Genomic DNA, 56074 nt, shown 5'->3' with positions numbered 1-56074 from the left:
CGCCAACGAAGTCAGCCAGGTCGTGCAGGGCGCCTTCGGTCCGGTGCTGCTGCGCGTGACCGAGATCAAGCCCGAGGTGGTGAAGCCGCTCGCCGAAGTGTCGGACCAGATCCGCAAGGACCTGGCGCTGGGCGAGGCAAGCCGCATCCTTCTGGATGTGCACGACAATTATGAAGACACCCGCGCATCGGGCAGTTCGCTGGCCGATGCCGCCGCCAAATTGAAGCTTAAGGACATCACCATCGACGCCATCGATCGCAACGGCCTGAGGCCCGATGGCTCCATCGTCAAGGACCTGCCGGAATCGCCGGCGCTGATCAAGGCCGTCTTCGATGCGGAACCGAACACCGAAAACGAGGCGCTGACCACGGCGGACAACGGCTTCGTCTTCTATGAGGTCGGTTCGATCACACCGGCCCGCGACCGCACTCTTGATGAGGTGCGCCAAAAGGTTGTCGCCGACTGGACGGCGGCCGAGACCGCCAAGCGGCTCGCCGCCAAGGCGGACGAACTCGAGAAGCGCCTCAAGGCCGGCACCACGCTCGACGTCATCGCCGGCGAGCTCAAGCTGGAGAAGCAGACCAAGCGCGGCTTGAAGCGCGAAGCCGACGATGCCGATTTCGGCAAGGAAGGCGCCGCCGTCATGTTCGGCGTCGGCGAAGGCGGCACCGGATTGATCCCCTCGCCCACCGGCGACGGCCAGATCCTGTTCAAGGTCGCCGAAGTGTTCGAACCGGCCGGCGCCGACGCCAGCTCGGTGCCGGACGACGCGCAGAAATCATTCACCTCCGGCATGTCCGACGACCTGCTCGACCAGTTGGTGGCGCAGTTGCAGACGCAGTACGACGTCCGCGTCGACCAGGCCGCCGTTGCCCAAGCCTCGACAAGATGAGCGCGCTGAAAACCCATATCGCCAAGGTCGCGACCGGCACCGCACTGGCCTTCGAGGAGGCCTGCGAGGCCTTCGACATCATCATGTCGGGCGATGCGACCCCAGGGCAGATCGGCGGCTTCCTGATGGCGTTGCGCGTACGCGGCGAGACGGTGAGCGAAATATCGGGCGCTGTCGCCACGATGCGCGCCAAGATGCTGCGCGTCGATGCTCCTGACGGCGCCATCGACATCGTCGGCACCGGCGGCGATAATTCGCACTCGGTCAACATCTCGACGGCTTCCGCCTTTGTCATTGCCGGCAGCGGCGTGCCGGTCGCCAAGCACGGCAATCGCGGCCTGTCCTCGCTGACCGGCGCGGCCGACGTGCTGATTGCCCTTGGCGTCAGGATCGACATCGCGCCGGAGCTAATCGGCAAGTGCATCCATGAAGCCGGCGTCGGCTTCATGTTCGCGCCAGCGCACCATCCGGCGATGAAGCATGTCGGTCCGGTTCGTGGCGAGCTTGGTACGCGCACCATCTTCAACCTGCTCGGCCCGCTTTCGAACCCGGCTAGCGTCAGGCGGCAGATGGTCGGCGTGTTCATGCCGGAATGGATCATGCCGGTGGCCGAAACGCTGAAGGCGCTCGGCACCGAGCATGCCTGGGTCGCCCACGGCGATGGTTATGACGAGATCACCACCACAGGCGAGACACAGGTAGCCGAACTGGTCGGCGGCGAAATCCGCAGCTTCACGCTGACCCCGGAAGAGGTTGGACTGAAGCGTCATACCAAGGATGAGTTGCGTGGCGGTGATGCCGCCTACAATGCCAAGGCCTTGCGCGATATGCTGGGCGGCACCGCCGGCGCCTATCGCGACACGGTGTTGATGAATGCCGGCGCCGGACTGGTGATTGCGGGCAAGGCGACGACGCTCGGTGACGGCATCGCCATCGCCGCACAGGCCATCGACAGCGGCCGGGCGCTGCAGGTGCTCGACCGGCTGGTCGAGATTTCGAACGGGTGAACCGTGTCTGACATTCTGCGCAAGATCGAAGTCTACAAGCGCGACGAGATCGCCGCCGCCAAGGCAAGCGTGCCGCTGGCAGAGATCAAGGCGCGCGCGAAGGACGCCGACGCGCCGCGCGGGTTCCTCGCCGCGCTCGAAGCCAAGCGCGGATCGGGTGGCTTCGCACTGATAGCCGAGATCAAGAAGGCAAGTCCGTCCAAAGGGCTGATCCGTGCCGATTTCGATCCGCCGAGCCTGGCCAGGGCCTATGAAAAAGGCGGCGCGGCCTGTCTTTCCGTGCTGACCGATGCGCCCTCCTTTCAGGGCGCACCGGAGTTTCTGACCGAGGCGCGAGCCGCTGTGACGCTGCCCGCCCTGCGCAAGGATTTCCTGTTCGACCCCTACCAGGTCTACGAGGCGCGCGCCTGGGGCGCGGACGCCATTTTGATCATCATGGCCAGCGTCGATGATGCCATGGCCAGCCAACTCGAATCGACCGCGTTCGAGCTCGGCATGGACGCCCTGATCGAGGTGCACGATGAAGCCGAGACCGAGCGAGCGCTGAAACTGTCATCGCAATTGATCGGCATCAACAACCGCAATCTGCGGACATTCGAGACCAGCCTCGATACGTCGGAGCGGCTGCGGGCGATGGTGCCGGGGGGTCATTTGCTGGTCAGCGAAAGCGGCATTTTCTCGCATGACGATTGCCTTAGACTGCAAAGGATGGACATCGGGGCCTTCCTGGTGGGCGAGAGCTTGATGCGCCAACGGGACGTGACCGCTGCAACGCGCTCGCTGCTCACGGGCAAGGCGTCCGATGCGGGTCGAAAATCGGAATCGATTTTCGGAGAGCACGATGCATAGAGTCAAAGTGACAGAGCGCACTCTGTGCGTCCGAATGGACGCACGTCGCTCTATGGCGATTTGACGATGACAGGCGCTCTCACCCATCTTGGCGCACAGGGCGAGGCCAACATGGTCGATGTCGGCGGCAAGGACGAGACGACGCGCACCGCGATCGCCGAGGGTTTCGTCTCGATGCAGCCAGAGACGTTGAAGACCATCCTCGCCGGCAATGCCAAAAAAGGCGATGTGCTCGGCACGGCGCGCATCGCCGGCATCATGGCAGCGAAGAAGACCCATGAGTTGATCCCGCTCTGCCACCCCCTGCTGCTGACCAAGGTTTCCGTCGACATAGAGCCTGACCATACTCTGCCCGGCCTGAAGGTCACCGCCCTTGCACGCGTCACCGGCAAGACCGGCGTCGAAATGGAAGCATTGACGGCAGCCTCGGTGGCCTGCCTGACCATTTACGACATGGCCAAGGCGGTTGACCGCGCCATGGTCATCTCCGGCATACGGCTGGTCGAAAAGACCGGCGGCAAGTCCGGCGACTACAAGGCAGGGCTCTGATGGCACTGGTTCCGGTCGCCGACGCGCTCGAGCGCCTGCTCGACGGCGCCGTCCCGCTGGCCGGCGAAAGCGTCCCGCTCATCGAGGCGATCGATCGTGTGCTGGCGGAACCGGTCATGGCGCTGCGCACCCAGCCGCCCTTCAACGCTTCGGCCATGGACGGCTATGCGGTGCGAGCCGCCGATGTCGCGTCGGTGCCGTCGAAACTCTCGGTGATCGGCATGGCGCCGGCCGGACGCGGCTTTGACGGCGCGGTCGGCCAGGCACAGGCAGTGCGTATCTTCACCGGCGCACCGCTGCCTGACGGCGCCGACACCATCGTCATCCAGGAAAACGTCCGGGATCTCGGCGGCGGCAACATCGAAGTGATCGAGCCCACCGCCGTGTGGCGTAACATTCGCCGCGTCGGCCTCGATTTTTCCAGGGGCGACGTGCTGCTGGAGACCGGGCGCGTGCTCGACCCGGCGGCACTGTCGCTGGCGGCATCGGCCAATCATCCCCGAGTAAGCGTGGTGAAACGGCCGCTGGTCGCCATCATCGCCACCGGTGACGAGTTGTTGCCGCCCGGCAGCGAACTCGGGCCCGACCAGATTATTTCGTCCAACGCCTATGGCGTCGCCGCGGCGGCACAATCGATCGGTGCCTGTGCGCTCGATCTCGGGATCGCCGCCGACCGCAAGGACGATATCGCCGGCCTGGTCAGGAAAGCGGTCGCGGCGGGTGCCGATGTCATCGTCACGCTGGGCGGCGCATCGGTCGGCGACCACGACCTGATCCATGACGTGCTGACCGGCGAAGGCATGACGCTCGGCTTCTGGAAGATCGCCATGCGTCCCGGCAAGCCGCTGATGTTCGGGCGCCTCGGCGATATCAGATGCATCGGCCTGCCCGGTAATCCGGTAGCAAGCCTGGTCTGCTCGCAATTGTTCCTGAAGCCGCTTCTGGCAAGGCTGGGCGGTCGCGACCATCGTCAGGATATCCGCCCGGCACGGCTGGGCGCCGCAATGGCGGCCAATGACCTGCGCCAGGATTATGTGAGGGCGGTGGTCAGGGAGGATGACGGCGAACTGGTGGCGACGCCGTTCGGCATCCAGGATTCCTCGATGCTGAGGATGCTGGCCGATGCCAACGGACTGGTCGTTCGCGCGCCTTTTGCCCCTGCATCCGCTGCGGGCGACGCTTGCAGCGTTCTGATGTTGCGCTGAAGTATTTCGTAATAACTTACTGATCACAGGGCTTATTCCGAGATCAAGGTCCGCGTCAATGCATGCGCCGGATCGGCCAGGCCATCAACTACATCGTAGTGATGCCGGTCGGGCTCGACCACGGCACTGGTGGTGGCGCCAAGCCCGGTCCAGATGTTGGCCAGCAACGCATTCTGTCGCAGGAACTCCGAGCGCTCGCCGCCGCCGGCCCAGCAGGTGATGCGGGCACCATCGATTGGCCGCAGCAGTGCCGGGCTTTCCGTCAGCGCCTCATGCTCATCGATTTTCAGCACGGCGTTCATGCCGGTGCGCATCAGCGGGCGCAAATCATGCAAGCCGGAAATCGAAACGACGTGGCGTATGCGCCGCACGACATCGGTGGCGAGCGGTGTGGTTGTGGTCACCATGCGGCTGGCGAGATGTCCACCGGCCGAATGTCCGGTCAACATCAGCGGTCCCCCGACCATTGCCGCCGCTTTGCCGATCGCCGCCCCGATTTCGCTGACAATGCCGGCAATGCGGATGTCCGGGCAGAGCGTGTAAGAAGGCATAACCACGGCAAAGCCGTTGCCGACCGCGCCCTTGGCGAGATGCGACCAGCCGCTTTTGTCGGACTCCAGCCAGTAGCCCCCATGGATGAACACGACGAGCCCCTTGGGCGTAGCCTCCGGCAGGAAAAGGTCGAACCGGTTGCGCGGCCGATCGCCATACGCGATGTCGAACCGTGCCCGGCCCTCCCCCGACAGTGCGTCACGGAACGCTTGCGCTGGTTCCGACCAGGCGGCCGGCCACCGGTCGCTGCCGGCAATATTCGCGCCGTTGGCATAGGCATTGTCCCAATCGGCAATGCGATGGTCGAGCATCGGCACCCTCCCCAAAAGCATCGTCTCAGTGCTAGCAATGGCCGCCACCAGGCCGTGCGTCAAGGTTTTGGGATGAAACATTTTAGGCTTGAAACAAATTTCGACTGGTGCGATCCTGCCTTCGGAACAGCCGACAAAATGGGAGGTCCGCTGTGCCGTCCGAACCCGCCGATGGTCACCTTTCCGGTGACATGTCGACAAGGGTGTAGCCGGCCGCACGAAGCCTTCCGCGAGAGACAGGAATTCAGATCCACCGCCGCCGGCCAGGTGCCACGCACACTGCCAGGCGGCAGACAGGGACAGCGGCGACATGCTTGGGCCTTCAGCGCATACCGACACGTTCACCCGCGATAATCTGCCGCCGCCCGAGCAATGGCCCGACTTCCTGCTCGACGGCTTCGACTATCCAGAACACCTCAATGCCGGTGTCGAATTGACCGACAGGCTCGTCGAGAAGGGCCTTGGTGACCACACCGCGCTGATCGGCAATGGCCGCCGCCGCACCTACAAGGAACTGTCCGACTGGACGAGCCGGCTCGCCCATGCGCTGGTCGAGAACTACGGCGTCGAGCCGGGCAACCGGGTGCTGATCCGCTCCGCCAACAACCCGGCAATGGTCGCCTGCTGGCTGGCCGCCACCAAGGTCGGTGCTGTCGTCGTCAACACCATGCCGATGTTGCGCGCCGGTGAACTCACCAAGATCGTCGACAAGGCCGAGATCACGACCGCGCTCTGCGACACCAGGCTGATGGACGAGATGACCGCCTGCGCCAAGGACAGCGCGTTCCTGAAGCAGGTGATCGGCTTCGACGGCACCGCCAACCATGACGCCGAGCTCGACCGCGCCGCCCTCGACAAGCCGGTTACCTTCACCGCCGTCAGCACCGGCCGCGACGATGTCGCCCTGCTCGGCTTCACTTCGGGCACGACCGGCGTGCCGAAGGCGACGATGCATTTCCACCGCGACCTGCTGATCATCGCCGATGCCTACGCCCGTGAAGTCCTGCAGGTGACGCCCGACGACATCTTCGTCGGCTCGCCGCCGCTCGCCTTCACTTTCGGCCTTGGCGGGCTTGCCATCTTCCCCCTGCGCTTCGGCGCGGCGGCAACGCTTCTGGAACAGGCGACGCCACCCAACATGGTCCACATCATCGAGACCTACAAAGCGACCATTTCCTTCACCGCGCCGACCGCCTACCGGGCCATGCTGAAGGCCATGGACGAAGGCGCCGATCTGTCATCATTGCGCGTTGCCGTCTCGGCCGGCGAGACCTTGCCGGCCCCGGTCTTCGAAGAGTGGACGCGAAAGACCGGCAAGCCTATCCTTGACGGCATCGGCGCCACCGAAATGCTGCACATCTTCATCTCCAACCGCTTTGACGACAGGAAGCCCGCTTCGACGGGCAAGCCGGTGGGCGGTTACGAGGCGCGCATCGTCGACGAGGAGATGCGCGAGGTGCCGCGTGGCGAGACCGGACGGCTGGCGGTGCGCGGGCCGACCGGCTGCCGCTACATGGCCGATGACAGGCAGAAGGACTATGTGCGCGATGGCTGGAACCTCACCGGCGATACCTTCACGCAGGATGAGGACGGCTTCTTCCACTTCGCCGCGCGTTCCGACGACATGATCGTCAGCGCCGGCTACAACATCGCCGGACCCGAGGTCGAAGCGGCGCTGCTGTCGCATCCCGATGTCGCCGAATGCGCGGTCATCGGTGCCGAGGATGGCGAGCGCGGCCAGATCGTCGAGGCGCATGTCGTACTGGTGCAAGGTGTCCCGCCAGACGCAATGACCGTCAAGCGCCTGCAGGACCACGTCAAGGCAGCCATCGCGCCCTACAAATATCCCCGATCGGTCAAATTCATCGCCGCTCTGCCGAAGACCCAGACCGGCAAGATCCAGCGGTTTCGGCTGCGCACGGAGAAGATCAATTGAGCGAGCCTTACGATCCGGCCTCTGAAGGCGCAGAGATGTCGTTCAAGGAGCGCATGTCCTACAGCGACTATCTGCACCTGGAGAAAGTGCTGGAGGCCCAGACACCGCTGTCCTCGGCGCATGACGAAATGCTGTTCATCATCCAGCACCAGACATCGGAATTGTGGATGAAACTCGCTTTGCACGAGATTGGCGCGGCGATCCGCTCGATCCGTGCCGACCGCCTCGAACCGAGCTTTAAGATGCTGTCGCGTGTCGCCCGCATTTTCGAGCAGTTGAACAATGCCTGGGACGTGCTGCGCACGATGACGCCCAGCGAATACACCGAGTTCCGCGACGCGCTCGGCCAGTCCTCGGGTTTCCAGTCCTGGCAGTATCGCGCCATCGAGTTCATGGCCGGTAACCGCAACCTCGCCATGCTCGGGCCGCACAAGCACCGGCCGGACCTCAGCCAGAAGCTGGAGGCGATCCTGGCCGAGCCGTCGCTCTACGATGAAGCGCTGCTGCTTCTGGCCCGCAATGGCTTCGACATCGGGGCGGACGCAAAGCGCACGGATTGGCGCGAGACGCGGACCGAGAACGAAGAAGTCCTGGTCGCCTGGCAGACGGTGTACCGCGATCCGCAGCGCTACTGGATGTTTTATGAACTGGCCGAGAAGCTGGTCGACTTCGAGGACTATTTCCGCCGCTGGCGCTTCAACCACGTCACCACCGTCGAGCGCATCATCGGCCTGAAGCGCGGCACCGGCGGCACGTCGGGCGCCTCCTATCTCAAGAAGATGCTCGAAGTCGTCCTGTTTCCGGAACTGTGGACGGTTCGCACCCGGCTCTGAACTCTCGTCTGACGCAATTCCTGTGGGAAACCGTGTCACACTTTTCCCGACTTCGCGCCGGCTTCAGGTCACTGCCGTCTTGACCGCGAAGCGTGCATCCTGCCAGGCGCCAGTGCGCAGGATATCTTCCAGCACCTCGACCGCCTGCCAAACATCGGCGTAGCCGACATAGAGCGGGGTGAAGCCGAAGCGGATCGTCGACGGCGCTCGGAAATCGCCGATCACACCGCGCTCGATCAAGGCCCGCATCACCTGGTAACCGTTGGGATGGAGGAAGGACACCTGGCTGCCACGCTGATTGCCGTCGCGCGGGCTTTCCAGCTCCAGGCCGTAGGCGCCGCATCTGGTCTCGACGAGCTGGATGAACAGGTCGGCGAGCGCGATGCTCTTCTTGCGCACCGTCGCCATGTCGACATCGTCCCAGATATCCAGCGCCCCCTTCAGCGACCGCATCGATAACACCGGCTGCGTGCCGCACAGGAACCGGCGGATACCGCTGCCGGCCGCATAACCCTGCTCGAAGGCGAAGGGCCGCGCATGGCCCCACCAACCGCTGAGCGGCTGCTGGACTTTATCGTGATGACGCTCGGCGGCGTAGATGAAGGCCGGCGCGCCCGGGCCGCCATTGAGATATTTGTAGGTGCAGCCGATGGCGAAATCGGCATTGGCGCTGTCGAGCTCGACAGGCAGCGCGCCGGCGGTGTGGCAGAGATCCCAGACGATCAGCGCTCCGACCTGATGGGCCTTGCATGTCAGTGCCGCCATGTCGCGCAGCTGGCCGGACTTGTAGTTGACGTGGTTGACCAGGATGACCGCAACGCGCTCGTCGATGAGCTCCTCAATGGTCGGCGCATCAACGCCCTCAAGCCGCAACACCGTGCCGGGGCGCGTCGAGGCCACGCCTTCGGCCATGTAGAGATCGGTTGGAAAGCTGTCGCCCTCGGCGACGATGACCGAGCGGTCCGGCCGCATGCCGAGTGCGGCATGCAGCACCTTGTAGAGGTTGATCGAGGTCGTATCGCAGACCACCGTCTGGCCGGCCGCCGCGCCGATCAGCCGCCCCAGTTGGTCGCCGAGCGCGACCGGCATGTCGAACCAGCCGGCAGTGTTCCAGGCACGGATCAGATCCTGCGCCCACTCCTGGGTCGCGGCCTTCCGCAGCTCGTCGAAGACGGCGGGTGCCGCGGCGCCGAGTGAATTGCCGTCGAGATAGATCACGCCTTCCGGCAAGATGAACCGGTCGCGCATGGCACGCAGCGGGTCCGCCGCATCCATGGCTTCGACGGCTGCGAGATCGAGCGTTGCAGGCATCATTTGTGACATTCCTTGGTTATTCACGCCTTGGTCATTCACGCCGGTTACTCACGAATCGCTTCGCGAACCGGTGCGGACCCCCGGCTGCGCTTGAGGCTGGGCAAGGCAAGCATGGCCAGTACGAACAGGCCCGTGGCAAGCTTCAGGTCAGGCGGCGGCATGCCGGCCGCAAGGCAGAACGACACCAGCTGGTAGTAGATGATCGCGCCGGCGAAGGGCGCCAGCAATTGCCGCCACACCGTCTGCTTGCCGACGACGGCTTCGCCGATCATCAGCGCGGCAAGGCCGTTGATGAGAATTCCCAGGCCCATATTGACGTCGGCGAACCCTTGCGACTGCACCATCAGCGCACCGCTTGACGCCGAAAAAGCGCTGGCCAGCCCGACACCGCCTATGGTCGCGGCCCAGACATTGATGCCTTGCGCTTCGGCCATGTCAGGATTGGCGCCCACGGCGCGCACGGCGGTCCCCTTCTCGGTCCTGAAGAACATGTAGAGCAGCATGAAGGCGACAAGCGCGAGGAGACCCGCGACGACGATCTTGCTGGCGGGGAAACCCGGCCGCGCGAACGGCACCCAGTCGAACACCGAGGGCGAACCAAAGACGGACAGGTTGGACTTGCCCATAATGCGAAGGTTGATGCTGTAGAGCATCGTCATCATCAGGATGCCCGCAAGCAGCGTGTGGATGCGGAAGCGCAGATGGATGAAGGCGGTGCAGCAGCCCGCCGCAAAGCCGGCGACAAGGGCGGCAGCGATGCCCATCAGCGGCGATGCGCCGGCGGCAAGGAGAACGCCGCAGACGCAGCCGCCCAGCGGAAAGGCGCCTTCGCTGGTGAGATCGGGAAAATTCAGCATGCGAAACGGGATCATGATCCCGAGCACGACAAAGGCCAGGATCAGGCTTTGCGCCAGGGTGACCGGCATGATCGCGACGAAGCTGGTGAGAACGTCCCCAACAAAACCCATGATGATCAGCTCGCCAGCAACATGCGATCGGTCTTGACCGAGAAATGGCCGATCAGATCGATAACCGTGACCCTCGCCTTCTCCTGCCCGGCAACTTCCAGGAGCACCCGGCCCGCATCGAGCATGATCACCCGGCTGCCATGGTCGACGGCGTGCTGCATGTTGTGGGTCACCATCAAAGTCGTCAGTTTCAGCGCGTTGACGGCGCGAACCGTCGCTTGCATGACGATTTCGGCCGTGCGCGGGTCGAGGGCCGCGGTATGCTCGTCGAGCAGCAGCAAGTCCGGCGATCCACCGACCGCCATGATCAGCGACAAGGATTGCCGCTGCCCGCCCGAGAGCAGGTCGACGCGCGTGTCGAGACGATTTTCCAAACCGAGACCCAGTATCGACAGGCGTTCCCTGTAGGACGCAAGCCGGGTGGTGTTCAGCCCCGGGCGCAAGGTGCGCTTTTGGCTGCGCAAATCGGCCAGCAGCATGTTTTCCGCAACCGTCATGCTGGCGGCGGTGCCGCGCATCGGGTCCTGGAACACGCGCGCCAGTTTCGCGGCGCGCTTGTGCACCGGCATTGCAGTCACGTCGGCGCCGTTGATCAGGATCTGGCCGGAATCGAGGATCAGGGCGCCGGAAATGGCGTTTAGCATGCTGCTCTTGCCGGCCCCGTTTGAGCCGATGACGATGCCGAACTCTCCCGTGGCCAAGGACAGGCTGAGACCATCCAGCGCGACCTTCTCGTCGGCCTGGCCCTTGTAGAACACTTTGCGCGCGGATCGAATCTCGAGCATCGTTCCTCCCTGACCTCGGGATGACGGCGCCGACGCCGTCACCCCGGCAGTTCCGATGTTAGTCGACGATGCAGCCGCAATCGGCCATTGAAGCCGGTATCTCGATGCCGAACGCGGCCATCGCCTTGCGCGAGATCGTTGCCATGTGGTCCTTGTAGGCCGGGCGCGACGGCGCGATCGTCTTGGGATCCTTGCCCTTGAGGATCTCGGCGGCGATGTTGCCGGCGTTGACGCCGACCTGGGTGTAATTGACCGCGAAGCTCGCCGGCACGGTGCCGTTGCGGACCGCGCTGTCATCGGAGTTGACGACCGGGATACCGGCCTGGCGGGCGGCCGCGGAGACAGCGGCGATCGCCGGCTGGATCAGGTTCGAGGCCGGGCCGTAGATCACGTCGGCCTTGCCGGCGAGCGAAGCGATACGTTGCTGGATGTCATTGACGTTGTCGATGCCGACCTCCACCACCTCGAAACCGGCGGCCGGTGCCGCCGCCTTGATCTTTTCGACCAAGGCAACGTCATTGGCCTCACCGGGATTGTAAGGCACGCCGAAGCGCTTGGCGTTCGGCAGCAGCTTCTTGGTGAAGGCCATCACCGCGGCGACGTCCTGCAGATCGCTGGCGCCCGTCATGCCTTCGTCTCCGGCGTCCCACGACGGCACCAGCTTGGCCGCCACCGGATCGGTGACCGCGGCAAAAACGATCGGAATGCCGGAACCGGCGAGCGCTTTCTTGGCGATCTGCGAGACCGGCGTGGTGATGGTGTAGATCAGCTTGGGCTGCTCGGCCTGCAGCTTGGCGATCATCTGCGGCACCAGCGATGCATCGAAATTGGTGTGGCTCTCCGTGTAGACGACATCCTTGCCCTCGACGAAGCCATTATCCGTCAGCGCCTTCTTGAAGCCGGCTATGGCGGCGTTCAATTGCGGATGCTCGCCGAAATTGGCAATGCCGATACGGATCTGATCGGCCGCGGCACTGCCGGCGCTGACCATCAATGCGCCTGCCAGGGCCAAACCCGACAACCAAGCGGATTTCGACTTCAACATCATTTCCTCCCAGATTTGATCAGGGCCGCTTGGAAACGCGGCGGCTACGGCGATCATGGTGAGTCCGCCGGTCTGTGTCAAACATTATATATAATTGTCGCTGCGACCCAATATCATATATACTTTCGCCAGACGACGGATTGATCACCATGCGGGATGAAACGAGTTCCACAAAAACGGAAGCCGCCTATCAGCTGTTGCGGCGCGACATCCTGACCACGCGCCTCATGCCCGGCGCCCCGCTCAAACTGAGTGCGCTGCGCGGCACCTATGGCGTCGGCTGGACACCGTTGCGCGAAGCCCTGTCGCGGCTCGAGGCCGAACGCCTGGTCACCGCGATCAGCAATCGTGGTTTTGCCGTGGCTCCGGTGTCGCGGGCCGAGCTGGAGGATCTGGCACGCGCCAGGATGGTGGTCGAGATACCCCTGTTCCTCGAATCGATGGAGAAAGGCGGCAGGGAGTGGGAGGATGCCGTGGTCACCGCCCACTACCGGCTCTCGCGTTGCAAGACGGCGGTCGACGATCCCTCGGACGCGGCCGTCGACAGATGGGACGAGAACCACGAGGCTTTCCATGCGGCGCTGCTGAGCGCCGCCACATGCGACTGGCTGTTGCGGTTCCGCTCGACGATCTCGGATCAGCTGCGCCGGCATCATCGCTTTCTTGGTCTGGCGCCGACACTGCGGGCCGCGGCCGGCCTCAAGGATGGCTATGAAGAGGCAATCGAAGCGCTGCGCGAAGCGATTGCGATCGAACACCATACCGCGATCATGGAAGCGGCGCTCGACCGTGACATCGAGCGGGCCAAGGCGCTGATGACGGCGCATATCGGCTACACACTGCACGTCTATGTCCACAGCGAAGACAGCGGCGCCACCAGATACGCCGCTCGCGCCGGCAGCTTGAAGGCGGGTTCGGGATAACTTCAGCGCTTCCGCGACGCCTATTCGAACGCGCTGGCCGGAGTGCGCCGAACGCCCGGATCCATGGCCGCCCGAAGCTACCAATCGTTGGCATTTTGGTTTCGTTTCGTTCCGCGAATAATGGCTCCGCGAGTTATACGTCCCCCCGAGGAGAAGCCTTCCAACTAACTGATGCCAAAGCCTCGTCGGCGGATGGGCCACAGGCCATTAACCAAAACGATTTCAATGCGCCTGCCGATGGCGGAAAGGGCTGGTTGCTGCCCGCCGTCGCGGGCAAAAAACTTCCAACCCCTTAACAAATTCATTAAACTTTAAACGGTTGCAGAACACAACTGGAACAGATAGTGTTTGTTCTGGGTTTGTTTTTTCGATTCTGGTTCAACCTTTCGTTCAATGTCTTGGGGGCCGCCATGCTGACACGCAAGCAACATGAACTGCTGATGTTCATCCACGAACGGCTCAAGGAAAGCGGGATACCGCCTTCCTTCGACGAGATGAAGGAAGCACTCGATCTTGCCTCCAAGTCGGGGATCCATCGCCTGATCACGGCGCTGGAGGAGCGCGGCTTCATTCGCCGGCTACCCAATCGGGCACGCGCGCTGGAAGTGCTGCGGCTGCCGGACTCGATCGCGCCGGGCCTCAATGCGGCAAAGAAGTTCTCGCCAAGCATCATCCAAGGCAGCCTTGGCCAAGGCAGCGCCGGACGCCAGATCAGGCCGGCCGCTGCGCCTTCGCGCCTGCCCGCGGCCGGCAACGACGACGATGCGGTTTCAGCCGTGTCCATCCCGGTCATGGGCCGTATCGCCGCCGGTGTGCCGATCGATGCCATCCAGCATCAGACGCATTCTATCTCGGTGCCGCCGGACATGATCATGGGCGGCGAGCACTATGCGCTGGAGGTCAAGGGCGACTCGATGATCGAGGCCGGTATCTTCGATGGAGACACGGTCATTATCCGCAATGCCAACACGGCAAGCCCGGGCGAAATTATCGTGGCACTGGTCGACGAAGAGGAAGCGACGCTGAAGCGGTTCCGCCGCAAAGGCGCTTCGATCGCGCTCGAGGCCGCCAATCCAGCCTACGAAACACGCATTTTCGGGCCGGACAGGGTCAAGGTACAAGGCAAGCTGGTCGGGTTGATCAGGCGCTACTGAGCCGGCTTGCCATCGGGCTTGTCGGTTTTTTTGTACGGCGGCAGCCCCCTCGCCTCGCGAGAGAATTTTCGCTGTTCGTGCCAGGGTCGGTATGGTCCGTCAACGGCGAATGCGATCGCGGCCCGGGTCGTGGCCGACTGGGAATTGAAGAAGACGGCAGCGCTTCCCTTGCGGGCGAGCTGCCGTTTGGTGACGACGAGAACCAGTGGATTGTGGCAGGCGTCATAGGCGGTCGCGTCGTTGACGATGATCAGGTCGGCGAAAGCGCAGGCTTTCCAGGTGGTCTTGCGGTCTTCGACATAGGCAATGATCGCGCCGGAAGGGTGCCTGGCAAGGCACAGGCCTTCGCGGCAGTAGAAGGGCGATCCCGGCGGCAGGTCGGTGGGACTGGCAACATCGAATTGCCCGTCTGTCGTGTCGAACATTTCCGGTTTGACGATTCTTTCGGAGATCAGGGCGCGCTTCCAGTTGTCGGTTGCGAATTCGTTGGGACGTTCCCGGTTGACGGCCAGTTCGCCATTGCCGATCGGCAGCGCGACCAGCCGCGCATCTTCGGAGATCAGCACATCGGGCGCGCGCGTGTGCGACACAGTCAACAGGCCGGCGAGCGCGAATGGCAGCGCCGCGAGCCGCAGCCATGTCGTCGCCATCGTCGCGATTACCAGCGCGACGGTGACCAGCAGCACGGATTGCTGCGAAATCAGCCCGACTCCATCGACCGGAGAGCGCTCCGATATCCACGCCGACACGGCGATCATTGCTGTCAGGCCCTTGCCCATAAGGTAGAGAGCCGGCCAATCCAGTCCGAATGGCATCAGCAGGGCGCTGGCGACGGCCAGGAACATCACGACCGACACGATCGGCATCACGGCCAGATTGGCGAACAGGCTGAGCGGCGATACCCGCTGGAAATGCCAGATGGCAAACAGTGCCGTGGCGCTGCCGGCGATAATGGACGTCATGGCCAATCCTCCTGTCGCCAGCAGGAATTTTCGCGTCAGGAATCCCGCCAGGGAACGCTTTGGCGGCGGTGGCCGCGTCTTTCCTGCATGGTGATCGGCCCAGCCGGCATAAGCGCCAACCAGGGCCGCGGTCGCGGCGAACGACATCTGAAAGCTCGGGCCGACAACCTCGTGAGGCGAGACCAGAATGACGGCGATCGCCGAGATCGCCAGATTGCGCATGGTCAGGGCAGCGCGATCGAAGAAGACGGCAATCAGCATCACCGCCAGCATGATGAAGCTGCGTTCGGCGGCAACGACGACACCGGAAATGATGAGATAGGCGGCGATCGAGAACAGTGCGGCGGCGGCCGCGTATTTCTTCACCGGCCGGCGCGCGGAAAAGTCTGGAAACAGCGCGAAGGCACCACGCAGCAGACCCATGATGGTGCCGGCCACAAGCGCCATATGCAGTCCCGAAATAGAGATGATGTGATAGATGCCGGTACGCCGCATCGCTTCATTGATTTCATCGGGTATGCCGGCGCGCACGCCGACGATCAGCGCCGCCGCGATCTCGCCTTCAGCGCCGCCGACGCTGCCCCTGATGTGGTCGGCGATGGCTTCGCGGGCATTTTCGATGCCTGAAAAAAGGCGAGCCGATAGCGGCATCTCACCGTCGTCGGCGGAAACAACCGTCGGATTGCCGAGAAAGAAGCCGCTGCCGCCGATGCCGGCGAAATAGCTGTCGAAAGAGAAGTCGTAGCTGTCCGGCCGCACCGGGCCGGTCGGCGGCAACAGTTTGGCGTAGCCTGTGATGAGCGAGCCGGCGGTCATTCCCGGCGGTATCTTGCGTGCGGAAAGCCGGACCCTTTCCGGTGCATAGCGCAGTTTCGGCCGGGCGGTCGAAATCACGTCCATGGTCAGCCGGATGCGGCCGCTCTCCATCTCTTCGAGCGAGACCACGCGGCCGGTCAGTTGCGTGGAGATTTCCGAACCCAGCATCCGGGTTCCGGCTCGCCATGTTTCGACCTTCGCCGCGAGCAGGCCCAGCGCGCACAACAGCACTGCCATGAAACACAGATGGGTTTTCGACCAGGAGCGCGAGACGAAGGCACAGACCGCCATCAGCACCACGACCGCGACGGGTTTTGCAAAGTCGGGCTCGGATGCCAGCGAGAAATAGGCGATCGCCCCAACGGCCAGACAGACCGGCACCAGCAGGAACGCGATGCCCCGGTCGAGTTCGAGCTCCGTCGCCCGGGCCACGCCATGGCGCACGCGAGGCAAGGATACCAGGCCGACTTGCCGGCGCACGCGCGCGATCCTGCCCGCGGCAGGAGCCGGCGCCGGCGCCTGCCCACCTGCCTGCAGCGACCTGGTTTCGGGTGCAGCCACGAGCGGAGATGGCAGTGGGATCGTCGCAGGCGCCGCAAACAGGGATCGCTCGCTGACGCCGATAGCGGCATCCTCGCCCCGATCCGAGCCCCGGCCTCGTCCAGTCATCGGGTCTGCCCCTTGCACCCTCGACGTCCTATGCTACATGAACGCGCAACGCGCGAAAGTCCGCACGCTGCGCACCCAGCTTCAGACGTTTTCCGAGAGTTCCATGCCCGACAAGGTCATCACCCGTTTTGCCCCCTCGCCGACCGGCTATCTGCACATCGGCGGCGCGCGCACGGCGCTCTTCAACTGGCTCTATGCAAAGCATACCGGCGGCACGATGCTGCTGCGCATTGAGGACACCGATCGCGAGCGTTCGACCGATGCGGCCACATCGGCCATTCTCGATGGCCTGACCTGGCTTGGCCTTTCGTGGGATGGTGACGCGGTCTCTCAATTCGAGCGCGCGCCGCGCCATCGCGAGGTGGCCGAGGAGCTGGTGCGCCTGGGCAAGGCCTATTACAGCTACGAGACTTCAGCCGAGCTCGAGGCAATGCGCGAAGCTGCACGCGCCAAGGGCCTACCGCCACGCTATAACGGCCATTGGCGTGACCGCGACCCGTCGGAGGCGCCGTCCGGCGTCAGGGGCGCCATCCGCATCAAGGCACCGGCCGAGGGCGAGACGGTGGTGCAGGACCGGGTCCAGGGAGACGTGCGCTTCCCCAACAAGGATCTCGACGACTTCATCATCCTGCGTTCGGACGGCAACCCGACCTACATGCATGCCGTCGTCGTCGACGATCACGACATGGGCGTCACCCACATCATCCGTGGCGACGATCACCTGACCAACGCCGCCCGCCAGACCGTGATCTACAACGCCATGGGCTGGGACGTGCCGTCGATGTCGCATATCCCGCTGATCCACGGCGCCGACGGCGCCAAGCTGTCGAAGCGCCATGGCGCGCTCGGCGTCGAAGCCTATCGCGCCATGGGCTATCTGCCGGAGGCGCTGCTCAATTATCTTGCGCGGCTCGGCTGGAGCCATGGCGACGACGAGATCATGTCGATCGAGGACATGGTCTCGTGGTTCGACATTGGCGACGTCAACAAGGGCGCGGCGCGCTTCGATTTCGCCAAGCTGGAAGCGATCAACGGCGCGCATATGCGACGTATGGCCGACACCGAGCTGTTCGATATCTTTATCGCCACCTTGCCCTATCTGGAGGGCGGCCCGGCGATGGCGGCGCGGCTCAACGAGAAGAACAAGGCGCAGCTGCTGGCAGCACTTCCGGGCCTGAAGGAGCGCGCCAAGACGCTGGTCGAGCTTGTCGACGGCGCCGCCTTCCTGTTTGCCGCGCGGCCGCTGCCGATCGACGACAAGGCGGCACTCCTGCTCAATGACGACGCGCGCAAGATCCTGCGTGGCGCTCACGAAGCTTTGAAGTCGCTGTCAGGCGACTGGACGGCGGCCACGGCCGAGGCCGCGATCCGCGACTTTGCGCTGGCTGGCGGGCACAAGCTTGGCGCCGTGGCCCAGCCGTTGCGGGCTGCGTTGACCGGCAAGAGCACGTCACCGGGCGTATTCGACGTGCTTGCCGTTCTGGGGCGTGAGGAAAGCCTGGCGCGCGTAGCGGATCAAATCGATTAGGAGCAAACTGGCCCAAGAAGATTGGCATTGAAAGGCGGGTTTCGCAGTGCAACATTAGGCCTTGGCCCAATCTGGCACGCACCTCCTAGAATGCGGTGGCGAATACGCGCATTGCGGTGATTTCGACGTGTCGCTCTGCGGAATTTGCCTTTGCCGGCATGAGGAAACAAGAAGGAGTTTGCAATGACCGAAGCTGCGAAAAAACTGGATGTGGGCGGCCAAGAGGCCACGGCAACGCTGGAATTCGCCGGCAAGACTCACGAATTCAAGGTGCGAAGCGGCTCGGTCGGACCTGACGTCATCGACATCGCCTCGCTCTACAGCACCACCGGCGCCTTCACCTATGACCCCGGCTTTACCTCGACGGCAAGCTGCGAGTCGGAAATCACCTTCATCGATGGCGACGCCGGCATCCTCCTGCATCGGGGCTATCCGATCGACCAGCTGGCCGAACATGGCGACTTCCTCGAAGTCTGCTACCTCCTGCTCTACGGCGAATTGCCGACCAAGGCGCAGAAGGACGATTTCGACTACCGCGTAACGCGCCACACAATGGTGCACGAGCAGATGTCGCGCTTTTTCACCGGCTTCCGCCGCGACGCGCACCCGATGGCGGTGATGTGCGGCGTGGTTGGCGCGCTGTCGGCCTTCTATCATGACTCGACCGACATCTCCGACCCGTACCAGCGCATGGTTGCCTCCATGCGCCTGATCGCCAAAATGCCGACGATCGCGGCCATGGCCTACAAGTACCACATCGGCCAGCCCTTTATTTATCCGAAGAACGATCTCGGTTTCGCGGCAAACTTCCTGCACATGTGCTTTGCCGTGCCGTGCGAGGAGTACAAGATCAACCCGGTGCTGGCGCGCGCCATGGAGCGTATCTTCATCCTGCATGCCGATCATGAGCAGAACGCTTCGACCTCGACCGTTCGCCTCGCCGGTTCCTCGGGCGCCAACCCGTTCGCCTGCATCGCCGCCGGGATTGCTTGCCTGTGGGGCCCGGCCCATGGCGGCGCCAACGAAGCGGCGCTCAACATGCTGGGCGAGATCGGGCATGTCGATCACATCCCGGAATTCATCGCCCGCGCCAAGGACAAGAACGATCCGTTCCGCCTGATGGGCTTTGGCCACCGCGTCTACAAGAACTACGATCCGCGTGCCAAGATCATGCAGAAGACGGCGCATGAGGTTCTGGGCGAAATCGGCATCAAGGACGATCCGCTGCTCGACATCGCGATGGAACTGGAAAAGATCGCGCTGACCGATCCCTATTTCATCGAGAAGAAACTCTACCCGAACGTCGACTTCTATTCCGGCATCACGCTGAAGGCGCTGGGCTTCCCCACCACCATGTTCACCGTGCTGTTCGCGGTTGCCCGCACGGTCGGCTGGATCGCCCAGTGGAAGGAAATGATCGAGGATCCACGCCAGAAGATCGGCCGTCCGCGCCAGCTCTATACCGGTGCGCCAGAGCGCGACTACGTGCCGATCGCCAAGCGCTGAGACGAGTGAGTAGTGGTTAGTGAGTGGTGAGTGGTGAGTGGTGAATAGTGAGTAGTGAGTAGTGAGTAGTGAGTAGTGAGTAGTGAGGTTAGAGAGTTTTCTAACTCACTACTCACTATTCACCACTCACTACTGCCTACTCACTCTCTTGATACACCCCATCACCACCTGCGCCGCGATCTCACCGGACGGTTTGTCCGTTGCCATGCGCCGTGAAATCTCGGCGAACCCGTCTTTCTGCCAGGCGCGCATGCCACTGTCGGCCAACAGCGCTTCCAGCTGGCGTGCCAGATTGTTCGGCCTGACGTATTCGTCGTAGAACTCCGGGATCAGCGCGCGATCCGAGATCAGGTTGGGCAGCAGCGCCGACCAGACCGAAACGAGATATCGCGCCACGGCGCGTGCGACAGGGTCGAGCCGGTAGCAAGAGATCATCGGCACGCCGGACAGTGCCAGTTCCAGGGAGACGGTGCCGGACGCGATCAACGCCGCGTCGGCCTTGCCGAAGGCCTGCCATTTGCGTTCCGGCTCCAGGATAACCTCGGGTTTTTCATCCCAGCGCGTGACTGCGGATCGTACGGTATCCGCGACATGCGGCACCGTCGGCAACATCAGCCGAAGCCGATGCCCGCGTGCCCGCAGCATCGACACGGTCTCGCCGAACGGCTCGAGCAGCCGTCGCACCTCGCCGCGCCGCGAGCCGGGCAGGACAAGCAGCGTCTTCACGCGGTCTGGTGAAAGATCACGCGGCTGGGCCTGCGCCCTGGCGGCCGACAGCACGCCGGGATCATGCGTCAGGCGATGGCCGACATAGGTGCCGGGCGGGCCACCCAGCCGATCGAGCTCCTTCACTTCGAACGGCAGGATGCACAGGATGTGATCGACATACGGCTTCATCGCCACCGCCCTGCCCGGCCGCCATGCCCAGACGCTCGGGCAGACATAGTGGACGATCGGGATCGTCGGGTTGGCGGCGCGCACCTTTTTGGCGACGCGCAGCGAAAAATCGGGGCTGTCGATGGTGACGAGGCAGTCCGGCTTGGCATCCGCAACCAGCCCCGCCAGCTGACCGATCCGCCGCATCAGGCGCGGCAGGTCACGCAGGACGGCGCTAAACCCCATCAGCGCGACCTCGCTGGCGTCGAACGGCGAAACCAGCCCAAGCGCCTGCAGGTGGCGGCCACCGAGGCCGACGAGCTGCACCTCGCGTCCTGTTATTTGGCGCAGCGACTGGACAATGTCGGCGCCAAGCAGGTCGCCTGACTCCTCGCCCGCGACGATCGCGATCTTCAGCGCCCTGTCAGCCATGACCTGACTCCGTTGCGGCCAGGCCGACAATGAACAGCCCAAGGTCATTGGCACGCGAGAGGGTTGCGGGACCTTCGAGGATCAGGGAGCGTCCCGCCTCGACGGCAATGCCGGCAAGCCCGGCCGCATGCGCTGCTTCTACCGTCTGGGGCCCCATGGAAGGAAGATCCGCGCGCAGCTCCTGGCCAGGCTTGGCGCATTTGACCAGCACACCGCGCGTCTTGCCGGCGATACGGCCGTGGCCGCGCAGCAGCCTGGCGCGGTCCAGCAATCCGGCCGTGCCCTCGATGCCTTCAAGCGCGATGGTCCGGCCGCCGACCGCGATCGCCGCCTGGCCGATATCCAGCGCCCCGATGGCTTTTGCCGCGGCAAAACCTGCCTCGATGTCGCGCCAGTCCGACTTCCGGGGCGTGGCCCTGGTCAACACCCCTTCGGCGGCGACAAGGTTCGGCACGATCTCGTGGGCGCCCACGACCTTGATCCCCCGGGCCTCGAGCCCGCGCGCCACCACCTTGAGCAGTCCATCGTCGCCGCGTGCCAACGCCATGACGACGACGGGTATCACAGCGAGCAGGCTGAGGCTTGGACGCATCTGTGTCAGCCTTGGCCTGCGCTTAATCTCGCCGGCAAGCACCAGATGCGTAATCCGGTTACGCTTGAGCAGCGGAATGAGCGATCCTATCGCTTCCAGGGCAAGGGTCTCATGCTCGTAACGGCACAATTCAGCCAGGCGGTCGGCCTCACCGTCCATGAGCACGACGAAGGGCGGATGACCCTGTCCGGCCAAACCGGCAGCGACTTCGACCGGAAGGCTGCCGCCGCCGGCGATGATGCCGACCCTGGCACCAGGCGGGAGTTCAAGACCAGCCGCGGCTGTCTCAGCCTTCGTCATCGGCATCGTCGCCATCGCCGCCCTTGAGCGATGGCACCGCATAGTGCCGCTTGCCGCGACTGGTGATGAAGTCGATGATCTTCATCGCTGTCGGCGACGAGGCGAACTCCACCTTGGCGAACTCGATGTTCTCGCCGACGGTGCGGGAGCGGTCGAAGATCGTCTTGTAGGCCTTGCGCAGCAGATGGATTTCGGAACGCGGCAGACCGGCGCGCTTGAGCCCGATGATGTTCAAGCCGCGCAGGCTGGCGCGGTTACCGACCGCGATGGCATAGGGAATGACATCACCGACAAAAGCCGAGCACCCGCCAAGAAAGGCGTTGTCACCCACGCGCACGAATTGATGGACCGCGCTGAGGCCGCCAATATAGACGTTGTTGCCGATCTCGCAGTGGCCGCCCAATGTCGCCCCATTGGCGAAGGTGGCGTTGTTGCCGACGGCGCAGTCATGGGCGATATGGGCGTAGGCGAGAAAATTGCCATTGTCGCCGACCGTGGTTTCGCCACGGCTGGTGTCGGTGCCGACATGCATGGTCACGCCTTCGCGGATGGTGCAGTTGGCGCCGATGACCAGCGTGGTGCGGCCGCCCTTGTGCTTGGTGTTTTGCGGCGGTGCGCCCAGTGTCGCCATCGGATAGACCTTGGTCGACGCCCCGATAGTGGTCGCGCCCATCACCGAGACATGGCTGACCAGTTCGACCCCGTCGCCGATCACGGCATCGGCGCTGACGTGGCAGAACGGCCCAATGCGCACACCCTGGCCGATCTGGGCGCCTTCTTCCACGACGGAGGAAGGATGGATTGACGTCTTGATTTTCATAGGCACTCGATCGTCAGTCGCCGGTGACCATCATGGCTGAAATCTCGGCCTCGGCCGCCTTGGTACCTTCGACCAGGGCTTCACAGGCGAATTTGAGCAGGTTGCCGCGCTTCTTGATTTTCTTGACATGGATCTTCAACTGGTCGCCGGGGACGACCGGTTTGCGGAATTTGGCGTTGTCGATGGTCAGAAAATAGACCAGCGATGGCTTCGACGCCCCGAGGCTGCGGATGCAGATGGCTCCGGCCGTCTGGGCCATGGCCTCGACTATCAGCACGCCAGGCATCACCGGCTGCTCCGGGAAATGCCCCTGAAAATGCGGCTCGTTTATGGTCACGTTCTTGATGCCGATGGCGGAGTCGTCGCCGTCGATATCCACGATGCGGTCGATCATCAGGAAGGGATAGCGGTGCGGCAGGAGCTTCATCAGCCCCAATATGTCGACCGCTTCCAGCGTTGTCGCCGCCACCATGTCAGCCATTGTCCTTGCCCTGCTTGCGTGCCCTGGCCATCGTGCGCAACATGGCTATCTCTCGCATGGCTTCCGCCATCGGCTGCGCCGGATAGCCACCCCAGATCTCGCCGGCGGGAACATTGCTCATAAATCCACTTCTGGCTGCAAGCTTGGCACCTGTACCAATCGTCAGATGATCCGCAAGCCCGACACCGCCGCCCATGGTGACATTGTCACCCACCACCACGGAACCGGAAATACCCGACAGCCCGGCCACTATACAATTGCGGCCGATGCGGACGTTATGGGCGATCTGAACGAGATTGTCGATCTTGGTGCCTTGCCCGATGATCGTATCGGACATGGCGCCACGATCGACGGTGGAATTGGAGCCGATCTCGACATCGTCCTGGATCACGACGCGTCCGATCTGTGGAACACGTTCCGGCCCCTTGGCGCCGCCGACAAAGCCAAAGCCGTCCTGGCCGATCCTGGCGCCACCATGGATGATGACCCGATTGCCGATCAGAGCGTACTGGATACTGGCGCCCGGGCCGACATAACCGTCACGGCCAATCTGGCAGGACTGTCCGATGACGGCGTTGGGCGCAATGACGGTGCCGCTGCCGATCGAGACACCTGGCCCGATGACCGCGCCGGCCTCGATGATAGCGCCGGCTTCGACATGCGCCGTCGGATCGACATGGGCATGCGGCGAAACACCGGTTTCACTCGTCATTGGCCCCGGCGTGGCGGCTGTCGGGAACAGCAGGCGCCCAACCAGCGCGAAAGCCTGCTGCGGCCGTGGATGAGTCAAGACAGCAACGGTGGAAGGCGCCTTGTTTGCGAATTCGGCCGTGCACAGGACCGCTGCCGCGCGCAGCGACGGCATCAGCGCGGAATTACGCCTGCCGTCGACGAAGACAAGCGCATTGGCGCCGCCTTCATTGGCCGGCGCCAGCGCTTCGATCAAAACGTCGGATTGGCCGGAATCGACAAGCACCGAGCCGGTCAGATTCGCGACTTCGGCCGCCGTATACCGGCGTGATGGCGCGAAGAACACCGGATCGGTCATTCCAGAAGCTATATCCAGCTAGGTCGGAACATTTCTCCCGGATCCAAAACCCGGGAGCATCGTTGGCCGCCGATCAGAAGCGGGTCGATATGCCGAAGTTGAATTCCTGCACGTCGTCGCTCGCTTGCTTCTTGACCGGGATCGCATAGTCGATTCGAATCGGCCCGAACGGTGAAGCCCACATCAGGCCAACGCCGACAGACGCACGCAATTCGAGGCCGGTACCAGCGATATGAATATCGTTACCGGGATTACCATCGTTTAGATGCTGATTGATCTTACTGCCATAGAGCGTTGCGGCGTCCGCAAACACCGCACCGCGCAGACCGAAGCTCTCGGGAATAACCGGCAACGGGAACTGCGCTTCGGCCGAGGCGTTGAAATAAGTCACACCCCCCAGATGATCACCCGTGGTCGGGTCCACGGGACCAATGCCATTATACGCAAAGCCACGGATCATGCGATCGGTGCTTTGGAACTGATCGAAGATACGCAGATTACCGTCGCCGCCATAGGCCTCGACATGTCCTGCACCGCCGGAGATCAGCCCGACCAGATCAAGCTGTTCTGACAGCGTCTGGTAGATGCTGCCGCGCCCGGTGATCTTCACGAACTTGGCATCGCCACCAAGACCAGCCATTTCGACCGTCGTGTTGGCATAGATGCCTTCATGCGGGTTCTTCATATCGTCGATCGTGTTGTAAACCAGCCCCAGGCTGATCGACGACTTGATCCAAGGACTCTGAGCGATGCCATCCAAGATCGCCGGCGAAATCGTGCAGGTGCCGTCGGGATTTGAATCGGAGGTAGGACCGCAGTTGTCATCCACCTTATATTTCTCTTGCGAGATGTTGTACGCCAACTGGGTGGTGATGCTGTTGGTGATCGGCAGTCCGAAGCGGATCGTCGCGCCGGTCGTGTCGCTGTCGTAATTGTTGTTGTATTCCCGCGTCGACTTGAAAATGTCGAAGCCGGCGGCGATGCGCCGCCCGAGGAAATAGGGCTCGGTGAAGGACAGGCTGTAGTCGCGCGAGTTCTTGCCGCCACCGGCCGACACTTTGATGAACTGGCCACGGCCGAGGAAGTTGCGCTCTGTGATCGATCCTTCAACAGACGGTCCAGCCGAATCGCCGCCAGTCGAATAGCCGGCGCCAACCGAGAATTCACCCGTCGACTTTTCGACCACGTCGACCACCAGCACGACCTGGTCAGGGGCCGAGCCGGGCACAGTCGAAATCTCGACTTTGTCAAAATAATTCAAGTCTTCCAGGCGCTTCTTCGCGCGCTGGATGAGCACCTGGTTGAACGCATCGCCTTCGCTGACATCGAATTCGCGACGGATGACATAGTCACGCGTGCGGTCGTTGCCGCGGATCTCAATGCGCTCGACATAGGCCTTGGTGCCCTGGTCGACGGTGTAGACCACCGAGATCGTGTGGTTCTCGAAGTTGCGGTCGCCGCGCGGTGTCACCTGGGCAAAAGCATAGCCCGAACCAGCCACCTTCTCCGTCAGCGCAATGATGGAGTCTTCGACGTTCTTGGCGTTGTAAACATCGCCCTTGCGGGTTTCGACCACCGATTCCAGCGACTTGGAGTCGACTTCCGGGATCGTGCTTTCGACGCTGATATCGCCAAAATTGTAGCGCTCGCCTTCCTGGACGGTGATGGTGACCGTGTATTTGTTGGTCGCATTGTCGAGCTCGCCGACGGCGGACACGACCTGGAAGTCGGCATAACCGTGATTGTAATAGAAGCGGCGCAGCAGCTCCTGGTCGGCGCGCAGCTTGTCTTCGTCGTAGACGTCGTCGCGCAGAATGAACGAAACCCAGGACGAGCGCTTGGTGTTGATCACATCAGACAGGCGGCGGCTGGAATAGGCGCTGTTGCCGACGAAATTGATTGCCGCGATCTGCGTGCGATCGCCTTCGGTGATGTGGAAGACCACGTTCACGCGGTTGTCGCCAAGCTCCATGATCTGCGCGGTCACGCCGGCATCGTCACGGCCGATGCGCCTGTAGGCGGCCTTGACCGCCTCGACATCCGAATCCAGCGTAGCCTGAGAGAACGTGCCGCGCGGCTTCAGCTGAACCGCCGCCTGAAGCGCGTTGTCCTTGAGCTTCTTGTTGCCCTGGAACAGCACCTGGTTGACGACCTTGTATTCCGAAACCTTGACCACCAGGGTCGAGCCGACCTGGTTGATCTGGACATCCGAGAACAGGCCGGTGCCGAACAGCGCCTTGACCGCGCTATCGACATCGGAGCTGGAGAAGGCCTTGCCGGGCTTGATGGTGATGTAGTTGCGGATGGTATCGGCGTCGACACGCTGGTTGCCGCTCACCTCCACCCGGCTTACGACCGCGGCTTCGGCCGCCGATGTGGCAACGAACTGCACTGCGAGCGCACCTGGTACGACCAGAGCGGCGGACAGTGCCGCCGCTGACGCGGCGTTTAGAAACTTGGATGCTGCCTTCATCGGGCTTAATAACCTTTTCTCGTAGTCCCCACGGCGAGAAAACCGGACGTGCGGTCATTTCCCCTACCGTATTAACCGGATTTTCCCTACACGCAAGGCTTCTGGCTAATTTGTATTTACTTAACCCTGGTGCGTGGCTTTCGCGTCACTCATATCCCCGTGCATGGTAAACGGCGTCTCAACATCCGCCATGCTCAGGCCAAATTCCTTCATGATTTCAGCACCCAAAGAGATCGTTCCAGAACACGAACCCCATGAAGCACAGCACCAGAAGCAGACCGGCCCGATAGGCCATTTCCATCATCCGTTCCGACACCGGCCGGCGGATGACGGCCTCCACCCCGTAGAACAACAGATGGCCGCCGTCGAGGGGGGGAATCGGCAAAAGGTTTAGAATGCCTATCCCAACGGACAGCAGCGCGACGAGCTGCACCAGCCATTCAAAACCGAGTTTGGCCGCCTTGCCGGCCATGTCGGCGATCTTGACCGGGCCACCCAACTGGCACTTGTCCTCGCGCCCGACGGCGAAGCGCTGCAGGAACTGTCCGGTGCGCTCGATGACGTGGCCGGTTTCCTCAACGGCCGCCGCAACGGCTCCGACCGGGGTGTAGGTGATGAGGCGGGGCTGGCCGAGTTCCTTGTTGTTGACGACGCCGATCACGGCGACCTTGACCTTGTTGCCGAGCGCGTCCTCCTGCTCCATCAGCTGCGGCGACGCGGTCACCGTGACCTCCTTGCCGCCGCGCAGCATGACGAAGGTGATGGTGTCGCCGGCGCGGCCCGAGACCAGCCGCTGCACGTCGCCGAAGGTTTCGACCTTGCTGCCGTCAACGCTGACGAATCGGTCGCCTGGCAAGATGCCGGCCTTGGCCGCGGGACTGTCTGTTGTAACCTCCGCCACCATGGGCTCCGCGACATAACGCCCATAGGCGGCAAACAGCACGGAAAAGACGACGATCGTCAGCAGGAAGTTGAACAGCGGCCCCGCCACCACCGTTGCCGCGCGCTTCCAGATCGCCTGGGTGTGGAAGGCAACCTTGCGTTCCTCGTCGGTCAGCGTTTCGAGTTCTTCCGATGTCGGCTGGCTGGAGGTGGCGTTCATGTCGCCGACAAACTTGACATAGCCGCCAAGCGGTATGGTGCAAAGCTTCCAGCGCGTACCATGCCTGTCGTTGAAGCCGATGAGCTCCGGACCGAAGCCGATGGAGAAGGCCCTGACCCCGATGCCGCACCAGCGGCCGACGAGATAGTGGCCCATCTCGTGAACGAACACCACGACGGTCAGAACGAAGAGAAACGGCACGAGCGTGCCGAGAAAGAGGCCTTCCGTGCTGAAAATCGCGTGAAGAATCTCGTTCAATTCAGGCCCTCAAGTTCTTCCGCGTCGCTGCGTGACTGTGACATCAATACAGGCGAATCCAAGGCGCCCGCGCCAGATCGTGGAATGACACCGTTCAAATGGGAAACAGCCCCTGTGCCGGATGCTCGGCGCCCGCCGCGATCCAGCCGATGACGTATAGGGCAAGAGCGGCCGCGACAAGCCCGTCGACACGGTCCATGACGCCGCCATGCCCAGGGATGAGCACGCCAGAATCCTTGCGGCCGTGCCGCCGCTTGACCCAGGATTCGAAGAGGTCGCCGGCCTGGGCGACGATCGACAGCACCAGCGCCACAACACCCAGCAACGCCAGGTTGCCGGCGCCGGCGAAGGCGGCAAGCAGAAGCCCTGCCACGACACCACCGACCGCCCCGCCGAGGGCGCCGCTGCGGGTCTTGCCGGGCGAGATCGAAGGGGCCAGTTTGGGCCCGCCAACGGCACGCCCGACGAAATAGGCAAAAATGTCGGTTGCCCAGACGACCGCGAACAGGAAAAGGATCGCGACGAGGCCCGAATGGTCGCCGTCGCGCAGCAGGGCAAGCGACAGGCCCGACATGCAGGCATAGGCAAGGCCGCCGGCGTCCCACTGGCCGATCTTGCGAACTCCAGCGGTGATCGCAGCTGTCGCAACCAGAATCACGACGAGCGGCAGCAGCCACCGTGCGGGCAGGCCGGCGATCAAGGCGCCGACGAAAATGACCATTAGCGCTTCCGGGAGAAAACCAAGCCCGTCGGCCGCGGCGGGCCGCGACATGCGTGTCCACTCGTAAAAGATCATTGCCGCCATGACGGCGCACAGCAGCCGGAACGGCAGGCCGCCGAGCCAGGTCAGGCCGAGGGCCACAATGGCCAGCACGACAGCCGACATGACGCGCAGCTGAAGGTTGCTCATCCCGCGGCCGGCCGCGAACCAACGTCCTGCGGGCCCAGTCCGCCGAAGCGGCGCTCGCGGCCGGCATATTCGCGCAAGGCCTCGGCGAAATGCTCGCGGTTGAAGTCCGGCCAGTAGCACGGCAGGAAGACGAGTTCGCTGTAGGCGGCCTGCCACAACAGGAAGTTGGACAGGCGCAGTTCGCCGCTGGTGCGGATGACCAGCTCCGGATCGGGAATGCCTTGCGTGTCGAGAGAGCCGGCAAAGCTTTCGGCTGATATCGCCTCGCTGTCCATTTCGCCGCGCGCCACGGCCGCGGCAAGCTTGCGCGCCGTGCGGACGATCTCGTCGCGTCCGCCGTAATTGAAGGCGATCACCAGCGTCAGCGAGGTGTTGTGGATCGTCAGCGATTCGGCCTCGTCGAGCAGCCCCCTGATGTCCGCCTGCAGCCCTGTGCGGTCGCCGATGATCCTGACCCGTACGCCGCTCTGGTGCAGCTCGGCAAGGTCGCGACGGATGAACAGCTTCAACAGACCCATAAGATCGCTGACCTCGGACTTCGGCCGCGACCAGTTCTCCGACGAGAAAGCGTAGACGGTCAGGAAGGAGATGCCGAGACCCGGGGCGGCGCGCACCGCCTTGCGCAGGGCCTCGACGCCGGCGCGATGACCGGCGAGCCTCGGCATACCGCGCGCCTTGGCCCAGCGTCCATTTCCATCCATGATGATCGCGACATGCGCGGGCGTTGTCATGATCTCGCTTTCGGGTCAGCCAAGGGCCAACCCTAAACCTGCATGATTTCAGCTTCCTTGTCGGAAAGCAGATGATCGATGGTGCTGATGGTTTCGTCGGTAAGTTTCTGGACCTGGTCGGAACGCTTGCGCTGATCGTCCTCGCTGATGTCGCCGTCCTTCTCCGCCTTCTTCAGGAAATCCATGCCGTCGCGGCGCACGTGGCGCGCGGCGACACGGGCGTTCTCTGCGTAGCCATGCGAGATCTTGACCAGTTCCTTGCGGCGCTGTTCGTTGAGCTCCGGCAGCGGAATCCTCAGATTGGTGCCATCGACGATCGGGTTGAAGCCCAGATTGGATTCCCGGATCGCGCGGTCGACCGCGCCGACCATCGATTTGTCCCAGACCGAGACCGAGATCATGCGCGGCTCCGGCACTGAAACGTTGGCCACCTGGTTGATCGGCATGGTGGTGCCATAGGCCTGCACCTGGATCGCATCGAGCAGATTGCTGGAGGCGCGACCGGTCCGCAGCGAAGCCAGGTCATGCTTGAACGCGGCGATGGCCCCATCCATGCGCCGCTTCAGATCGTCGTACTCACCACTCATCTTAGTCTCCTCGACCCGTCTGCCGCGGGTTCACTGCTTCGGGGCAAGGGCCCCGTGTTCGAGCCTGATGTTCGAAAGCCGGTTTCCCCTTCCAGGGATCGGCCCCGATCATTCGTCCGCGACGACCGTGCAGCGGCCGCCGCCCCTTAGAATATCGCCGAAACCACCCTTTTCGTGGATCGAATAGACGATTATCGGAATGTTGTTTTCGCGCGCAAGTGCAATCGCAGCGGTATCCATGATGGAAAGGCCGCGATTTATGACTTCGGCGTGGCTGATGCGCTCGAAACGTGTCGCATTCGGGTCCTTTTTCGGGTCGGCCGAATAGACGCCGTCAACCTGTGTACCCTTGAACAGCGCGTCGGCGCCGATTTCGGCCGCGCGAAGTGCCGCCGCCGAATCAGTGGTGAAGAACGGATTGCCGGTGCCGCCGGCGAAGATCACCACCTTGCCCTGGTTCATGTAGGAGGTCGCCTGGCGCTGCGAAAAACTCTCGCAAAGCTCGGGCATGGCAATTGCGGACAGCACGACGGCATCGACACCGATCTTGTTCAGCGACGTGCGCAACGCCAGCGAATTGATGACCGTGGCAAGCATGCCCATGTGATCGCCGGTAACGCGGTCGCCTCCCTTGGAGGCGACCGCCACGCCGCGAAAGATATTGCCGCCGCCGATAACGACACCCACCTCGATGCCCAGCGCACGGGCCTCGGCAATGTCGCCGGCGATGCGGTCGACGACCGAGACGTCGATGCCGAAATGCTGTTCGCCCATCAACGCTTCGCCCGAAGCTTTCAGCAGAACACGTCGGTAGCGGGGCTTGACCGTCATCTGGTTCCTCGAAATTCCGGCGTGGCAAGCTCTGAAGGCGAAAACGCCCCCTGCTTCGCCCGGCGGTGCTGTCATGACGGGTTGACCGGATACACGAAGGGCGCGGCGATGTCACGCCGCGCCCTTGTGCAAAATTCCAGGCTTTCTGGATCAGTTGCTGCTGATGGCAACCGCCTCGCCTTCGACCACGACCGGCAATGCGTAGCCTGACGGCTTGTCGCCGGTCACGACACCGCCCGCGACACGGACCTGGATCTCGGGACCGAAATAAGAATGCGGGAACGGTGCCGGCGTGCCGCTCACCTTGTCCAGGCGCTGGCGAAGCGCGGGCGGTATGGAGAAATCGAGCGCCGCAAGATTATCCTGCAGCTGCGAAAGCCGCGTTGCTCCGAGAATGACGGTGGCAACTCCTGGCTGAGTCGCCACCCAGTTCAGCGCGACCTGAGCCATGCCGCGGCCGAGTTCGGCGGCGACTTTCTCCAGCTCCGCCACCACAGCCCAGTTGTGCTCGCTGAATTTCTGGAAGCCTGGGTGGGTGGTGGTGTTGCGGAAGCCGTCGAGCCGGCCGGCATTGCCCGCCTGCGCCGGGCGGTATTTGCCACTTAGCAGTCCGCTTGCCAGCGGGCTCCAGACCATGATGCCGGCGCCATGGCGTGTCCCGAACGGCACGAATTCATGCTCGATGGCACGCTCCGCCAGGGAGTATTCAAGCTGCAACGCCGAGATCGGCTCATAGCCGCGCAGTTCGGCGATCGCCTGCGCCCGCCCGGCATACCAGGCCGGCACGTCGGACAGGCCGATGTGACGTATCTTGCCTGCCCGAACCAGATCGTCGAGCGTACGCAGCACTTCTTCGGCCGGCGTCAGCCTGTCCCAGATATGCATGAGATAGAGATCGATATAGTCGGTACCCAGCCGCTTCAGCGATGCGTCGACGGCACGCATGATGTTCTTGCGGCCATTGCCGCCGGCGTTCGGATTGCCGGGGTTCGAGTTCATGGTGAATTTGGTGGCGATCACCGCCTTGTCGCGCAAGCCCCGCTCGGCCACGAATTCACCGAGCCAGGTCTCGGCCGTGCCGCCGGTGTAAAGGTCGGCGGTGTCGAAGAAATTGCCTCCGGCCTCGACATAGGCGTCGAACATCGCGCGCGCCGTATCCCGGTCCGCGCCCCAGCCCCATTCCGTCCCGAAAGTCATCGTGCCCAGTGCCAGCCGGCTGACGCGCAGGCCGCTGTTGCCGAGTGTGTAGTAGCTCATCGTCATTGTCTTTTCCGATCTTGGTCCGGTTGATGCGGGCGTCATTGGCCAGGTGTCGCCTTGACCCAGGGATTGCCGCGCTCATGCGTCATGCGGAAGGTGAAGCCATCGACCTTCCAGCCAGCCGCGGAGCGCGTGAGGTGATGCTCATACGTGCCCCAGACCTCCCAGAGCGGGTCGCCATTGCCCTCCATCCGGTTCCAGGCGTAGCCGTTCGACAGAACGGTCGCCGTGTCCGCTTCAAGGACGACCTGGTGATTGGTGCGCAGATGCAGGCTGGTCTTGCTGCCTTTGAGATTGCCGGCCCAGGCGCCGATCAGATCGTCGGAGGCGATGTTGGCCGCGGGCTGCCCGGACAGGCTGCTGAAGTCGGCGGTGACCCTATCCGCGAAATAGCTGCGCGCGCGTTTCCAGTCCTGCGCGTCGACCGCGCGGTCGATGGCATCGGCGATGCGGATGACGGCGCGGTCGTCGGCAAGCGCCTGCCAGCCCATCGGTTCGGCCCCGCCGGCGTCGAGCGGCGCCAAGGCAAGCCCTGCGGCGAAGGTAGCGTGTTTCAAGGCGTTCATGTCTCTTCTCCTCGATACCATCAGCCCGATCGCCGATGTGTTGGCGACAATGTGGACCTCTGCCTCGGCGTCGATAAGATTGCATTGTCCGCAAGGACTATGCGATACTGTTCATGAATGGACCGGGATCTGCTCAGCCATCTGCCTGTCATCATTGCGGTCGCCCGGCGCGGCGGTTTTGCCCTTGCCGCGGCCGAACTGGGCATGAGTCCTTCGGCGGTCAGCCATGCAGTGCGCCTCGTCGAGGAGCGGATCGGTCAGCCGCTGTTTGCGCGCACGACGCGCAGCGTTTCGCTCACCGAGGCCGGCAAGGCGCTGGTGGAAACGGCGGCCCCTGCCCTCCAGGATATCGCCGAGCGGATGGATCGTATTCGCAGCGTCAAGGGCAGACCGTCCGGGCTGCTCAGGATCAACGCCTCCAACATTGCAATGCCGTTGGCGGTGACGCCGGTCGTGGCGGCGATGGCCGAGCGATATCCCGACATCACGGTCGAGATTTTTGCCGATCAAGGGTTGGTCGATATCGTCGGCGAAGGTTTTGACGCCGGCATCCGGCTCGGCGAGATGATCGCCCAGGACATGGTGGCCATCCCACTGACGCAGCCCTTCAAAGCCGTTATCGTCGCCTCGCCCGCCTATATCGGGCGACATGGCCGTCCGCGCAGCGTGGCCGATCTCGCGAACCACAATTGCATCGGATACCGTCTCGTTCGCTCCGGTGCTCTCTATCGTTGGGATTTGACCTGGAACGGCAAGGACGTGGTCATGGAAACCAGCGGTACGGCCATCGTGACGGATTCGCTTGCGGCAATCGACCTGGCTCTCGCCGGAGTGGGCCTTGCCTACATGTTCGAGCCGCTGGCGCGCGCCGATCTCGCGGCCGGTCGCCTGGTGCAGGTTCTGCCGCAATCGGCGATCGAGGAACCCGGCCTTTTCCTCTACTTTCCGCGTCGCGCGGCGATGGCGCCCAAACTCAGGGCCTTTATCGACACCGCGAACGAAATCGGCCGGGCATCCCAGCGGATGTCCGGCCGAAAAAACACAGGCGAAATGGACCGGTAAGAAGTTACTTCTTGACCGCCGCCGCGACTTCCGCGGCGAAATCCGTCTCTTCCTTCTCGATGCCCTCGCCAAGGGCGAAGCGCAAATAGGCCGTGATCTTGGCCGGCGCGCCGATTTCCTTTTCGGCATCCTGCAGCGCCTTCTCGACGGTGATGTCGGGATTGAGCACGAAGGCCTGCTTCAGGAGCACGACTTCCTCATAGAATTTGCGCAGGCGACCCTCGACCATCTTCTCGATGATGGCTTCCGGCTTGCCGGACTGGCGCGCCTGGTCGGAGAAGATTGCCTTCTCACGCTCGACCGCGGCCGGATCGATCTGCTCGGCGGTCAGCGCCATCGGGTTGGTGGCGGCGACATGCATCGCGACCTGGCGGCCAAAGGCATTGGCGGCATGCTCGTTGCCCGTGGTCTCGATCGCGACCAGCACACCGAGCTTGCCGAGACCATCGGCAACAGCGTTGTGCACATAGGTCGCAACCGCACCATGCGGAACGGTGAGCTTGGCCGAGCGGCGGAAGCCCATATTCTCGCCGATAGTGCCGACCGCGTCCTTGATGGTGTCGGTGACCGACTTGTCGGAGCCCGGATATTTGGCGGCGGCGACCGCTTCTGTCGTGCCATAGGCAAGCGCCACCTTGGCGACGTTGGCGACGATTTCCTGGAAGGCGGCATTGCGGGCGACGAAGTCGGTCTCGGAATTCACCTCGACCACGGCAGCTTCACGCACACCGTTGTCGACGCCGATCAGGCCTTCGGCTGCCGTACGGCCAGCCTTCTTGTCGGCCTTGGAGATACCCTTCTTGCGCAGCCAGTCAACGGCCTCTTCCAAGTTGCCGTTGGTCTCGTTCAACGCCGCCTTGCAGTCCATCATGCCCGCGCCGGTCAAGTCGCGGAGTTCTTTGACCTGTGCAGCCGAAATGCTCATTGTCGCCTCTTTGTTTAAATGCACCGACGCACCATCGGTATTCGATGGTGCGTCTGTTTAGCGTGCCAAAATATGAGAAAGATGAAGGCCGCAACCGGCCTTCGATTGTCAAGCCTCGGGGGCTTCCGACGCCGGAGCCGGATCGAGCGCCGGTTCGACCGGAGCTTCGACCGAAGCGCCGATATCCATGCCGAGCGCGCCCTGCTGACGGGCGATGCCGTCGATGGCGGCCTTGGCGATCAGATCGCAATACAGCTGGATGGCGCGGGCCGCGTCGTCATTGCCGGGGATCGGGAAATCGATCTTGTCCGGATCGCAGTTCGAATCGATGATGGCGACGACCGGGATGCCCAGGCGCTTGGCCTCGAGGATGGCAATCGCCTCCTTGTTGGTGTCGATCACGAACATCAGGTCGGGCGTCGAGCCCATGTCCTTGATACCGCCGAGCGCCTTGTCGAGCTTCTCGCGCTCGCGATCGAGGTTCAGGCGTTCCTTCTTGGTCAACCCTTGCGCTTCGCCGGCCAGCATCTCGTCGAGCTTGCGCAGGCGCTGGATCGAGTTCGAGATCGTCTTCCAGTTGGTCAGCATGCCGCCGAGCCAACGCGAGTTGACGTAGTACTGGGCCGAACGCTGTGCCGCATCGGCAACGATGTCCGACGCCTGGCGCTTGGTGCCGACGAACAGCACGCGGCCGCCCTTGGCGACGGTGTCGGAAACCTGCTTCAGCGCCTGGTGCAGCAAAGGCACCGTCTGCGAGAGGTCGATGATGTGGATGTTGTTGCGGGCGCCGTAGATGTAGGACGCCATCTTCGGGTTCCAGCGGTGGGTCTGGTGGCCGAAGTGAATGCCAGCTTCCAAAAGCTGGCGCATGCTGAAATCAGGCAGTGCCATTCTAAGTTCCTTTCCGGTTAGCCTCCACGGACACAGGCATTTTTGGACCGAGGTCCTCGAACGCCACCGGAGGTCTCAGCCGGATTTCTCCCGGGCAGACACCAAAGTCCGTGTGTGGAATGAGCGCGCATATAGAGGGGAAGTCCGACAAACGCAAGCGGGGCGGCGCTTTAACGCCTAGCGTGCGGCAATCAGCGCTCCGGTGCCGATCATGGCGCTGCCGGCGAACCTGTTCATCAGCCGCATGCGCCTGGGTGTCCTGAACCAGCCCGAAGCCCGGCCCGCGAGCGCGGCATAGACCCCCATCGTCACGATATTGACGCTGATGACGGTCGCCACCACCAGCAGGCCATCGAAAAAGGTCATCGTGTCGAGGTCGAGAATCAGCGGCATGATCGAGGCATGGAACAGGATCGCCTTCGGGTTTCCGAGCGCTATGGACGCGCCGAGCAGAAAGGATCGGGACAATTTCGCCTGCCCCGTCCGCGGCTCATTCGATTGCGCGACCGAGGCCCGCCACATCCTGACGCCGAGAAAGATCAGATAGGCGGCGCCGGCATATTTCAACAGGAGGAAGATCCATTCGAAGGTCTGAGCCAGGGCCACCAACCCCAGCAGCGCCAGAGTGACGAGCACGGCATCGCCGGCGGCGACCCCAAGGCCGGCCATGAAGGCCCGCAGGAACCCACGCGACACGCCGTTGGTGATGACCGCGAACATTGCCGGCCCCGGCGTGGCGGCGGCGAGCGTCACAGCGGCGCAATATGCCAGGAATGCCGTTGGTGTCATCGCTTGGACTTTCCGTTGGGCACCCGCACGCGCCGGAAGATGGCGACGATCTGCTCGCGGCTGCACTCGATGGCGCCGAGCCGCACCGCACGGTCGCGCTCGAAGCCGGTTATGTCATAGTGCGGAGCGGATGTCTTAGGCGGGCCCTGGTAGGACGAGCGCTTGATGCCGAGTTCCGCCGCAAAGCGATGCAATTCGTCGGTGTCGTCGGCCAGGAGATGGCACCAGAGATGGCCGGCCCATTTCCAGATCGCCGCATCTACATAGACTGCCATCAAGCCCGCCACGGCCAGCTCAATTGCCCGACCCTGCTATTTCGATACTGGGCAAGGCTTTGTCTGGTCGAACAGCGACAGGTTGACCAGCTTGCCGGTCATCGAGAAGTCGCCATAGTCCATGACGAGATCACGGGTGATGCCGTTCTCGTGCAGCTTGAAGCTGATCCGGTATTCCGGCACTTCCTCGCCGTTCTGGGCGCTGTCGTCGAAATAGGCGATGTCGACCGGCCAGTATTTGTCGGTGGCAAGCTTCGCCAATGCCGGCGCTTCCGGATCGGCCTTGTCGGCCTCGCTCTTCTTGCCGACGACAACCGTGGTCGTCATCACCTTGTTGGCGTCTTCCGAGCCGTCGAACAAGTTGGTCTGATAGAAGTTTTCGCCTTTTTCGGCCTTTCCGATCAGCTCGACCAGATGCTGGGTCGGAAACTGGGTGGCGGCGAGTTCGAGACTGTTCTTCTCCGGCTTGTCGATATCGACCTTGAGGCCCTTCGCGTCTTTCGTGGCCATACCCTTGACCTCCTTGTCGAGGTTCTGGTCGACAAAGGATTTGGTCACGAACGAAAAGGTCTTGCCTTCGGCATCCTCGAAAGTCGTCGTCTGCTGGTCGGTCAGCTTCGTGTTGTCGTTGGTGGCGATCTGGGTGACGAAACGGAATTTCACCGTATAGCCTTCGCAGGCCGAGCCATTGAACTCGTAGACCATGCGGCCGGTGATGCCGGTGATGCCGGACCGATCATCCGCCTTCTTGAGCGTGAGATCATAGACGGCGCGATGCGCCTGCAGCGCCGGTGCGGCGACAGCGGAGCCTGTTGGCAAAAGCGCCGACAACAGAACGGCGTGGAATGCAAGGCGCGTCGCGCGCATGAGGTACTCCGATCGTCGCGGCTGATGGCAGGCCGCAGGGAAAGATGGTCCAGCTTAAAAAAAGTCGTGGCGGAAGCGAGGCAAAAATAGCAATTTCGGCCCGGCCAGCGCGGCGCCTTCCAGCAATAGGGAAAAGCAATGAGTGAAACAATCGAAAAGCGGCTAAGTGATCTCGGCGTGACGCTTCCCGTCGCCGCCGCACCCGCCGCCAACTACGTGCCCTATTGCAGGACCGGCAACCTGCTGTTCACTGCTGGTCAGTTGCCGCTCAAGGACGGCAAGCTGCAGGCAAGCGGCCTGCTCGGCCGCGACGTCGACACGGCAAGCGGCAAGGACGCGGCGAAATACTGCGCCATCAACATCCTGGCACAAGCCAAGGCGGCACTTGGCGACCTCGAGAAGATCCGTCGCCTGGTGAAGATCACCGTCTTCGTGGCCTCTGCCCCCGACTTCGTCGAGCAGCATCTGGTCGCCAACGGCGCCTCCGATTTCCTGGTTGCCGCGCTCGGCGAAAGCGGCAAGCACGCGCGCTCGGCCGTCGGCACCGCCTCCCTGCCGCTTAATGCCGCGGTGGAAATCGAAGCGATCTTCGAAGTCGAATGAGTGTAGGTGCTGACATGACCGACCTCTCCTGGCTGACGGCCCGGCCGGTTGCCCATCGCGGCTTTCACGACATGAACAAGACGCGCTGGGAAAACACGCTTTCCGCCTTCGCTGCCGCGGCCGAACGCGGCTACGCGATCGAATGCGACGTGCATCTGTCGTCGGATGGCGTCCCCGTCGTGATCCATGACGACGATTTGCAACGGCTGACCGGGCAGGACGGTTTCGTCTGGCAACGCAGCGCGGCCGAACTTACCGCGCTCAAGGTTGGCGGCACGGCGGATCACGTGCCGACGTTGCAGGAAGCACTCGACCTCGTCGATGGTCGCGTGCCCATGGTGGTCGAACTGAAAGGAACTCCCGGTCGCGACGAAGGCCTGGTGGCGCGCGTCGGCAAGATGCTCAAGCGCTACAAGGGCAAGGCGGCGATCATGTCATTCGATCACTGGCTGATCCGCGATTTCCCCAAACACGCGCCCGGCATCCCGGCTGGATTGACCGCCTATGGCAAGGACGCCAAGCTGATCGAAGCACATTTCGCCATGCTGGCGCACGAACTCGCCTTTACCTCCTATGCCGCAGGCGACTTGCCGAACCCGTTTGTCAGCTTCGTGCGCGAAAAGCTCAAAATGCCTGTCATCACCTGGACGGTGCATGATCAGCCCGCGATCGACCTGACCTTTAGATACGCCGACCAGATGACGTTCGAAGGGTTCGAACCCGACCTGGTCGAAGTCGCCTGAGCAGGGTGCCCGAAACGTGACTTGTAGCGGCCCGAATGGAGCTTAAATAAGCCTCATGGATCAGGGCGACGACGGCGACGGGCAAATGGCGAATGCGGACTATTCGATCCGCATCGCCGCCGGCATCGGTGCCTTTACCTGCGACGAATGGAACGGCTTTGCCGGAACCACGCGTGGCAACACGGAAGCTGGGTACAACCCGCTCGTTTCCTTCGCTTTTTTGAGCGCTCTGGAGGATTCCGGCTGTGCCGTGCGTCGCACCGGCTGGCAAGGTCATCACCTGCGGCTGGAGACCGCGCAAGGCAGGCTCCTCGGCGCCGTTCCCTGTTATCTCAAGTCGCACAGCCAGGGCGAATACGTGTTCGATCACGGCTGGTCGGATGCCTTCGAACGCGCCGGCGGCCGTTACTATCCAAAACTGCAAAGTGCCGTGCCGTTCACCCCCGTCACCGGCCCTCGCCTGCTGGTCGGCAAAGGCGAGGATCAGGATGCGGTGAAGGCTGGGCTTGCCGCCGGTCTCAAAATGGTGACCGACAAGCTCGGCGTGTCCTCTGCGCATGTCACCTTCGTGCAGGAGAGCGACGTCGCGACGCTGGAAGCCGCGGGCTTCCTGCATCGCACCGACCAGCAATTCCATTTCTTCAACGAAGGCTTTTCGACCTATGACGACTTCCTCGCCACGCTTGCCTCACGCAAACGCAAGGCGATGAGGAAGGAACGGCGCGAGGCGCTGGCCGATGGCATCTCGATCGACTGGCTGACCGGAAAGGACCTGACCGAAAAGGCTTGGGACGACTTCTTCGCCTTCTATATGGACACCGGCAGCCGCAAATGGGGCCGCCCCTACCTGAACCGCCAGTTCTTCTCGTTGATCGGCGAACGCATGGCGGACGACATCCTGCTGGTGATGGCCAGGCGCAACGGGCGCTATATTGCCGGCGCCATCAACTTCATCGGCTCCGACGCGCTCTACGGCCGCAACTGGGGCTGCATCGAGGATCACCCCTACCTGCATTTCGAGGTTTGCTATCACCAGGCCATCGACTTCGCCATCGAACGCAAGCTGAAGGTGGTCGAGGCAGGTGCGCAAGGCGAACACAAGCTGGCGCGCGGCTACCGGCCGGTGACTATGCATTCGGCCCACTACATTTCCCATCCTGGCCTGCGCAACGCGGTCGCCGACTATCTCAGGCGCGAGCGGCGCGAAGTCGAGCGGATGGGCGAATATCTGGAAGAGCACACGCCCTTCCGCAAGGATCTCGAGGAATAGCAGGCTCTTTGGCGCGCCATGCCCCGGCCATGGGTGCGTAAGCACCATCGCAGCGCAAAAAGGCGCTTCATGACGCGCTTGTCGAATTTTGGATGGCCGATCACGTCGGCCATAGTCTTGCTGCTCCGGAAGAGCTTCGCTACACGGGACGGCGAGGCACAATCCGGAGCGTTCGCCATGGCCGAAACCGCCTATGACACAGACAACATTTTCGCAAAGATCCTGCGTGGAGAAATTCCTTCGCACCGCGTTTACGAAGATGACGCCGTAGTGGCCTTCATGGACGTGATGCCGCAAGGACCGGGCCACACGCTGGTGGTGCCGAAAGCGCCGTCGCGCAACTTGCTCGACGCAGATCCGTTGACCTTCGGCCCGCTTTTCACGGTTGTTCAGAAAGTGGCCCGAGCGGTCAAAAAAGCCTTCGACGCCGACGGTGTCACCATCATTCAATTCAACGAGCCTGCTTCGGGGCAGACTGTCTATCACCTCCACGTCCACGTCATTCCGCGTTTCGATGGCATCCCGCTGAAGCCGCATTCGGGCGAAATAGAGAAGCCTGAGGTGCTGGCTGAGAACGCCCGCCGGATAAAAGCGGCGTTGGCGTTATCCTGACGCCTGGCTTTCAGCGGTTGCCAGCACCTGCGGACTTCCGCGGAGATTGCGCAGTTGCGTATCGAAAACCATTAACCCGAGCCGCCAGGATATTAGCGTGATCGTCGTTCCACCGAACACATCCATCAGATTGTGCCCGCCTTGGATGAGGATCGCAGGCAACAAGGCGGCACTGATCAGGATCAATGCAAAACGCATCGGCCTGTAGGGCCAGATCGCGATCAGCGAAATCAGCGCCATGACGGTATGAAACGAAGGAAACCCAATGAGACCGGTTACTTTCAGGCTGGAAACATCCGGTACGCCCTCGGCGAACAGGCGATTCAATTCCGTGCCATAAGCCGAGCTTACGACCGGCCGGACAATACGGTCCACCTCCGGCGCCAGCGTCCAGTAGCCGGCGGCGCCGGCGGACGGGAACAGCGCCCAGCAGAATATGGTCGCCAGTGATGCTATTACTGTCCCCAATGCGGCCGCATGCAGGCGGCGCCGGTCGTTCGCCATGCCGAGGAAGAGAAACGTGAACAGCAACTGGGCCAGCGTCAGGTTGTAGATTTGCCGAAGCAAATCCGAGAGGCGGGGATATTGCGCAATCCAGGCGCAAAAGCCCGGCCAGGAATATCCCAGCCACGAATCCATCCGGACAAGCATGGCGTCGATCGGCTCCGATGGCCGCGGCAGCAACAGTATGTTGAAAAGGGCGGCAGGCACGGAATAGGCGATGAACAGCGCCAGAATGTGTGTGGTGAGGGCAACGCGCTCCGCCTTGCGGACCCGACGGTAGAACTGGCCGATGATTATCAAGAGAACGGCAAAATAAGCGGAAGGAATATATCCGTCGAGCGAGACGACGGTTCCTTTCTCCCAAACAAGAAAAAGGCAAACCGCCACCAGCGCCAGGGTAGCCGCCAATATCGTGCGTTCTGCACGGAGGAGAACCATTCGTCAAATCTGCATGAAGGACGTTAATTCAGAATGAAAACACAACCGTCAGCCGGCTGAAATCCATTCCCATCGCCCGCCAGGACGCGTGATCAGAATGGTTTGGTCGTGGAGACAGCCGAAAGCTTCTCAAACGCCGTCGGATGCTCTGCATGTTGCCGCAGCCGTTTGCGGATCGCATCCGCGCATTGTGCAGGCGTCAGCAGCGACGTGTCGACTTCCAGATCGTATACGCCTGGCCGGTGCACCTCCTCTTGCCACAGGCGCACCGGCAACGGCACGGGATCGTCAGGCGAGCCGGTCACATACCCCCTCGCCGTCGCAGTGGCGGCACGCCTCTGCATGATGATTCCGATCGGGCAGCGAATACCCACAAATAGTACCGGAAGGCCGACGAGACGACGAGCACAGTCGGCAAGGCAATCAAAGGGCTTCGAATAGGCGTCGTGGTGACCAACATACGCCACGACGTTCAGTCCCAGCCGGCTGTGGGCGGCGATCGACTCGTAGAGAGCGGCGTATAATTCCGGCCAAGGCCATCGAGGTCCGGACGCTCGCCGCCCGGTCGCAGTCCTATTCCAGGCCGGCATCGTGGCGGCGTGGCCTGCTCGAAAACATCCATGCCGAGATTCATCCAGACGCCATCGAAATGCTCCTGAATGGCCTGGACGGTGCTTGATTTTCCCGATCGCGGCGCGCCGTTCAGGATGATGATTTGCCCGACCATGGATCGCCTCTTCTCCAACGAAAAAAGCCCCGTTGCCGGGGCTTTTCGAGGGGGTGACTGTTCAGCCTTTGCGGGGCAATTGCGGCACCAGGCTGCGTTTGCCACCATCCTTGCCCTTGGGCTCCGGCTTCTGCGCGACGACCTTCTTGGCCGCGGGCTTCTTGGCCACCGCCTTGGGCGGCTTCGGCGCGTCTTCGGGCTCTTCCTTCTTCGGCTTCACCGGTGCCTCGTCGGCGAGCGATTCGAGCTTCAGGCCGGTCTCGCCGGTTTCCTTCTTCTCGACGGTGACGCGCACCGTGCCGCCCTTCTTCAGCTTGCCGAACAGCACCTCGTCGGCCAGCGGCTTCTTGATGTGCTCCTGGATGACGCGGCCAAGTGGACGCGCGCCCATGCGTTCGTCATAACCCTTGTCGGCAAGCCAGGCGATCGCGTCCGGCGACAGGTCGAAGGTGACGCCGCGCTCGGAGAGCTGGGCTTCCAGCTGCATGACGAACTTCTGCACCACCTGATGGATCACCGGCACCGGCAGCGAGCCGAACGGGATGATCGCATCGAGACGGTTGCGGAATTCCGGCGTGAACAGCCGGTTGATCGCCTCGACATCGTCGCCTTCGCGCTTGGTCGAACCGAAACCGATCGCCGCGCGCTGCGCATCGGATGCGCCCGCATTGGTGGTCATGATCAGGATGACATTGCGGAAGTCGATCTGCTTGCCATTGTGGTCGGTCAGCTTGCCGTGGTCCATCACCTGCAACAGGATGTTGAACAGGTCCGGATGCGCCTTCTCGACCTCGTCGAGAAGCAGCACGCAGTGCGGATGCTGGTCGACACCGTCGGTCAAAAGGCCGCCTTGGTCGAAACCGACATAGCCGGGAGGCGCGCCGATCAGCCGCGAGACGGTGTGGCGTTCCATATATTCCGACATGTCGAAGCGGATCAGTTCGACGCCGAGCGAGGCGGCCAACTGCTTGGCGACCTCCGTCTTGCCGACGCCGGTCGGGCCCGAGAACAAGTACGAGCCGATCGGCTTTTCCGGTTCGCGCAGGCCGGCCCGTGCCAGCTTGATCGCCGAGGTCAGCGCCGTAATGGCGGTGTCCTGGCCGTAGACGACGCGCTTGAGCTCAATGTCCAGGCCCTGCAGCACCTTCTCGTCATCGGCCGAAACCGTCTTCGGCGGAATACGCGCCATGGTGGCGATCGTCGCTTCGATCTCCTTGATGCCGATCGTCTTCTTGCGCTTGGCTTCCGGCACCAGCATCTGCGAGGCGCCGGTCTCGTCGATCACGTCGATCGCCTTGTCCGGCAGCTTGCGGTCGTTGATGTAGCGCGCCGACAGTTCCACCGAGGCCTTGATCGCCTCGTTGGTGAACTTCACCTTGTGAAATTCCTCATAATAGGGCTTCAGGCCCTTCATGATCTCGATGGCGTCCTCGACGGTCGGCTCATTGACGTCGATCTTCTGGAAGCGCCGCACCAAGGCACGGTCCTTCTCGAAGAATTGGCGGAACTCCTTGTAGGTGGTCGAACCGATGCAGCGGATCGCACCGGAAGACAGCGCCGGCTTCAACAGGTTCGACGCATCCATGGCGCCGCCCGAAGTGGCGCCGGCGCCGATCACCGTATGGATCTCGTCGATGAACAGCACGGCACCCGGATAATCCTCGAGTTCCTTGACGACCTGCTTCAGCCGTTCCTCGAAATCGCCACGATAGCGCGTGCCGGCCAACAGCGTGCCCATGTCGAGCGCGAAGATGGTGGCATTGTGCAGCACTTCCGGCACGTCGCCCTCGACGATGCGCTTGGCCAACCCTTCGGCGATCGCCGTCTTGCCGACACCGGGGTCACCGACATAGAGCGGGTTGTTCTTGGAACGGCGGCACAGCACCTGGATGGTGCGGTTGATCTCGCCTTCGCGGCCGATCAGCGGATCGATCTTGCCGGCCTTGGCCTTGTTGTTCAGGTTGACGCAATAAGCGGTCAACGCGTCCTGTTGCTGCTTCTTCTTACCGCCCTCCTCCTGTGGCTCGGCGCCGTTCGGGCCGCCCTGCTCGTCATCGGCACCGCGCGGGCTGCGGCTCTCCGACGCGCCCGGACGCTTGGCGATGCCATGCGAGATGTAGTTGACCGCGTCGTAGCGGGTCATCTGCTGTTCCTGCAGGAAATAAGCGGCATGGCTTTCGCGCTCGGCGAAGATCGCCACGAGCACGTTGGCACCAGACACTTCCTCGCGACCCGATGACTGCACATGGATCACCGCGCGCTGGATGACGCGCTGGAAGCCGGCGGTCGGTTTGGAGTCCTCATCGTAGCCGGTAACCAGATTGTCGAGCTCGGTATCGATATAGGTGAGAACGGTATGCTTCAGCTCGTCGAGATCGACGTTGCAGGCGCGCATGACGGCGGCCGCCTCGGTGTCGTCGATGAGCGCGAGCAGCAAATGTTCAAGGGTTGCATATTCATGGTGCCGCTCATTGGCGAGCGTCAGCGCCTGGTGAAGCGCCTTTTCCAGGCCTTGGGAGAAAGCCGGCATGTTACCTCACTTCTTCTCCATCACGCATTGCAGCGGATGCTGATTCTGTCGGGCGAAATCCATGACCTGAGACACTTTGGTCTCGGCCACCTCGAATGTATAGACCCCGCACTCGCCCACTCCATGATTGTGAACATGAAGCATGATGCGTGTGGCGGCTTCGCGGTCCTTCTGGAAAAAACGCTCCAGCACGTGAACCACGAACTCCATCGGAGTGTAGTCGTCGTTGAGGATGAGGACCCGGTAAAGGCTGGGTTTCTTGGTTTTGGTTTTGGTGCGCGTGATGACGGCCGTCCCGCGGCTGGCCTCATTGCCGTCGCCGCCGCCGTTTTGCATCCGCGCCACTTGTCTCGTGGCAGTCAAACCGATCGTCACGTAATCCTGCCTCTTTCGAATCCTCATGCGAGTTCAACATGTAGGTGTTCGATGGACGATTTTAAGCCCTTCTGGTTAGCTGACAATATGGCTAGGTGATCAACCTGCCGGTTTTTCGCAATCGTGAAGCCCTACGCTGTCGCGGATCGGAATTTGGGCATGAAAAAACCCGGCCGCGTTTCCACGGCCGGGTTTTGTCCCGCGCCCAAAGGGCCGGATTTTAATTCACGGGCGAAAAATTACTTTGCCTTGGCAACGATCGATTCGAACGGCTTGTAGGCCTCTTTGGCGAGTTCGGCATAGAGGTCGCCAATCTTGGTAGCCTCGGCGACGAACGCCTCGTAGGACTGCTTGGCATAGTCGGATTGAATCTCGATCGCCTTGTCCAGCGACTTGGCCGAGAACAGCTTCTCGCACGCGACGCTGCCGGCTTCGAAGCTCTTCTTGGTGTATTCGCCGGCCTCGGTGGCGATCGCCTGCGCGCCCTTGGACAAGGAGGCGAAGCTCTTCAATCCGGTGTCGGCGAACTCCTTGCCGTATTTGCTGAAGTCCTCATAGGTCTGGGTCATTTCGTACTCTCCCTGGACGGTTGACGCGCCCTGCCCCGAGCGCCGTTGTGCAATGCATAATATATATTGTGCAGCGCACAAAAGTCAAGAAGTCGGGGACTCGCGACCCCGCGGGCAGCGGCAATGGCTAAAATTCGAATAAAGGAAGGCTCAAACCCCCAGAAAATGGTGAACGCGGCGGTTACCATAAACGGATTGGTAACGCTGCCCCGCTAGCTTGGCCAGAAGTGAGGCAGGATCCCTTTGCCGCCTCCAGCGCAACGAGAAATTCAAAGGAACTACCAGTGCGTCAGGCGTTGTCGGGCTTCGTTTCCAAATCCGCGTTCCCTCTTAAAACGATCATGATCCTCGCCATGGCGATGACCTTCGTCGTCGCGGACGTCGCCTCGTCGCTCGCGGCGAAATCCGCGGCCATCGTCGTCGATGCCAAAACCGGCAAGGTGCTGTACTCGGCTAATGCCGATGGCCGGCGCTATCCCGCTTCGCTGACCAAGATGATGACGCTCTATCTGACCTTTGAAGCGATGGCGAAGGGCAAGATCAGCAGAAACTCGCCAGTCGTGTTTTCGGCCCATGCGTCAGCCGAGGCGCCGACCAAGCTCGGCGTGAAGCCTGGTGGATCGGTGGCGGTCGAGACCGCGATCCTGTCGATCGTGACGAAGTCGGCCAACGACTCGGCGACCGCGCTCGGCGAAATGCTCGGCGGCAACGAAACCAACTTCGCCCGGATGATGACGGCCAAGGCGCGGCAGCTCGGCATGAACGGCACGGTCTTCCGCAACGCCAACGGGCTGCCGGATCCGGGACAGTTCACCACCGCGCGCGACATGGCCACGCTCGGCATTGCGCTCAGGGAGCATTTTCCCCAGTACTACGGCTATTTCGCGCAGCGATCCTTTCTCTACGGTCGCCAGCGCATCAATGGCCATAACCGTCTGCTCGGACGCATCAAGGGCGTCGACGGCATCAAGACCGGCTATACCCGCGCCTCCGGCTTCAATCTCGTCTCGTCCGTTAATGACGGCAACCGTCGCCTGGTCGCCGTTGTCATGGGCGGCACGTCGGGCGGCAGCCGAGACAACCAGATGGCGGGCCTGATCAACACCTATCTGCCGAGGGCCTCGACCCGCGGTGGCGGCGACCTCGTTGCCAAGGCGGACAGCAACCCCATCAGCGCACTTGCAAAGGTTCTCCTGCCCAAGCATGACGCGCCGACCCCGGACGAAAAGCCGGTGGCCGTGGCGGAAGCCGATACGGCCGTCGCCGACGACGCGACCGTTGCCCAGGGCGACAGCGAGGACGAGGATACAGCCGAGGCGGAGGCACCCAAGCTGGTTGTCCCGGCAAAGAAGGTAAAGACGGTCATCGTCTCCGCCCCCAAGGTCGCCACCGCCCAGGTCGTGGCCGCCTATGCCGAGCCCACCCCGGCCGTTGATCCGGTCAGCACCGCGTCGGTTCCGTCAGGCTGGGCCATCCAGGTTGCCTCCTCGCCGAAACAGTCCGAAGCCCAGGCTTTCCTCGACAAGACCACCAAGCAGGCTCCCAAGGTGCTGGCCAACGCTTCCGGCTTCACCGTCGCTTTCGACAAGGACGGCGCCACCTACTACCGCGCTCGCTTCGGCGGCTTTGGTTCCAAGGATGCCGCCTGGAAGGCCTGCACCGCTTTGAAGAAGAAGAAAATCGAGTGCTACGCCGTCCAGCAATAGGACTGCGTGGAAGATATCTCCCGGAAAATTTTTGCGTCGAAGGAGACTAGTTGTGATTGGAGAGCAAGACGTCCTTGGCTTCGTTAATCCGCGCCGCCAGGAAAGACGTGCCGCCGACATCGGGGTGCAGGCGCTGCATCAGGCGGCGGTGCGCCTTGCGGACATCCGCCGCGGCGGCCCCCGCTTCAAGACCAAGGACCTTGTAGGCCTCCTCCTTAGTCATGGCGCCCGGACCTGGCGCAACACCCAGCCTTTCGCCACCGTTCGTCTCAGCGTATTTGCGCCAGACGGGAAATCTGCCGTCAAGATACGTCTCTAGCAACTGCCGGCTCTCCGGATCGCCGGAGAGTTCGCGGTAGAGATGCTGCAATTGCGCAAGGGTCATCGAGCCAAGCATCTTGCCATCGTGGCGGCCGGCCAGCACCAGCCCTTCCAGGCCGCCAGTATTGTGATCGAGTTCCATCTCGAGTGCCGCCGTCCGCACCGTTGAGCGTTTTCCAGCACCCGGTCTGGCCTTTGGCCCGCCCGTATGCATGGCGCCGTACCAGGCGATTGCCACGAACAGAATGATGCCGCCGATGCCTTGGCGCCCGACCAGGAGCACGGCGCCACCCACCAGCGCCAGCAGGATCGGTCCCAATTTTCTCATTCCGCTTGCGAGTTGCGCCGGATCCGCGCGGAGAAATGCGGTGGCTACCCCCAGCAGCACCAGCAACAACGCGACCACAATGATAATTGCGCCTAACATTTCGCACCGCCCCGCAGGGGTCCTGTCCGCTCGGACAGCCGCGTGATGTCCTTCAACACTTTTCCTGCGCCAGAATCATGGCCTTTAATCGGGCCGGAAGGAGGACCATCATGCGAACTGATCCTCCAAAGCACAGCGGCCTGTGTCGACAGTTCTTCATCGCGCATGGATTTCAAGATGTGGCGTCGTCGCGTCGCTTGCAAGTCCAGCGCGGGGCAAGATTGAGGGCCAGAAAACGCGGGCGCGGCAGCAGGCAATCCTTCGCTCAAGCCCTAGAGCAGGCCGAGGTCGGCCAGCTCGCGCCTGAGTTTCGGCGGCATCTCGACCAATCCCGCCTTGCCCTTGCCGAGGTCGGCCGGGGCGTCCGCCGGCTTCAGGTAACGCCAGCCCTGGAAGGCGCGGCGCGGCTGCCAGTCGGTGCGCACCACCTCGGGATCGAGCATCAAATGGCAGCGGCCAATGCCGTCGTCATCGGTGAACGGCCGGATTTCCGTGATCAACTGGCGGCACTGCACGCTGCCCTTGATCACCCAGTAGAGCGAACCGCCCTCGGTGACCTCGTCGCCACGTGTCGGCATCATGCGGGTGGTGTGCCAGTGTTCGGCTGGTTCGCCGGCACGGCGGCGCTCGTCAAGACGGAAGGCGATCCACTCTTCGAGATCCTCGACACTGTCGCAACCGACGCAAAGCTTTAGGAGATTGAGAGCCATCGCCCAAGGTTAGTCCGGAGCGCCGGGACGTCAACGGCCTGACGGACTTCTCCACAGTGCCGGCTTGGGCCAGCCCTCAACACTCGACCACATTGACCGCCAGGCCGCCAAGGCTGGTTTCCTTGTACTTCTCGTTCATGTCGAGGCCGGTCTGGCGCATCGTCTCGATCGCCGCATCGAGTGGCACGAAATGCACGCCGTCGCCTTTGATGGCCAGTGACGCGGCCGTCACCGCCTTGACGGCACCCAATGCGTTGCGCTCGATGCAGGGCACCTGGACCAGCCCGCCGACCGGGTCGCAAGTCATGCCGAGATGATGTTCGAGCGCGATTTCGGCAGCATTCTCGACCTGCTCGGGGGTGCCGCCCATGACCGCGCACAGGCCGGCCGCAGCCATTGCCGAGGCGGAACCGACCTCGCCCTGACAGCCTACCTCGGCGCCCGATATCGACGCATTGGACTTGATGATGCCGCCGACGGCCGCTGCCGTCAGCAGGAAGTCGCGAATGCTCGGCTGGTCGGCCTCGGGATGGAAATGCAGCCAGTAACGCAGCACCGCCGGCAGCGTGCCGGCGGCACCATTGGTCGGCGCGGTGACGACACGCCCGCCGGCCGCATTCTCCTCGTTGACCGCCATCGCATAGATCGACAGCCAGTCATTGGCGAGTAGCGGGTTCGGCCGGTTCTGTTGCCACTGCTCTTGCAGCTTGTCATGGAGCTGCCTGGCGCGGCGGCGCACCTTCAGGCCGCCGGGCATGATGCCGTCCTGCGACAGGCCGCGGTCGATGCAGCCCTTCATGGCGTCCCATATCGCGTCGAGGCCGGTGTCGAGCGCCTCGCGCGACATCTGCGTCTCCTCGTTGACGCGCTTCATTTCGGCAATGGAAAGGCCGCTCCTGGCCGCCATCTTCAGCATCTCGACAGCATTCTTGAAGGGATACGGCACTTTCTTGCCCTCGGTTGTGACCGAGCCCTTCGACTTCATCCGTTGCAGCTCTTCTTCCGAAACCACGAAGCCGCCGCCGATCGAATAGTAGATGCGCTTGAGCAGCAACCGGCCGCCGACGTCGTAAGCGTAGAACGCCATGCCGTTGGCATGACCGGTGAGCGGCGTCTTGCGGTCCAGCACCAGATCGGTGGCCGGATCGAAATGGTAGGGAGGGTGGCCGGGCGGTGAAACCAGCTTGTCGGCGGTGATGCGGCTGACAATTTCGTCGGCTCGGTCGGGGTCGACCGTTTGCGGCGTCTGGCCGGCAAGGCCGAGAATGACGGCACGGTCGCTGCCATGGCCGATGCCGGTATAGGCGAGCGAGCCATGCAGGCTGGCGCCGATGCGATCGACCTTGGCGCCAGCGGGACGCGGCCAGTCGTCGCCCGCGACCTCATCGAGGAAGCGGCGCGCAGCCGTCATCGGTCCCATCGTGTGCGAGCTCGAGGGGCCGATGCCGATCTTGAACAGGTCGAAAACCGAAAGGAACACGCTGTCTCCTGGGTCACGTCGAGGATTACATATAGGAATTCCCGGGATGTTTCCGCTCTTTTGACAATCGCGGCGCAGCACCTGCCGACCTTGTTTGCTCCGGCAGCGACATCGAGTGCAACGCGCCGTGCAAGGTCATCGAAGCAACCGGGCCGAATATGGTAGATTCGGCGCCATGGGCGATTCCTATCTTTCGACGGCCGATCTCGCGGCGCTGGGCTTTTTCCTCCTCGCATGGGTGCTGCACACGCTCGCCTCGGACGGCCACCTGGTCAGCCGCGTGTCGCTGACCACCGCCATGAATGCGCAACGCGAGGCCTGGATGCGCACCATGGCCGAGCGCGAGATCCGCATCGTCGACACCGCCATCATGAGCGGCCTGCAGCAGGGAACCGCCTTCTTCGCCTCCAGTTCGCTGATCGCGCTCGGCGGCTGCTTCGCCCTGCTTGGCGCGTCGGACCGGGTGCTTGAGGTGCTGAGCACCCTGCCCTTGGGCGGCGCGCCGTCGCGCTCGGCCTTTCAGATCAAGGTGGTGGGACTGGTGCTGATCCTGGCCTTTTCCTTCTTCAAATTCGGCTGGGCCTATAGGCTGTTCAACTACTGTTCGATCCTGATCGGCGCCGTGCCGATCCCGCATGGCGAGGCCTCGCGCAATCCCCTCACGCAAACGGCCGTGTGGCGCGCGACGCAAATGAACATGCTGGCCGGCAAGCATTTCAACTCGGGCCTGCGCGGCGTGTTCTTCTCGATCGGCTATCTCGGCTGGTTCGTCGATCCCCTGGTGTTCGTGCTGTCGACGCTTCTGCTGCTGGCCGTCCTGGTACGGCGGCAGTTCTTCTCCGCGGCGCGGCGCGCGGTGATCGGTCAGCCGCCGGGCGTCGGAAACGGCTGATCGATGCGGCCGGAAAGCCAATAGGCGAAAAGCCCGATCCATTCGCGAACCGCGATGGTCGTGTTCTGCAGCGAATCGGCTGCATTGTCGCGAAACAAGCCGACGCCTTCCCGACCCGAGGTGCGATAGTCGACAGGCCATTGGACAGTTGGAAAACCTGCCTTGTCGAACAGGGCCTTGGCGCGCGGCATGTGAAAGGCTGATGTCACCAAAAGCCATGTCTCGCCAGGTTTGGGCTTGACCAGTTCGCGGCTGAAGACCGCGTTCTCGTAAGTGTTGCGGGATTTGTCTTCGAGGAGCAGCCGGTCGGCCGGGACACCCAGCGCCTCGAGCAGGCGCGGCGCGGTGTCGGCATCACCTTCGCCGTCGAAGAACAATGAGCCGTTTCCACCGGAGACCACCACTTTTGCCTGCGGGAAACGCCGGGCGAGGATCGCGGTCTCGACCATGCGATCGCCGCTGCTGTTCAATTCATAGCCGCCGCGCACAAGGTTGATAGCGCCCTCGAAGCCGCCGCCGAGCACGACGATGCCGTCTACCTTCTCCGGCAGCGGCGGCCTGGGAAAGCGTTCCTCCAGCGGATTGAGCATCATCGCTCCAAGTGACGTCCACGCCGACAGCGCAAGGATCAGAAACGCCAGCACGCCGCCGCTGACGGCAAGTCGCCGCCGGCCGGCCATCCCGGCGAGCAGCCCTGCCAAAAGCAGGAAGATCGTCAGGTTGAGCGGCTGGATGAAGAACCAGAATATCTTGGAAAGATAGTAGAACATCGCTCACTCATTACAGCCCGCAAGGCTGTCCAAAATCGATCGCGATTTTCAGGACCATGCGTCAGGCGAGCGATACCCTTACCACCACTTCTCCGGCTGGAATGTGCCGGCCGCCTGCTCGATGACGGCGGCGGTCTGGAACAGCGTCTCTTCCTCGAACGGCCTGCCGATCAATTGCAGGCCGAGCGGCAGACCCTTGGGGTCGAGGCCGGCGGGCACTGCGATGCCGGGCAGGCCGGCCATGTTCACGGTGACCGTGAAAATGTCGTTGAGATACATCTTGACCGGATCAGCGGCCATGTCCTCGTCGGCGATACCGAAGGCGGCCGACGGTGTCGCCGGTGTCAGGATGACATCGACGCCGGCCGCGAAAACAATTTCGAAGTCGCGCTTGATCAGATTGCGCACCTTCTGAGCCTGCAGGTAGTAGGCGTCATAGTAGCCGGCCGACAGCACATAGGTGCCGATCATGATGCGGCGCTTCACCTCGCGGCCGAAGCCGGCGGCGCGGGTCTTCTCATACATCTCGACGATGTCCTTGCCCGGCATGCGCAAGCCGTAGCGGACGCCGTCATAGCGGGCGAGGTTGGAAGAAGCTTCCGCGGGCGCCACGATGTAATAGGCCGGCAGCGCGTATTTGGTGTGCGGCAGGGAGATGTCGACGATTTCGGCGCCCGCGTCCTTGAGCCAGGCAATGCCCTTTTGCCACAGCGCCTCGATCTCTTCCGGCATGCCGTCGACACGGTATTCCTTGGGAATGCCGACTTTCATGCCCTTGATCGGCTTGCCGATCGCCGCCTCGTAGTCCGGCACCGGCCGGTCGACGGACGTGGTGTCCTTGGGATCGACCGAGGCCATGGATTTGAGGAGAATGGCGGCATCGCGCACGTCGCGGGCGATCGGTCCGGCCTGATCGAGCGACGAGGCGAAGGCGACGATGCCCCAGCGCGAGCAGCGGCCATAGGTCGGCTTGATGCCGACGGTCCCGGTGAACGCGGCTGGCTGGCGGATCGAACCGCCGGTGTCGGTGGCGGTTGCGCCTGCACACAGGAAGGCCGACACGGCGGTCGCCGAACCACCGGAAGAACCACCCGGCACCAGCTGCGCATTGTCGAGGCTACGCTGGGTTTTCGTGCCACCTGCCGAGACGAAGCCGCCATCACCCTGATGCGTCGTCGGCATCACCACCGTATCGAGGCGCGAACGCCGCCACGGGTTGATGACCGGGCCGTAGTAGGAGGTCTCGTTGGACGAGCCCATGGCGAATTCGTCCATATTGAGCTTGCCCAGCATGACCGCGCCGTCGGCCCACAGGTTGGACGTGACCGTTGATTCATAGCGCGGCTTGAAACCGTCGAGCACGTGGCTGCAGGCCTGGGTGTGGACGCCTTCGGTACCGAACAGGTCCTTGATCCCGAGCGGAATGCCTTCCAGCGCACCGCCCTCGCCCTTGAGCAGCCTGGCGTCCGACGTCTTGGCCATGTCGCGCGCCTTGTCGCCCGTCACCGCCACATAGGCATTGAGCGCCGGATTGGCGCGATCGATCGCCAAGAGATAGGCTTCGGTGATCTCGGTCGCGGTGATTTCCTTGGCGCGCAGCTTGGCGCGGGCCTGCGAAATCGTCAGATGGGTCAGGTCGCTCATCAAAGGCTCTTTTCGTAAAACACCGACCACTCGGAATCGGGATATTCCAGCACCGGGCCGCAGCGCGAGAACCCGGCGCGTTCATAGACGGTCCAGGCGGCGGGATGGCGATCGCCGGTCTCCAGCACCAGCCGCTTCAACCCTTCATCGCGCGCCAGCGCCTCGACCCGTTGGACGATTCCAGCGCCGATCTTGCGGCCACGATGCGAAGGCCTCGTGTACATACGCTTGACCTCGCCAATGGCATCGTCATGGCGCTTGAGTGCACCACAACCAATGGCGACGCCGTTGTCGCGAGCGATGAAAACCGTCGTGTCCTTGCCTGCCATCTGCTCGACCGTCAGGTGGTAGCAGTGCTCCGGCGGCGTCAGTTCGAGCAAGGTCGCGTTGAGTTCCGCGACCAGGCCGCGCACGTCGTCCTGCAGCGGCGTTTCGATGGCGATCTCGATAGCCATCGGTGCCTTACTCCACGACCTTCGGCACGAGGAAGAAATTCTCGTCGGTCGCGGGCGCGTTGGCGACGATGTCGGCCGCCTTGTTGCCGTCGGTGACGACATCGCCGCGCTTCTTCATTTCCATCGGCGTCACCGACGTCATTGGCTCGACGCCGGAAACATCGACCTCGTTCAACTGCTCGACGAAGCCCAGTATGGCATTCAACTCGCCGGTCATACGCTCGGCATCTTCCTCGCTCACCGCGATGCGGGCGAGATGCGCCACGCGCTTCACTGTCTTGACATCAACGGACATGTATTTGCCTCGGGGAAAACCAGTCCGGGCTATAGCGGCGCGGCGCGCGACGCGCAACATGTGCCGCCCGACAATCGGGCAACAACCTCATGGCAGAGCAATGCCCGCGCACACATAGTAGCTGCCGCTGTTGCCGCTCGCCTCGCTTTCATCGTCGATCGGCCGGGCCGACACGAGATCGACCTGCGTCGGGTTCATCTGCGTCACCGACAGGACGTCAGGAAAGACATAGCCCGGCTCCTGGCAGATCGCCGTCACAGCCCAGCTCGGCGAGCGTGTCGCCTTGCTGACCTGAACGAATTCGCAATTGTATTCGACGCCTTGCAGGCCGTTCTTCGAAAGAACGATGTTGCCGGCATCGATCAGCGTCTGCAGCGTATCCTTTTTGGCTTGGGTACAGAGTTCCTCCGACTGGAGATAGACACCTTCGATGAAGTCATCCGCAGCAAGCGCGGGCGACGCCGCGACAAACATCGATACGCAAAGAGATCGCCCTAATGCCATGGATTTGTTCCGCTTTGGCTGTTCTAGATGATAATCGTTTCACCAATCTTCGGCAATGCAAGCTTGACCCCAGATCCTTCCAGCCCGGCTTCGAACTTCTCGGGCGTCGGGTCGATCATTGGAAACGTGCCGAAATGGCAAGGGACCACCGTTTCGAACTTGAAGAAGCGGCGGCAGGCAAGGGCCGCCACCGCACCGCCCATGGTGAAGCGATCGCCGATCGGAACGATGCCAATCTTTGGCTCGTGCAATTCATTGATCAGCGCCATGTCGGAAAAGATGTCGGTGTCACCCATGTGGTAGAGCGTCTGGTCTTCCGGGAAATGCAGGACCAGCCCACCCGGATTGCCGAGATAGACGTTCTTGCCGCCCTCTTCGCCAAAGGAGGATGAATGCAGCGCCTGAACGAAAGTGGAGGTGAAACCGCCGCAATCAACCGTGCCGCCAATGTTGCCGGGATTGATCTTCTTGTCGCTGACGCCCCTGCCGACAAGGTACATGCAGATCTCGAAATTGGCGACCAGTTGCGCGCCGCTCTTGCCGAGCACTTCCAGCGCGCCGCTGATGTGGTCGCTGTGCCCGTGCGTCAAAAGAACATGCGTGATCCCTTCGGCCGGTC

At 62.7% G+C, this 56074-nt stretch carries 55 protein-coding genes and 1 pseudogene (1 of these 56 cut by a window edge); 18 read left to right on the top strand and 38 right to left on the bottom strand.

Features of this window, described 5'->3' with window-relative positions; all coding sequences use genetic code 11:
* The 5 genes from FJ943_RS28890 to glp all read left to right on the top strand — a co-directional run.
* On the top strand, positions 1-892 hold the 3' end of the coding sequence (locus tag FJ943_RS28890; protein WP_140727007.1) for a SurA N-terminal domain-containing protein. It extends 1001 nt beyond the left edge of the window; the window shows 892 of its 1893 coding nt (coding positions 1002-1893); its start codon lies beyond the left edge, outside the window; it ends in the stop codon at positions 890-892.
* Complete coding sequence (trpD, locus tag FJ943_RS28885; RefSeq protein ID WP_140727004.1) at positions 889-1899, top strand: anthranilate phosphoribosyltransferase; 1011 nt, start codon at positions 889-891, stop codon at positions 1897-1899. Before FJ943_RS28890 ends, trpD begins: the two co-directional genes overlap by 4 nt.
* Positions 1900-1902: 3 nt before the next feature.
* A complete protein-coding gene (gene trpC / locus FJ943_RS28880; RefSeq protein WP_015317808.1) occupies positions 1903-2748 on the top strand; it encodes an indole-3-glycerol phosphate synthase TrpC in 846 nt (281 codons plus the stop codon).
* A 66-nt stretch (positions 2749-2814) separates the two neighbouring features.
* Complete coding sequence (gene moaC, locus FJ943_RS28875; RefSeq protein ID WP_140718001.1) at positions 2815-3297, top strand: cyclic pyranopterin monophosphate synthase MoaC; 483 nt, start codon at positions 2815-2817, stop codon at positions 3295-3297.
* Positions 3297-4502: a gephyrin-like molybdotransferase Glp gene (gene glp, locus FJ943_RS28870; RefSeq protein WP_140727001.1), complete on the top strand. Its 1206-nt coding sequence runs from the start codon at positions 3297-3299 to the stop codon at positions 4500-4502. The genes moaC and glp overlap by 1 nt, the downstream gene beginning before the upstream one ends.
* A 32-nt stretch (positions 4503-4534) precedes the next feature.
* Here the strand turns inward: glp and FJ943_RS28865 are convergent, their stop codons facing one another.
* Positions 4535-5365: an alpha/beta hydrolase gene (locus tag FJ943_RS28865; RefSeq protein WP_140726998.1), complete on the bottom strand. Its 831-nt coding sequence runs from the start codon at positions 5363-5365 to the stop codon at positions 4535-4537.
* Between the two features lie 310 nt (positions 5366-5675).
* Here FJ943_RS28865 and FJ943_RS28860 point away from each other — a divergent pair, with 310 nt between their 5' ends.
* Together FJ943_RS28860 and kynA are read left to right on the top strand one after the other, a co-directional pair.
* Positions 5676-7301, top strand: a complete 1626-nt coding sequence (locus tag FJ943_RS28860; RefSeq protein WP_140726995.1) for an AMP-binding protein — start codon at positions 5676-5678, stop codon at positions 7299-7301.
* Positions 7298-8134, top strand: a complete 837-nt coding sequence (gene kynA, locus FJ943_RS28855; RefSeq protein ID WP_140726992.1) for a tryptophan 2,3-dioxygenase — start codon at positions 7298-7300, stop codon at positions 8132-8134. The genes FJ943_RS28860 and kynA overlap by 4 nt, the downstream gene beginning before the upstream one ends.
* Positions 8135-8197: 63 nt before the next feature.
* Here the strand turns inward: kynA and kynU are convergent, their stop codons facing one another.
* From kynU to FJ943_RS28835, 4 genes are read right to left on the bottom strand one after another with little or no spacing between them, the layout of a single operon-like run.
* A complete protein-coding gene (gene kynU, locus FJ943_RS28850; protein ID WP_140727037.1) occupies positions 8198-9445 on the bottom strand; it encodes a kynureninase in 1248 nt (415 codons plus the stop codon).
* 47 nt (positions 9446-9492) lie between these two features.
* The gene (locus tag FJ943_RS28845; protein WP_140726989.1) at positions 9493-10416 is read right to left on the bottom strand and encodes an ABC transporter permease; all 924 of its coding nucleotides are present in this window, start codon (positions 10414-10416) and stop codon (positions 9493-9495) included.
* Between the two features lie 5 nt (positions 10417-10421).
* The gene (locus FJ943_RS28840; RefSeq protein WP_140726986.1) at positions 10422-11201 is read right to left on the bottom strand and encodes an ABC transporter ATP-binding protein; all 780 of its coding nucleotides are present in this window, start codon (positions 11199-11201) and stop codon (positions 10422-10424) included.
* Positions 11202-11259: 58 nt separating this feature from the next.
* On the bottom strand, positions 11260-12246 hold the full coding sequence (locus tag FJ943_RS28835) for an ABC transporter substrate-binding protein (protein ID WP_015317799.1): 987 nt from the start codon (positions 12244-12246) through the stop codon (positions 11260-11262).
* 149 nt (positions 12247-12395) lie between these two features.
* Between FJ943_RS28835 and FJ943_RS28830 the strand changes: the two genes are divergently transcribed.
* A complete protein-coding gene (locus tag FJ943_RS28830) occupies positions 12396-13169 on the top strand; it encodes a GntR family transcriptional regulator (protein ID WP_140726983.1) in 774 nt (257 codons plus the stop codon).
* Positions 13170-13579: 410 nt separating this feature from the next.
* On the top strand, positions 13580-14323 hold the full coding sequence (gene lexA / locus FJ943_RS28825; protein ID WP_140726980.1) for a transcriptional repressor LexA: 744 nt from the start codon (positions 13580-13582) through the stop codon (positions 14321-14323).
* On the opposite strand, the gene FJ943_RS28820 is transcribed toward lexA, so the two are convergent.
* Positions 14317-16770, bottom strand: a complete 2454-nt coding sequence (locus FJ943_RS28820; protein ID WP_140726978.1) for a ComEC/Rec2 family competence protein — start codon at positions 16768-16770, stop codon at positions 14317-14319. The genes lexA and FJ943_RS28820 overlap by 7 nt on opposite strands.
* Positions 16771-16873: 103 nt before the next feature.
* Here FJ943_RS28820 and gltX point away from each other — a divergent pair, with 103 nt between their 5' ends.
* Together gltX and gltA are read left to right on the top strand one after the other, a co-directional pair.
* The gene (gltX, locus tag FJ943_RS28815; protein ID WP_140718017.1) at positions 16874-18298 is read left to right on the top strand and encodes a glutamate--tRNA ligase; all 1425 of its coding nucleotides are present in this window, start codon (positions 16874-16876) and stop codon (positions 18296-18298) included.
* A gap of 183 nt (positions 18299-18481) precedes the next feature.
* On the top strand, positions 18482-19804 hold the full coding sequence (gene gltA / locus FJ943_RS28810) for a citrate synthase (RefSeq protein ID WP_140726976.1): 1323 nt from the start codon (positions 18482-18484) through the stop codon (positions 19802-19804).
* Between the two features lie 129 nt (positions 19805-19933).
* Here the strand turns inward: gltA and lpxB are convergent, their stop codons facing one another.
* The 13 genes from lpxB to FJ943_RS28745 form a co-directional block, all read right to left on the bottom strand.
* On the bottom strand, positions 19934-21112 hold the full coding sequence (gene lpxB, locus FJ943_RS28805) for a lipid-A-disaccharide synthase (protein WP_140726974.1): 1179 nt from the start codon (positions 21110-21112) through the stop codon (positions 19934-19936).
* Positions 21105-22019: an LpxI family protein gene (locus FJ943_RS28800; RefSeq protein WP_140726972.1), complete on the bottom strand. Its 915-nt coding sequence runs from the start codon at positions 22017-22019 to the stop codon at positions 21105-21107. The genes lpxB and FJ943_RS28800 overlap by 8 nt, the downstream gene beginning before the upstream one ends.
* Positions 21991-22824, bottom strand: a complete 834-nt coding sequence (lpxA, locus tag FJ943_RS28795) for an acyl-ACP--UDP-N-acetylglucosamine O-acyltransferase (protein WP_140664109.1) — start codon at positions 22822-22824, stop codon at positions 21991-21993. The genes FJ943_RS28800 and lpxA overlap by 29 nt, the downstream gene beginning before the upstream one ends.
* A 13-nt stretch (positions 22825-22837) precedes the next feature.
* Complete coding sequence (fabZ, locus tag FJ943_RS28790; RefSeq protein ID WP_015317790.1) at positions 22838-23305, bottom strand: 3-hydroxyacyl-ACP dehydratase FabZ; 468 nt, start codon at positions 23303-23305, stop codon at positions 22838-22840.
* Complete coding sequence (gene lpxD / locus FJ943_RS28785) at positions 23298-24353, bottom strand: UDP-3-O-(3-hydroxymyristoyl)glucosamine N-acyltransferase (RefSeq protein ID WP_140726971.1); 1056 nt, start codon at positions 24351-24353, stop codon at positions 23298-23300. Before lpxD ends, fabZ begins: the two co-directional genes overlap by 8 nt.
* Before the next feature lie 73 nt (positions 24354-24426).
* Positions 24427-26826, bottom strand: coding sequence for an outer membrane protein assembly factor BamA (bamA, locus tag FJ943_RS28780; RefSeq protein ID WP_140726969.1), 2400 nt, complete (start codon positions 26824-26826; stop codon positions 24427-24429).
* Between the two features lie 217 nt (positions 26827-27043).
* Positions 27044-28186 carry an RIP metalloprotease RseP gene (gene rseP / locus FJ943_RS28775; protein ID WP_140726967.1) on the bottom strand — a complete coding sequence of 381 codons (1143 nt, stop codon included), beginning with the start codon at positions 28184-28186 and terminating at the stop codon, positions 27044-27046.
* Positions 28187-28280: 94 nt separating this feature from the next.
* Complete coding sequence (locus FJ943_RS28770; protein ID WP_140726965.1) at positions 28281-29096, bottom strand: phosphatidate cytidylyltransferase; 816 nt, start codon at positions 29094-29096, stop codon at positions 28281-28283.
* The gene (locus FJ943_RS28765; RefSeq protein ID WP_140726963.1) at positions 29093-29827 is read right to left on the bottom strand and encodes an isoprenyl transferase; all 735 of its coding nucleotides are present in this window, start codon (positions 29825-29827) and stop codon (positions 29093-29095) included. The genes FJ943_RS28770 and FJ943_RS28765 overlap by 4 nt, the downstream gene beginning before the upstream one ends.
* A gap of 32 nt (positions 29828-29859) precedes the next feature.
* The gene (gene frr / locus FJ943_RS28760) at positions 29860-30414 is read right to left on the bottom strand and encodes a ribosome recycling factor (protein WP_015317784.1); all 555 of its coding nucleotides are present in this window, start codon (positions 30412-30414) and stop codon (positions 29860-29862) included.
* A 108-nt stretch (positions 30415-30522) separates the two neighbouring features.
* Positions 30523-31245, bottom strand: coding sequence for a UMP kinase (gene pyrH / locus FJ943_RS28755; protein WP_140726961.1), 723 nt, complete (start codon positions 31243-31245; stop codon positions 30523-30525).
* Between the two features lie 150 nt (positions 31246-31395).
* On the bottom strand, positions 31396-32508 hold the full coding sequence (locus FJ943_RS28750) for an aldo/keto reductase (protein ID WP_140726959.1): 1113 nt from the start codon (positions 32506-32508) through the stop codon (positions 31396-31398).
* 35 nt (positions 32509-32543) lie between these two features.
* Positions 32544-33071 carry a nuclear transport factor 2 family protein gene (locus FJ943_RS28745; RefSeq protein ID WP_140726957.1) on the bottom strand — a complete coding sequence of 176 codons (528 nt, stop codon included), beginning with the start codon at positions 33069-33071 and terminating at the stop codon, positions 32544-32546.
* A gap of 117 nt (positions 33072-33188) precedes the next feature.
* On the opposite strand from FJ943_RS28745, the gene FJ943_RS28740 reads away from it, so the two are divergent.
* Complete coding sequence (locus FJ943_RS28740) at positions 33189-34133, top strand: LysR family transcriptional regulator (RefSeq protein ID WP_140726955.1); 945 nt, start codon at positions 33189-33191, stop codon at positions 34131-34133.
* Between the two features lie 4 nt (positions 34134-34137).
* On the opposite strand, the gene tsf is transcribed toward FJ943_RS28740, so the two are convergent.
* The 5 genes from tsf to FJ943_RS28715 form a co-directional block, all read right to left on the bottom strand.
* Positions 34138-35058, bottom strand: a complete 921-nt coding sequence (gene tsf / locus FJ943_RS28735) for a translation elongation factor Ts (protein ID WP_015317779.1) — start codon at positions 35056-35058, stop codon at positions 34138-34140.
* Between the two features lie 108 nt (positions 35059-35166).
* Complete coding sequence (gene rpsB, locus FJ943_RS28730) at positions 35167-35949, bottom strand: 30S ribosomal protein S2 (RefSeq protein WP_015317778.1); 783 nt, start codon at positions 35947-35949, stop codon at positions 35167-35169.
* A 177-nt stretch (positions 35950-36126) separates the two neighbouring features.
* Positions 36127-36738, bottom strand: coding sequence for a LysE family translocator (locus FJ943_RS28725; protein ID WP_015317777.1), 612 nt, complete (start codon positions 36736-36738; stop codon positions 36127-36129).
* The gene (locus FJ943_RS28720) at positions 36735-37013 is read right to left on the bottom strand and encodes a DUF4031 domain-containing protein (RefSeq protein ID WP_140616396.1); all 279 of its coding nucleotides are present in this window, start codon (positions 37011-37013) and stop codon (positions 36735-36737) included. The genes FJ943_RS28725 and FJ943_RS28720 overlap by 4 nt, the downstream gene beginning before the upstream one ends.
* Positions 37014-37049: 36 nt before the next feature.
* Entirely contained in the window at positions 37050-37880 is an 831-nt protein-coding gene (locus FJ943_RS28715) for a cell envelope integrity EipB family protein (RefSeq protein ID WP_140616393.1), read from the bottom strand.
* Positions 37881-38018: 138 nt separating this feature from the next.
* Here FJ943_RS28715 and FJ943_RS28710 point away from each other — a divergent pair, with 138 nt between their 5' ends.
* The 4 genes from FJ943_RS28710 (at position 38019) to FJ943_RS28695 (ending at position 41108) form a co-directional block, all read left to right on the top strand.
* Positions 38019-38483: a RidA family protein gene (locus FJ943_RS28710; protein ID WP_015317774.1), complete on the top strand. Its 465-nt coding sequence runs from the start codon at positions 38019-38021 to the stop codon at positions 38481-38483.
* Positions 38484-38497: 14 nt separating this feature from the next.
* The gene (locus tag FJ943_RS28705; protein WP_140726952.1) at positions 38498-39226 is read left to right on the top strand and encodes a glycerophosphodiester phosphodiesterase; all 729 of its coding nucleotides are present in this window, start codon (positions 38498-38500) and stop codon (positions 39224-39226) included.
* A gap of 55 nt (positions 39227-39281) precedes the next feature.
* Entirely contained in the window at positions 39282-40496 is a 1215-nt protein-coding gene (locus FJ943_RS28700; RefSeq protein ID WP_140726949.1) for a GNAT family N-acetyltransferase, read from the top strand.
* Positions 40497-40673: 177 nt separating this feature from the next.
* Positions 40674-41108, top strand: coding sequence for an HIT family protein (locus FJ943_RS28695; protein WP_140664140.1), 435 nt, complete (start codon positions 40674-40676; stop codon positions 41106-41108).
* Here FJ943_RS28695 and FJ943_RS28690 read toward each other — a convergent pair.
* From FJ943_RS28690 to FJ943_RS28670, 5 genes and pseudogenes are all read right to left on the bottom strand, one after another.
* Positions 41100-42050: a phosphatase PAP2 family protein gene (locus FJ943_RS28690; RefSeq protein WP_140726947.1), complete on the bottom strand. Its 951-nt coding sequence runs from the start codon at positions 42048-42050 to the stop codon at positions 41100-41102. The two genes, FJ943_RS28695 and FJ943_RS28690, sit on opposite strands and share 9 nt — an antisense overlap.
* A gap of 92 nt (positions 42051-42142) precedes the next feature.
* Positions 42143-42777 (bottom strand): annotated as a pseudogene (locus FJ943_RS28685) (chloramphenicol phosphotransferase).
* Between the two features lie 61 nt (positions 42778-42838).
* Entirely contained in the window at positions 42839-45307 is a 2469-nt protein-coding gene (gene clpA, locus FJ943_RS28680; RefSeq protein WP_140664145.1) for an ATP-dependent Clp protease ATP-binding subunit ClpA, read from the bottom strand.
* A 6-nt stretch (positions 45308-45313) separates the two neighbouring features.
* Positions 45314-45643 (bottom strand): ATP-dependent Clp protease adapter ClpS, encoded by a 330-nt coding sequence (clpS, locus tag FJ943_RS28675; RefSeq protein WP_181174668.1) that lies wholly within the window; start codon positions 45641-45643, stop codon positions 45314-45316.
* 278 nt (positions 45644-45921) lie between these two features.
* Positions 45922-46251, bottom strand: a complete 330-nt coding sequence (locus FJ943_RS28670; RefSeq protein ID WP_015317766.1) for a phasin family protein — start codon at positions 46249-46251, stop codon at positions 45922-45924.
* Positions 46252-46535: 284 nt separating this feature from the next.
* On the opposite strand from FJ943_RS28670, the gene FJ943_RS28665 reads away from it, so the two are divergent.
* The gene (locus tag FJ943_RS28665; RefSeq protein ID WP_140616379.1) at positions 46536-47957 is read left to right on the top strand and encodes a D-alanyl-D-alanine carboxypeptidase family protein; all 1422 of its coding nucleotides are present in this window, start codon (positions 46536-46538) and stop codon (positions 47955-47957) included.
* 46 nt (positions 47958-48003) lie between these two features.
* Here the strand turns inward: FJ943_RS28665 and FJ943_RS28660 are convergent, their stop codons facing one another.
* From FJ943_RS28660 to FJ943_RS28650, 3 genes are all read right to left on the bottom strand, one after another.
* Positions 48004-48705: a DnaJ domain-containing protein gene (locus FJ943_RS28660; protein ID WP_140726943.1), complete on the bottom strand. Its 702-nt coding sequence runs from the start codon at positions 48703-48705 to the stop codon at positions 48004-48006.
* Positions 48706-48977: 272 nt separating this feature from the next.
* The gene (locus FJ943_RS28655) at positions 48978-49415 is read right to left on the bottom strand and encodes a DUF1489 family protein (protein WP_140726940.1); all 438 of its coding nucleotides are present in this window, start codon (positions 49413-49415) and stop codon (positions 48978-48980) included.
* Between the two features lie 76 nt (positions 49416-49491).
* Positions 49492-50895: an L-serine ammonia-lyase gene (locus FJ943_RS28650; RefSeq protein ID WP_140718056.1), complete on the bottom strand. Its 1404-nt coding sequence runs from the start codon at positions 50893-50895 to the stop codon at positions 49492-49494.
* 175 nt (positions 50896-51070) lie between these two features.
* Between FJ943_RS28650 and FJ943_RS28645 the strand changes: the two genes are divergently transcribed.
* Positions 51071-51787 (top strand): DUF599 domain-containing protein, encoded by a 717-nt coding sequence (locus FJ943_RS28645; RefSeq protein WP_140726937.1) that lies wholly within the window; start codon positions 51071-51073, stop codon positions 51785-51787.
* Here the strand turns inward: FJ943_RS28645 and FJ943_RS28640 are convergent.
* The 6 genes from FJ943_RS28640 to FJ943_RS28615 form a co-directional block, all read right to left on the bottom strand.
* Positions 51760-52557 carry a YdcF family protein gene (locus FJ943_RS28640; protein WP_140726934.1) on the bottom strand — a complete coding sequence of 266 codons (798 nt, stop codon included), beginning with the start codon at positions 52555-52557 and terminating at the stop codon, positions 51760-51762. The two genes, FJ943_RS28645 and FJ943_RS28640, sit on opposite strands and share 28 nt — an antisense overlap.
* Before the next feature lie 78 nt (positions 52558-52635).
* Positions 52636-54201: an amidase family protein gene (locus tag FJ943_RS28635; protein ID WP_140726931.1), complete on the bottom strand. Its 1566-nt coding sequence runs from the start codon at positions 54199-54201 to the stop codon at positions 52636-52638.
* On the bottom strand, positions 54201-54656 hold the full coding sequence (locus tag FJ943_RS28630; RefSeq protein ID WP_140664165.1) for a GNAT family N-acetyltransferase: 456 nt from the start codon (positions 54654-54656) through the stop codon (positions 54201-54203). Before FJ943_RS28630 ends, FJ943_RS28635 begins: the two co-directional genes overlap by 1 nt.
* 7 nt (positions 54657-54663) lie before the next feature.
* Positions 54664-54951: an Asp-tRNA(Asn)/Glu-tRNA(Gln) amidotransferase subunit GatC gene (gene gatC, locus FJ943_RS28625; RefSeq protein WP_015317757.1), complete on the bottom strand. Its 288-nt coding sequence runs from the start codon at positions 54949-54951 to the stop codon at positions 54664-54666.
* Between the two features lie 87 nt (positions 54952-55038).
* Entirely contained in the window at positions 55039-55455 is a 417-nt protein-coding gene (locus FJ943_RS28620) for a hypothetical protein (protein ID WP_140726928.1), read from the bottom strand.
* Positions 55456-55478: 23 nt separating this feature from the next.
* Positions 55479-56074, bottom strand: a 596-nt coding sequence (locus tag FJ943_RS28615; protein WP_140726925.1) for a metal-dependent hydrolase, incomplete at its 5' end; no start/stop codon positions are given.

The organism is Mesorhizobium sp. B2-3-10, from assembly GCF_006442275.1.
GTDB classification, from domain to species: domain Bacteria; phylum Pseudomonadota; class Alphaproteobacteria; order Rhizobiales; family Rhizobiaceae; genus Mesorhizobium; species Mesorhizobium australicum.
Note: the sequence above shows the minus strand (reverse complement) of the source record. Positions and strands in the feature narration are given on the sequence as shown.

Bases quoted from the DNA above. Each gene is read 5' to 3' on its own strand.
- FJ943_RS28860 (WP_140726995.1), top strand. From the start codon at position 5,676: ATGCTTGGGCCTTCAGCGCATACCGACACGTTCACCCGCGATAATCTG.
- FJ943_RS28645 (WP_140726937.1), top strand. From the start codon at position 51,071: ATGGGCGATTCCTATCTTTCGACGGCCGATCTCGCGGCGCTGGGCTTT.
- FJ943_RS28715 (WP_140616393.1), bottom strand. From the start codon at position 37,880: ATGCGCGCGACGCGCCTTGCATTCCACGCCGTTCTGTTGTCGGCGCTT.
- FJ943_RS28655 (WP_140726940.1), bottom strand. From the start codon at position 49,415: ATGGCTCTCAATCTCCTAAAGCTTTGCGTCGGTTGCGACAGTGTCGAG.
- FJ943_RS28800 (WP_140726972.1), bottom strand. From the start codon at position 22,019: ATGGCGACGATGCCGATGACGAAGGCTGAGACAGCCGCGGCTGGTCTT.
- lpxD (WP_140726971.1), bottom strand. From the start codon at position 24,353: ATGACCGATCCGGTGTTCTTCGCGCCATCACGCCGGTATACGGCGGCC.
- FJ943_RS28720 (WP_140616396.1), bottom strand. From the start codon at position 37,013: ATGGCAGTCTATGTAGATGCGGCGATCTGGAAATGGGCCGGCCATCTC.
- FJ943_RS28725 (WP_015317777.1), bottom strand. From the start codon at position 36,738: ATGACACCAACGGCATTCCTGGCATATTGCGCCGCTGTGACGCTCGCC.
- bamA (WP_140726969.1), bottom strand. From the start codon at position 26,826: ATGAAGGCAGCATCCAAGTTTCTAAACGCCGCGTCAGCGGCGGCACTG.
- FJ943_RS28770 (WP_140726965.1), bottom strand. From the start codon at position 29,096: ATGAGCAACCTTCAGCTGCGCGTCATGTCGGCTGTCGTGCTGGCCATT.
- frr (WP_015317784.1), bottom strand. From the start codon at position 30,414: ATGAGTGGTGAGTACGACGATCTGAAGCGGCGCATGGATGGGGCCATC.
- lpxA (WP_140664109.1), bottom strand. From the start codon at position 22,824: ATGAAAATCAAGACGTCAATCCATCCTTCCTCCGTCGTGGAAGAAGGC.
- FJ943_RS28750 (WP_140726959.1), bottom strand. From the start codon at position 32,508: ATGACGATGAGCTACTACACACTCGGCAACAGCGGCCTGCGCGTCAGC.
- kynU (WP_140727037.1), bottom strand. From the start codon at position 9,445: ATGCCTGCAACGCTCGATCTCGCAGCCGTCGAAGCCATGGATGCGGCG.
- FJ943_RS28865 (WP_140726998.1), bottom strand. From the start codon at position 5,365: ATGCTCGACCATCGCATTGCCGATTGGGACAATGCCTATGCCAACGGC.
- FJ943_RS28640 (WP_140726934.1), bottom strand. From the start codon at position 52,557: ATGTTCTACTATCTTTCCAAGATATTCTGGTTCTTCATCCAGCCGCTC.
- FJ943_RS28695 (WP_140664140.1), top strand. From the start codon at position 40,674: ATGGCCGAAACCGCCTATGACACAGACAACATTTTCGCAAAGATCCTG.
- fabZ (WP_015317790.1), bottom strand. From the start codon at position 23,305: ATGGCTGACATGGTGGCGGCGACAACGCTGGAAGCGGTCGACATATTG.
- lpxB (WP_140726974.1), bottom strand. From the start codon at position 21,112: ATGGCTGACAGGGCGCTGAAGATCGCGATCGTCGCGGGCGAGGAGTCA.
- trpD (WP_140727004.1), top strand. From the start codon at position 889: ATGAGCGCGCTGAAAACCCATATCGCCAAGGTCGCGACCGGCACCGCA.
- FJ943_RS28620 (WP_140726928.1), bottom strand. From the start codon at position 55,455: ATGGCATTAGGGCGATCTCTTTGCGTATCGATGTTTGTCGCGGCGTCG.
- FJ943_RS28670 (WP_015317766.1), bottom strand. From the start codon at position 46,251: ATGACCCAGACCTATGAGGACTTCAGCAAATACGGCAAGGAGTTCGCC.
- FJ943_RS28630 (WP_140664165.1), bottom strand. From the start codon at position 54,656: ATGGCTATCGAGATCGCCATCGAAACGCCGCTGCAGGACGACGTGCGC.
- FJ943_RS28635 (WP_140726931.1), bottom strand. From the start codon at position 54,201: ATGAGCGACCTGACCCATCTGACGATTTCGCAGGCCCGCGCCAAGCTG.
- FJ943_RS28660 (WP_140726943.1), bottom strand. From the start codon at position 48,705: ATGTTAGGCGCAATTATCATTGTGGTCGCGTTGTTGCTGGTGCTGCTG.
- moaC (WP_140718001.1), top strand. From the start codon at position 2,815: ATGACAGGCGCTCTCACCCATCTTGGCGCACAGGGCGAGGCCAACATG.
- gltX (WP_140718017.1), top strand. From the start codon at position 16,874: ATGCCCGACAAGGTCATCACCCGTTTTGCCCCCTCGCCGACCGGCTAT.
- clpS (WP_181174668.1), bottom strand. From the start codon at position 45,643: ATGCAAAACGGCGGCGGCGACGGCAATGAGGCCAGCCGCGGGACGGCC.
- FJ943_RS28740 (WP_140726955.1), top strand. From the start codon at position 33,189: ATGGACCGGGATCTGCTCAGCCATCTGCCTGTCATCATTGCGGTCGCC.
- clpA (WP_140664145.1), bottom strand. From the start codon at position 45,307: ATGCCGGCTTTCTCCCAAGGCCTGGAAAAGGCGCTTCACCAGGCGCTG.
- gatC (WP_015317757.1), bottom strand. From the start codon at position 54,951: ATGTCCGTTGATGTCAAGACAGTGAAGCGCGTGGCGCATCTCGCCCGC.
- glp (WP_140727001.1), top strand. From the start codon at position 3,297: ATGGCACTGGTTCCGGTCGCCGACGCGCTCGAGCGCCTGCTCGACGGC.
- FJ943_RS28700 (WP_140726949.1), top strand. From the start codon at position 39,282: ATGGATCAGGGCGACGACGGCGACGGGCAAATGGCGAATGCGGACTAT.
- FJ943_RS28710 (WP_015317774.1), top strand. From the start codon at position 38,019: ATGAGTGAAACAATCGAAAAGCGGCTAAGTGATCTCGGCGTGACGCTT.
- FJ943_RS28690 (WP_140726947.1), bottom strand. From the start codon at position 42,050: ATGGTTCTCCTCCGTGCAGAACGCACGATATTGGCGGCTACCCTGGCG.
- FJ943_RS28840 (WP_140726986.1), bottom strand. From the start codon at position 11,201: ATGCTCGAGATTCGATCCGCGCGCAAAGTGTTCTACAAGGGCCAGGCC.
- lexA (WP_140726980.1), top strand. From the start codon at position 13,580: ATGCTGACACGCAAGCAACATGAACTGCTGATGTTCATCCACGAACGG.
- pyrH (WP_140726961.1), bottom strand. From the start codon at position 31,245: ATGACGGTCAAGCCCCGCTACCGACGTGTTCTGCTGAAAGCTTCGGGC.
- FJ943_RS28830 (WP_140726983.1), top strand. From the start codon at position 12,396: ATGCGGGATGAAACGAGTTCCACAAAAACGGAAGCCGCCTATCAGCTG.
- FJ943_RS28845 (WP_140726989.1), bottom strand. From the start codon at position 10,416: ATGGGTTTTGTTGGGGACGTTCTCACCAGCTTCGTCGCGATCATGCCG.
- FJ943_RS28745 (WP_140726957.1), bottom strand. From the start codon at position 33,071: ATGAACGCCTTGAAACACGCTACCTTCGCCGCAGGGCTTGCCTTGGCG.
- tsf (WP_015317779.1), bottom strand. From the start codon at position 35,058: ATGAGCATTTCGGCTGCACAGGTCAAAGAACTCCGCGACTTGACCGGC.
- gltA (WP_140726976.1), top strand. From the start codon at position 18,482: ATGACCGAAGCTGCGAAAAAACTGGATGTGGGCGGCCAAGAGGCCACG.
- FJ943_RS28835 (WP_015317799.1), bottom strand. From the start codon at position 12,246: ATGTTGAAGTCGAAATCCGCTTGGTTGTCGGGTTTGGCCCTGGCAGGC.
- FJ943_RS28705 (WP_140726952.1), top strand. From the start codon at position 38,498: ATGACCGACCTCTCCTGGCTGACGGCCCGGCCGGTTGCCCATCGCGGC.
- FJ943_RS28820 (WP_140726978.1), bottom strand. From the start codon at position 16,770: ATGACTGGACGAGGCCGGGGCTCGGATCGGGGCGAGGATGCCGCTATC.
- rpsB (WP_015317778.1), bottom strand. From the start codon at position 35,949: ATGGCACTGCCTGATTTCAGCATGCGCCAGCTTTTGGAAGCTGGCATT.
- FJ943_RS28765 (WP_140726963.1), bottom strand. From the start codon at position 29,827: ATGACAACGCCCGCGCATGTCGCGATCATCATGGATGGAAATGGACGC.